Raw genomic sequence first — 55,693 nt, 5'->3', positions numbered from 1 at the left:
GCCCAGGGCCAGCACCGGGCGTACGAAGAGGGTGGCGTACAGCTCGTCCACGTAGAACGCCCGCTCACATGGTGCTCTCAGCGGGCCCAGGAGGCGGGCCGGGTCGGCGACGGGGTCGAGGCGCCAGAACGCGTAGACCGCGCCGGCGCCCAGCAGCGCGAGCACCACGCTGATCGCCGCCACACCGAGGTCGAGGTGCGGTTCGCCGACGAAGCCCAGGAGAAGGGCGGGGGCGGCGAGCAGGACGACGGGGACGAGCATCGTGCGGGGGGCCTCGCGGACGTCCACGACGTGGGCGGTGCCGGGTTCCGGTTCGGGGAGCGCCACGACTCTCGCCTCGCCGAAGAACGTGCGGAGCCAGGCTCTGGTGGCGTAGGCGCCGGTGACGGCCACGGTCGCGAGGGCGCAGCCGTACAGGAGGAACGCGGCCGCGTCCGTCAGGCCGCCGGTGGACAGCGCCTCGTCCATCGCCAGCAGGAGACCGTCTTTGCTGAAGAAGCCGCTGGCCGGGGGGATGCCCATCAGGGCGGCGAACCCGATCGTCATCGTGACGAACGTGACCGGCAGCTCGCGGCGCAGACCGCCCATCTGGGTCATCAGGTTGGAGCCGACGTGGTGGATCACCACGCCCGCACAGAGGAACAGCAGTGCCTTGAACGCGCCGTGCGTCACCAGGTGGAAGATCGCCGCCGTGTCGGAGCCCGCGGCCAGGCCGCCGGCCATGTAGGCGAGCTGACTGACCGTGGAGTAGGCGAGCACGCGTTTCAGGTCGTCCTGCGCGAGTGCGGCCAGGGCGGCGCCCAGCATGCCGAGCGCGGCCATGACGGCCAGGACGTCGAGCGTGGGCTGTGCGCCGAGGAACGCCGGGAAGAGCCTGGCCACGATGAAGATGCCGGCGGCGACCATGGTGGCGGCGTGGATCAGGGCGCTGATGGGCGTCGGGCCGGCCATGGCGTCGGGAAGCCAGGTGTGCAGGGGCACCTGCGCGCTCTTGCCCGCCACGCCGGCCAGCAGGAGCATCGTGGCCGTCACCAGGGTGGCGGGCGACATCTCCGACACCTTGGCCAGCACGTCGGCGATGCGGAAACTGTCGGCGGCCATGCCCAGGACGAAGATGCCGAAGAGGAAGCCGACGTCGCCGAGGCGGGTGACGAGGAACGCCTTGATCGCCGCGCGGGAGTTGTCCCGGTCTTCCCACCAGTGGCCGATGAGGAGGTAGGAGCAGAGGCCCATGATCTCCCAGCCCACGTAGAGGACCAGGAGGTCGCCCGCGTAGACGACCAGGAGCATGGCGCTGGTGAACAGGCTGATGAACGCGCTGTAGGAGGGGTAGCGCGGGTCGCCTCTGAGGTAGCCGACCGAATAGACCTGTACGGCCAAGGCCACCAGGGTCACCAGGACGCCGAGGATCGCGGACAGGTCGTCGGCCTGGAGGGTGAGCGAGATCGGGATGCCGCCGGTGACGATCGAGCCGTAGGTCTGGCCTGTGGGGGGTGGTGATGTCGTGGTGGCGGTGAAGTAGGCGAGACCGCGGTCCCAGGCGAGCCAGGTGGCCAGGATCGCCGAGGCCGCGGTGGGGAGGATCGCCATCCAGGCTGCCCGGGTGTTCGGCTGGGTGCCTGGGGTGGAGGTCCCTGTTGGGTGCTTTTCTGGTCGTTTGTGTGGCCAGCGGGAGAGGAGCAGGCCCGCGAAGGCGGCGGCGAAGGGGAGGAGGACGGTCAGCAGCGGGAAGGTCGTCATCGGGTGCCACCTCGCCTGACGGGCTGCTCGTCCTCTTGGCCGTCTTGGGTCTCTGCTGAAGGTGCCGGCTGGCCTGGGCGTTCTGGGTGGCTGTGGTGCTGGTCGTTCGGCTGGGCGGAGGTGGGGAGGTCTTCGGGCCGGTCGGCACGGCTTCGGCGGAGCGGGCTTCGGGTGGGTGCGGCCATGCTGTCCGGGCGGAGCTCTTCTCCCTGGTCGGGTGGGGTCGTCTCCTGGCCGGGGTAGGTGGCGGGCTCGGCCAGGTCGCGGAGGTGATCGATGTCGACGGTGCGGCGGTTGCGGTAGAGCGCCAGCACGATCGCGAGGCCCAGGCCCACTTCCGCGGCTGCGATGACGATGACGAAGAGGGTGAGGACCTGGCCGCTGTGCAGGCGGTCTCGCAGCCACACGTCGAACGCGACCAGGTTGAGGTTGACCGCGTTGAGCATCAGCTCCACGGACATCAGCACGAGGATCGTGTTGCGGCGGGCGAGCACGCCGTAGACGCCGATGGAGAAGAGGAGCGCGGAGACTACCGCCGGGTAGACGATGTGCACTAATGACCCCCGGTCTGATCGGGCGGTGTGCTGCCCAGGGTCCGGTCGGGTGGTGAGGACCTCCCCGGCTGATCGGGGGCGGTGGCGATGTCGGGCCGGCCTGGGGCGGTGTCGCTGCTGTCGAGATGAGCGGGGGTGGCGCTGTTGGGCGGGTGGAGCTGCGAGGTGCTTGCGGCTGGGCCGGGGGTTGAGGCGTTTCCCGCCGTGCTGGGGGCTGGGGTGGGGCCGGGGTGGTCTGGGGAGGCGCCCGGGATGTCGGTGCGGGACAGGACGATGGCGCCGATCAGTGCGGCCAGCAGGAGCACCGACAGCGCCTCGAACGGCAGCACCCAGGTGGCGAACACGCTGGCGCCCAGTTCTTTCGCGGCTCCGGCGCCGGGAGTCAGGGGGGTGTAGGCCGTACGGAAGCCGTCGATGACCACCGTGACCAGGATGGCCGCCGTCACCACCGCCACCAGGGCCGAGACCAGCCGGTTGCCGCTGTCGAGATCGGCGGAGCGGCCGATGGGAGCACGGGTGAGCATGATGCCGAACAGCAGCAGCACCACCACCGCGCCCACGTAGATCAGCACCTGGACCCAGGCGACGAACTCGGCGGTCAGCACGAGGTAGCCGCCGGCCAGGGCGCCGAAGCAGACGACCAGCCACAGGGCGGCGTGGACGAGCTGTTTGGTCGTGACGACGAGCAGGGCTGATCCAACCGCTACCGCGCCCAGCAGCAAGAAGACGATTTCTTGCCCGGTGGGTGACAGGTAGGAGGGCACCACCTCGGTCACGACTCCTCCTCGGACTCCCTCGTGTCGTCAGGGCCGAGCCGCCCTGGCGGTCGGATGGACCGTGGATCGGCCATCTTGCGTTGGCGGGGGCTCGCGGCAGAAGTCTGCTCCTCCGGCTCGGACTCCGGTCGCGGTTCGTCCGAGGCTGTGGACAACTTTCCTGGAGGCGGTTGTCCTGTGGATGAAGCTTGGCCCTGAGGGGGCTGGTCTGCGGCGGATCCGGGCGACGGCTCGTTCGCGGCCGATGAGGCGACGTCCGGGTCTCCCCCGGCCGGCTCGTTCGCGGCGGGTGGGGTGGCGCCTGGGTCCTGCCCTGTCGGCTCGTTCGCGGCCGATGAGGGCGTGTCTGGGTCTTCCCCGGCCGGCTCGTTCGTGGCCGGTGGGGTGGAGGGGTCGTCCTGGGGCGGGAGGGCGCCTGGGGGGCGGATGCCTCGTACGTTCGTCATGGGCCGGCGAGGGCGGTCGCCTGGGGTGCTCGACGGCGGCGGGGAGGCTGGCTGTGGCGCCTTCGTGGTCGAAGGCGTGTCTGAGGGCTCGGCCGTGTCCGAGGCGCCGGGGGTGGGGTCTGCCGCTGGGGGTGGGGACTCGGGTGACGGGGCTTCCGGGGTCGGCTTGGCGCCTTCCTTTGGGGCGGGGGAAGCGGTTGTACGGGCGGGGCGCGCGGCGGTCGTACGGGCTGGGCGGTCCGGGGTCGGGCGGCGGGGGGCGGCCGTCAGTTCCTTGGGAGGTTCGGCGCCGAGGTCGTGAGGTGGGGGTGGGGGGACCGTTTGGGTCCAGGTGGCGAGCTTGTCCTTTTCGTGGAGGAGGTTGCGGATGTCGCCTTCCGCGTACTCGAACTCCGGGGACCAGAAGAGGGCGTCGAAGGGGCAGACCTCGATGCAGATGCCGCAGTACATGCACAGCGCGAAGTCGATCGCGAAGCGGTCGAGCACGTTGCGCTGGCGAGCGCGGCCGCCCTCGGGGGCGGGGATGGTCTCCTTGTGGGAGTCGATGTAGATGCACCAGTCGGGGCACTCTCGGGCACAGAGCATGCAAGAGGTGCAGTTTTCCTCAACTAGGGCGATAACTCCTCGACTGCGGGGCGGAAGCGCTGGCTTGACCTCGGGATACTGCTGCGTAACCGATTTGCGCAGCATGTGGCGAAGGGTGATGGACAGCCCCTTTGCCAGTCCGACTCCCGGTATCCGCGCCATGGTTCAACATCATGACGTACTTGGCCGCGCAGGTGAATGAGCCAGAGCGTTGTCCCCAGTTTTTCCACAGCCGTCCACAGGAAGAGGGGAGGTTATCCACAAGCTGTGTGCATGCACCGGTATGAAACACGGCGGGGCGATAGTCTCTCGGCCATGCAGCAGAGCCATCGGATCCGTCCCAGTGGCGGGGCCTGGGCGGCCGCCGTCGCGTGGGCCTGCCTGCCCCTGTTCACGTGCGGTCTGGCGACCCCGTTCTCCATCGGGTTCGCGGCTTTCTGGCTGCGCAGCGTCTGGCATGCCGTGGCCGCGTCCATCTACCTGGTGAGCACCGGCGTGTTCGTGATCGCGGCCGTAGCCTACTCCGAGGTCGAGACGCCTGAGCCGCTGGGCACGGTGTCCACGGTGGGGCTGGCGGTCAGCTGGCTGGGCGGGATCATCCACTCCGGGATCCTGGTGCCTTTCATGGTGCGCGCCCGGCAGGGGACGGTTCCCGCGTACCAGCACATGGACCTGCGGCAGCGGACCACCGCGCCCACCTTTCAGCCTCGGCACGGCGAGCCCTATCAGCGGCGATCCGGGGAGGCTCATCAGGGGCGCGCCCCAGACCCTCATCACGGCCGGGCGGGTGAGCCTCATCATGGCCGGTCCGGGGAACCGCATCATGGCCGGTCCGGGGAGCCGCATCGGCCTCGGCACGAGGAGACCCATCGGCCGCGGCGTGAAGAGTCCCATCGGCGGCGGCCCGGGGAGCCCGAGTGGATCGGGCACTATCGGGTGCTCCAGTCGCTCGGACGCGGTGGGCAGGGGACGGTTTATCTGGCCGCGGCGCCCAACGGGACACGGGTCGCCGTGAAGGTGCTGCACGATCTGGTCGACGAGATGGCTCGGGCGCGGTTCGCGCGGGAGGTGGAGGCGGCCCAGCGGGTGGCGACGTTTTCCACAGCCCGTGTGCTGGATGTGAACATCACGGGGAACCACGCGTACATTGTCAGCGAATATGTGGAGGGGCCGTCGCTGGAGCAGCTCGTCAAGAAGCGTGGGCCGCGTGACCAGGACAGTTTGACGCGGCTGGCGTTGTCCACGGCGGGGGCGCTGGCGGCCATCCACAAGGCGGGGATCGTCCATCGTGATTTCAAGCCGAGCAATGTGCTGATCGGGAACGACGGGCCTCGGGTGATCGACTTCGGGATCGCGCGGGCGCTTGACCAGGTGACGATGACGTCCGGGAAAATGGTGGGGACGCCGCCTTATATGTCGCCTGAGCAGTTGACCGGGGAGACTGTGGGGCCGGCTTCCGATGTGTTCAGCTGGGCTGTGACGATCATGTTCGCGGCTACGGGGCGGCCGGCGTTCGGGGAGGACACGGTGCCGGCGGTGTTCAATCGGGTGCTCACCTTTCATCCGGATTTGTCGCCGTTGCCGCCGGGCTTACGGGCAATCGTGGGGGCTTGTTTGAACAAGCGGCCGGATGAGCGTCCTTCGGCTTCGGATGTGATGTTGGCGATCGTTCGCTGACGCTCGTTGGTTTGTGATTTTGGTTGGTGGCTGGGTTCTTGCTGGTTGGTGGTGGTGGTGGGTTTGCCGCGAGGGGCGTCGGGGGTTTGAGGTGCGTGCGCTTAGGTGGGGTTCGAAGGCGCTGGTGTGAGGTGGCCTGAGGCCGGGGTGGGTGTTACGGGATTCGGGATGCGGATTGAGCGGTCCAAGCGTGTGGGCGTGAGGTGTATCCCTGGGCAAACGGTAAACGGGTCCGGGTTGGAGTGGCACGGGTTCGAGTGTGGTGAATGGCGCGCAGGCCGGGTGAGGGCGCGGGTGGGGGTCTGGTGAACGACGTCTGGCGGAGCGTTCCTCGTGCCACAAGGTCGCTGAGGAATTCGGTGAACTGCTCGCCGACATGGCGGCCCTGGACGCCGCTCCGCCGGAAAAGGCGCCTGCCAGGCTGCGCGGCATCACTGAGCGCGCCGGTGCGCTGCACCCCGTCGAAGGGCTACTCGGTGAGCGGCGCGGTGTGCTGGAAGCGGCGTCGGCGCGGCTGGCCGAACTCGACCGCGAGGGGCGGCTGACGGTCCCGCTCGAGTCGCTCCTGGGCAGTTACGTACATCTTCACCTCAACCGGTTGCTCACCGCCGCGGACCCGGCCGAGTCACATCTTCGAACGCACCCGCCGCAGCCTCGCCATAGCGCCCCTGAACCTCAACGAAGCCACAGCGCCCCCGAACCGCCCGAAGTGAGCGAGCCGACGGACGCCGGCGACGGTACCGGGGGTACCCGGGGGGCTCACCTCGTCATCAATGGGTTCAAGGGGTGGCGTTCTTGCTGTCCTTGGTCAGCGTCAGATACTCCTCGCGCGACACCCGATGCACGGCCAGCATGAGCGCGTGGCGTCTGGCGAAGCGGTCCGTCTCCTCCGGGGACCAGCGGCCCGGGAGGTGGTGGAGGGAGCGGCCGAAGCGGTCGAGGACGAGCAGGCCCGTCAGGCCGTCGTAGTGGTAGAGGAGCAGGCTGAACGCCTGCCCGGGATTCTCCCCCAGGCGCAGGTTCGCCGTGACCTCGTTGCCGTGGACGATCTGGAGCCGGCTCCCGGATTTGGTGCTGAGGCAAGGGCCCCCGGGCGGCCCCAGAACGGTGCCGCGTTTCGTGCGCCAGCGATGCGCCCGCACCGATGCCGGGCGGAGCAGCAGTAATACGGGGCTGAAGGCCACGACCAGCCATTTGGCGTCGAGAAGGTCGAGGATCAGGCGGCCGATCGAGGACAGGCCGCGCCAGGCGGTCCACATTCCGAGCGACGCCAGGTACGCCATCAAGGCCACTCCGGCGACGGCCACGCAGATGCCCACCGGTTTTCGCCACTTGGCCATGGAGGGCAGCGGAAGGCCGCGGACGCGCTGCCAGCCGGGGGCGCGGGCGGCCAGGACGGCTCGCGTCTCCTCGGCGGCGTGGCCGCGGGCGTCCTCCAGCGGGATCGCCGCCTTGAGGGCGAAGTCCCGCAGGTGGGGCGGGTGCCAGTCGCCGGGTAAGTCGAGCAGCACCAGGCCGTCGGGGTCAAGGGCGGCCAGGCCCTGAACGCCGTCATGGTCGTAGTGGTAAAGGCGGGCCGGCGCCACGCGTACGGAATGGCCGGTGGCCTTGTCCGTGACGATCAGCGTCCGGTCTTGAGAGGTGAGAACGGTTTTCGGGCATCGGCCGCTCTTGGTCGCGCCCGCGCATGGAAGGAGTTGATTCACTCGTCATTCCCCCTGAGGCCCCCTGCCCAGGAATGACGAATAAGTCGGAAATAAAGTTTCCGTCAGACGAGAACTCTGACGATTCCCGTGAGCGCCAATTGCACCAGGGCCAGCGGGACGAGAACGGCCCAGGCGAGTTTCTGCAGTTGGTCCTCGCGGAGCCGGGGATAGGTCACCCGCAGCCAGATGACCACGAACGCCAGCAGGAAGACCTTGACCAGGGTCCACAACCAGCCGGGCAGGAACGGGCCCTGCCAGCCGCCCAGGAACAACACCGTGGTCAGGAACGACAGGACGACGATCCCGGCGTACTCGGCGAGCATGAAGAGCGCGAAGCGCATGCCCGTGTACTCGGTCATCGGGCCCATGATGATCTCGGACTCGGCGATCGGCATGTCGAACGGGGGCCGGCGCAGCTCGGCCAGGCCCGCCATGAAGAACACCACGCCGCCGATGGCCTGCCACGGCAGCCACCACCACTGCCACGCCTCGACGATCCCGGGGATCGACAGCGTGCCCGCCGCCATGGCCACCGACGAGGCCGCCAGGACCAGCGGCAGCTCGTACGACATGAGCTGGGCCGCCGACCGCATCCCGCCGAGCACCGAGTATTTGTTGGCCGAGGCCCAGCCCGCCATGATCGAGCCGAGCACTCCGATGCCCATGACGGCGAGCACGAAGAAGAGGCCGAGGTCGAGGTCGACGGCCACGAGGTCGCGGTCGAGCGGGATGGCGATCAGCACGACCAGGTAGGGGACCAGCGCCACCCCGGGGGCGATCATGAAGATGCGGCGGTCGGCCGCGGCCGGGATGATGTCCTCCTTCTGGGCGAACTTCACCCCGTCGGCGATGAGCTGCGCCCAGCCGTGGAAGCCGCCCGCGTACATGGGGCCGAGGCGCGACTGCATGTGGGCCATGACCTTGTGCTCGGTCTGGCCGATGATCAGCGGAAGCACCAGGAAGACGACGATAATGACGGCGAAGCTGATGACGACCTCAAGCATCGGGCGGCCCCCAGTCGGCTGGAACTCCTGGCGGAAGCGTCTTGCGGCGGCTCGGCGCGCCGTGGCCCGACTCGCCGGGCTCCTTGGCGCCGGGCCACGGCTTGGCCACGCGGGCGGCCAGGATGAAGTCCTTGCGCAGCGGGTGGCCCTCGAAGCCGTCGGGCAGCAGCAGCGGGACCAGGTAGGGGTGGCCGTCGAAGATCACGCCGAACATCTCGTACGTCTCGCGCTCGTGCCAGTTCGCCCCGCGGTAGACGCCCACGGCGGTGGGCAGGTGCGGGTTCTCGCGCGGCACCCGGGTGCGCAGCAGCAGGCGCCGCCCGGCCGCCTGGTTGTAGACGTGGGCCACGATCTGGAAGGACTCGGGCGGGTCGTCGACGCCGGTGAGCCAGTCGAAGAAGGTGTGGCCGAGCTCGTCGCGGACGTAGATCAGCAGCTCGATCCAGTCGGCGGGGGCGACGTCTGCGGTGGTGTCGCCGTAGGACTCGGTGATCTGGACGCGGTCGCCGAACCGCTCGGCGAGGCCGCTCACGCCTCCTCCGAGGAGCTCGTGTGGGAGCGGGACCAGATGTAGCGGTCGCTGAGCTTCTCCCCCGCGATCTTCTCCTGGAGCTTCATGATGCCGTAGAGGAGGGCCTCCGGCCTGGGCGGGCAGCCGGGTACGTAGACGTCGACCGGGATGATCTGGTCGACGCCGTTGGTGACGCAGTAGGAGTCCCAGTAGGGGCCGCCGGAGTTGGAGCAGGCACCGAACGAGATCACGTATTTCGGGTCGGGCATCTGCTCGTAGAGGCGCTTGACCGCCGGGGCCATCTTGTCGGTGACCGTGCCCGAGACGATCATGAGGTCGGCCTGCCTGGGGCCGTTCGCGAACGGGATCACGCCGAAGCGGATGAAGTCGTGCCGGCTCGTCGAGGCCGCGATGAACTCGATGGCGCAGCAGGCCAGCCCGAAGTTGAACACCCACAGGGAGTAGCGGCGGCCCCAGTTGAGCACGAAGCGCATGGGCTTGGGCGCCAACCTGGAGAGGGCGCCCACAGTGGGCATCGGGAGATCCGTTCCTGCCATGTGGTCCATTCTGGCCCGGATCACATGGCAGGCCAAGGAATCAGTGGTACAAGGCCGACTGGGCATCCTCTCTGACGGCGCGGGCCACCCGCTCGGCGGGCCGTTCGAGCTCACGCTCGATGACCTCCATCTCCGTCGCGCGCACCCGCGCCTCCGGGTACGCCAGCCCCGCCACCCACTCCATCCGCAGGTACGTCGCCGGATGCGTCTGGTCCACCCGCAACTCCTCCAGGCGGCCGGCGCGGCGGCGGCGTTCGAGCTCGGAGTCCGGCACCCCGTCCACGGCCGCCCGCAACGACGCCCACAGGTCTTCGGGTTTCACGAAATGGGCGCTCGTCTCCAGGAACCTGACGGCGGAGTGCGCCCTGGTGGCCAGCCCGTCCAGCAGCGACCCCATGGCCGCCGCGCCCGCCGCCCTGGCCCCCGGCTGCCAGTCGAACCTGGTCACGTCGTGCAGCACGCCGAGCGAGTGCATCGCGCTGCTCACGACGAGCCCGTGGCGGCCGTCGCCGTTGCTCGAATGGGCCATCTCGTGGGCGAGGAGCGCCACGCGTTCCTGCGGGGTGAGGATCAGCCACAGCGGGTAGCCGATCTCGACCACGCGCCGCCGCCGGCCGTAGATCCGGAACGAGGCGTTCACCGCGCCGCTGAGGGCCACCACGTCGGTCCGGGGCGCCCCGACCTCGGTGCCGATCCGGTCGAGCAGGGCGAACAGGCCGGGCGCGTCGTCACGGGTGAGACGCTCGGCGCCCTCCGGGAAGGGATCGAGCGGGGGCGCAGCAGCCAGGCCAGGTCCAGGGCCACGAGGGCGAGCAGGACGAGGAACAGCGTCCAGCGTGTCAGGAGGTAGACGCCGAGCAGCAGGAAGGCGGGCGCGAGAAAGTGGGTCACCCCGGCGAGGGCAAGACTCGCGATCCTGGCCAGGCCCACGGGCGGCCCCGCGCCCGGCCGGTCCGCCGGCGACGGGGACCGGTGCGCGCCCATGATGTCGTCGTGCAGGCCGCGGACGAGTCAAGGTGCCAGAACCCGGGGCCTAGGTCCAGGTCAGGACGCGCTTGCGCCAGGCGTACAGGATGCCGAGGGCGATGAAGCCGAGGAAGACGAACATCTCCACCAGCGTGGTCATTCCGTAGCCGGGCGCGTCGAAGACGGTGGCCCAGGGGAACAGGAAGACCGCGTCCACGGCGAAGACGACGTAGAGGTAGGTGAAGACGTAGTAGCGGACCTGCGACTGGGCCCAGCCCTCGCCGACCGGATCGACCCCGCACTCGTACGTGGTCAGCTTCTCGGGCGTGGGCCGGGTCGGGCGGAGGAGGCGGTTGGCGAACAGGGCGCCCGCCACGATGGCGACACCGATGGCGAGCAGCGCGGCGACGAGCACGTAGGACCCGAAGTAGCCGTCCATGACGTGATCGTAACCCAGGAGACCGGTACCCACCCAGGTCAAAGCCTCTGGAGCTATCCCCCCAAATCGGGGTAAATAGAAAGATCAGCACCATACCCTGACATGCATGCACATATCGCGATTCTCTTCCGGAATCGCTCTGCTGGCCCTCTCGGCCTCAGGCTGCGGGCTCGCCGCCGCCGCCCCCGGGAGGGACGTCGTGGTCCCGGCAGAGCCGACGCTGATCGACTTTGTCGACCCGGCGGCCATCGTCGGCCTGTCCACCAGGACGCTCACCGAAGGTGACACCACCGACGGCGGATACGTGCACATCAACTACCCCGAGCTGGCCGACGCCCCGGCACTCAACAAGGCCCTGCGCGCCCAGGCGGAGCGGCAACTGCGCGACTTCCGCGCCCGCACCGCGGGCGAGCCCCGCTTCCCCCGCCCCGAGCTGAACGTGGACTGGCAACTGGCCGCCGCCTCCCCCGAGGCCGTCGCGGTACGGCTGCGCACCGGTGAGTCCGTGGGCGCCGACTGGGGCAACGCCACGCGTACGTACTGGTTCGACCCGCGCAAGGGCAAGGCGGTCGGCTCGACCGGGCTGCTGTCCGGCGGCGACGCGCTCGAACGGCTGGCGGCCCTGGTCAAGGCCCGGCTCGAGAAACGCGGGTCGCAGGTCGAGCGGGACGGCCTGACGGCCGGCAGCGACGTGTTCGACTCCATGGCCTTCAACCGGCGCGGTGACCTCGTCGTCGAATTCGACGACTGCCAGATCGGGCCCTGCTCGCTCGGCCGCCTGGCGGTGGCGGTGCCCGCGGGGATGGTCATGCCCCTGCTGTCGGATCTGGGCCGGCGAGCGCAGGAGAGCGTGCGGGAGGCCGCCAAGACCACCGTGGCCGACACGCCGCACCTCGCCCCCACGGCCGGGCCCGACGCCGTCAGCAACCGGGCCGGGGGCGTGGACTGCGCCAGGGCCAAGTGCGTGGCGCTGACGTTCGACGACGGGCCGGGGCCGGACACCGGCCGGCTGCTGGACCTGCTGCAGGAGACGGGGACGCGGGCCACGTTCTTCACCGTGGGCAGCAACGCCGCCGCCCAGCCGGGGCTGCTGCGCCGGATGAGCGCGGAGGGTCACCTGGTCGGGAACCACAGTTGGGGGCACAGGGACCTGTCGAAGCAGGCGCGCAGCAAGGTCGCCGACTCGCTCCTGCGGACCCAGGAGGCCGTGTCCGCGGCGATCGGGCAGACGCCGACGCTGGTGCGGCCGCCGTACGGGGCCGTGAGCCAGGAGTTGCGCGACGTCGCCCGCGAGATGGGGTTGTCCCTGGTCAACTGGGACGTCGACGCGGATGACCAGGGCGGGGGCGACGCTGCCCACATAGCGGACCGGACCGTGCGCTCGGCCCACCCAGGTGCGATCATTCTTATGCACGACATCCATCGGGAAACCGTTGATGCGGTTCCGGACATCCTCAAACGGTTGCGCGGGAAGGGTTACAGCTTCGTCACCGTTCCTGAGTTGTACGGCTCTGTGGGGATGCAGGCCGGACGCCTGTACAGGTCGGGGAATGAGCTGCCGGGTAAGCAGCCCCTGACGTAGCGCACGTAGTGGGGGGACGTATAGTTGGCGCTCGTGACCCGAACCGTCCTGTTCGCCCGCCTGCATGTAGACCTCTGCAGGCTCGCGTCCGGGCTGTGTCGTCGTTCTCCCACCTCGCCCTGACTGACTCCGACCGCGTTTACCCGCTTTACGCGGCATGCAAACGCGTGACCTTCCGAGGATCTAGCATGGAAACAGAGAACGCGCCTAAGGCAACCGCGCACTGGCGCGTCGAGGAGGACTGAGCTGTGACAAAGCAGGTCCAGCAACTCGACCGCGTGATCATCAGGTTCGCTGGAGACTCCGGCGACGGCATGCAGCTCACCGGCGACCGTTTTACGGCGGGCACGGCGGAGTTCGGCAACGACCTGTCGACGCTCCCCAACTTCCCCGCTGAGATTCGCGCACCCGCGGGCACCCTGCCCGGTGTGTCGAGCTTTCAGCTCCACTTTGCGGACCACGACATCCTCACGCCCGGCGACGCGCCCAACGTGCTCGTCGCGATGAACCCGGCCGCGCTCAAGGCCAACCTGGGCGACCTGCCCAGAGGCGCGGACATCATCGCGAACATCGACGAGTTCACCAAGCGCAACCTGCAGAAGGTCGGCTTCGACGCCAATCCGCTGGAGGACGATTCGCTCAGTGAGTGGCGGGTGCACGCGGTCCCGCTGACCTCGCTCACCGTGAAGGCCCTGGAGGGTTTCGACCTGTCCAAGAAGGACGCGGAACGGTCGAAGAACATGTTCGCCCTCGGCCTGCTGTCCTGGCTCTATCACCGGCCGACCGAGCACACCATCAAGTTCCTCGAGCAGAAGTTCGCCAAGAAGCCCGACATCGCCAAGGCCAACATCGCGGCCTTCCAGGCGGGCTGGAACTACGGCGAGACGACCGAGTCGTTCTCGGTCTCCTACGAGGTCAAGCCCGCGCGCCTGGCGCCGGGCGTCTACCGCAACATCTCCGGCAACCAGGCCCTGGCCTACGGCCTGATCGCGGCCTCGGTGCAGTCGAAGCTGCCGCTGTTCCTGGGCTCCTACCCGATCACCCCGGCCAGCGACATCCTGCACGAGCTGTCGAAGCACAAGCGCTTCGGCATCCGCACCTTCCAGGCTGAAGACGAGATCGCGGGCGTCGGCGCGGCGCTCGGGGCCGCGTTCGGCGGCGCGCTGGGCGTGACCACCACCAGTGGTCCCGGTGTGGCGCTGAAGGCCGAGACCGTCGGTCTCGCGGTCACCACCGAGCTGCCGCTGATCGTCGTGGACGTGCAGCGCGCGGGGCCGAGCACCGGCATGCCGACCAAGACCGAGCAGACCGACCTGCTGATGGCCATGTTCGGCCGCAACGGCGAGTCCCCGCTGCCGATCGTGGCGCCGATGTCGCCGAGCGACTGCTTCGACGCGGCCGTCGAGGCGGCCCGGATCGCGATCAAATACCGCACGCCGGTCATGCTGCTTTCCGACGGCTACCTCGCCAACGGCTCCGAGCCGTGGCGCCTGCCCGAGGTCTCGGAGCTGCCCGACATCTCGCAGGAGTTCACGACCGAGCCCAACGGCGCCGACGGCGAGTTCCTGCCGTTCAAGCGCGACACCGAGACCCTCGCCCGGCCATGGGCCATCCCCGGCACCGCCGGGCTCGAGCACCGCATCGGCGGCATCGAGAAGGCCGACGGCACCGGCAACATCTCCTACGACCCGAACAACCACGACCTGATGGTCCGCACGCGAGCCGCCAAGATCGACGGCATCGACGTGCCCGAGCTGGAGGTCGACGATCCCGACGGCGACGCCAGTGTGCTCGTCATCGGCTGGGGCTCGACGTACGGGCCGATCGCCGCGGCCGTCCGGCGCATCAGGAAGAGCGGCGGCAAGGTCGCCCAGGCCCATCTGCGCCACCTCAACCCGCTGCCCGCCAACACCGGCGAGGTCCTCAAGCGCTACGACAAGGTGCTGCTGCCCGAGATCAACCTGGGCCAGCTCGCACTGCTGCTGCGGGCGCGCTTCCTCGTCGACGTGATCAGCTACAACCGTGTTCGCGGGCTTCCGTTCAAGGCCGAGGAGCTGGCCGGAGTCATTCAGGACGTGATCGACAGTGACTGAGCTGATCAACGGGAAGGGCCTGTCGCTCGTTCCCAAGGCCGAGGGCAAGCAGACCCTGAAGGACTTCAAGTCCGACCAGGAGGTGCGCTGGTGCCCGGGGTGCGGTGACTACGCGATCCTGGCCGCGGTGCAGAGCTTCCTGCCCGAGCTGGGGCTCAAGCGCGAGAACATCGTGTTCGTGTCGGGCATCGGGTGCTCGTCGCGGTTCCCCTACTACCTCAACACCTACGGCTTCCACTCGATCCACGGCCGCGCGCCGGCGATCGCGACGGGGCTCGCGGCGAGCAGGCCCGACCTGAGCGTGTGGGTGATCACCGGTGACGGCGACGCGTTGTCCATCGGCGGCAACCACCTGATCCACGCGCTGCGCCGCAACGTCAACCTGAACATCCTGCTGTTCAACAACAGGATCTACGGTCTGACGAAGGGCCAGTACTCACCCACGTCCGAGGTCGGCAAGATCACCAAGTCGACGCCGATGGGTTCGCTCGACAAGCCGTTCAACCCGATCTCGCTGGCCATCGGCGCCGAGGCGTCGTTCGTGGCCAGGACCATCGACTCCGACCGCAAGCACCTGCAGTCGGTGCTGCGCGAGGCGACCGCGCACCGCGGCACGTCGCTGGTCGAGATCTACCAGAACTGCAACATCTTCAACGACAACGCCTTCGAGCAGCTCAAGGACCCCGAGGTCCGCGACGACATCACGCTGCGCCTCGAGCACGGGCAGCCGATCATGAGCACCTCCAAGGCCGTCGTCCGGGCCGCGAACGGCGGCATCGAGGTGGTGGCCCGCGAGGGCGTGAGCGAGGACCAGATCCTCGTCCACGACGCCCACAACCCCGACCCGTCGCTGGCCTTCGCGCTCAGCAGGCTCGACGAGCCGGCCTTCGAGCACGTGCCGATCGGCATCTTCCGCCAGGTCGGCCGCCCGGCCTACGACGAGCTCATGGCCGAGCAGCTCGAGGAGGCCGTGGCCCAGAAGGGTCCCGGCGACCTGAGCGACCTGCTGCTCGGCGGGGACACCTGGCGCATCGGCTAGTCCTTCTGACGGCGCCGCCGCGGCGGCGCCGTCAGATGCGTGACAGCACCTTGTCGCTGACGAAGCAGTGCATGCCGAACTCGCGGGCCCGGCGCCGCGCGAAGTCGCACAGTTCGTCGTTGTCGGCGTAGTCGAGGGCGTACAGGTCGAGGTCGAGGCCGAGCAGGCGTTCGGCGACCGCCGCGTGCACCTCCAGCACGTCGTCCGGCCAGGGCGCGTAGCTCCCGGTGCCGACCCAGCGGGCCGAGAACGACTCGAACAGGATGCCGTCCACCAGCTCCGCGATCTGCGGCAGCAGGCCGAAACCCCGGTTGGCCAGCAGGTACGCCGGCCTGGCCTCCTCCCTGATGGCCGCGATGAGGATGAGCAGGTGCGGCAGGTCCTCCGGGAAGGTCTGCTCGATGTTGAGCGTGTCGAGGAACAGGCCGCTGAACCCGCCGGCGATCGCGCCGGTGGCCTGGTCCACCACGTGCGCCACCCACCGGGGGTCGCCCGTGTGCACGAACGCCCCGCCCCAGTCGGGGTTGCGCTCGGGGCGGTGCCAGGGCGCGGGCGGGCCCACGTCCTCGGTGAGCGACAGGTAGCCGAGGGTCTGGACGCCGCGCTCGCGCAGCAGGTCGAGCTCGGCCCTGGTGTAGAAGTCGGCCTGCAGCACGACCTTGTCGAACCTGGACAGCCGCTCCAGCTCCCCCGCCCCGTAGTAGAACGCGATGGGCTGCGTCATGGCGTCCACGACCTCCGGTACCACTCGTACGTCCTGCGTACCCCCTCCTCCAGGGCGACGCGGGGCTCGTACCCGGTCAGCTCGCGCAGCAGTGTGAGGTCGGGGCAGCGGCGCGCGACCGAGCCGGGCGGGGCGGGCACGTGGCGGATGGCGGGTGCGGCGCCCGCCACGCGCAGGACGAGCTTGGCCAGGTCGCCGATGTTGGTCTCGGCGTCGTTGCCGATGTGCACGATACGTCCGGTGGCCTCGGGCGAGGCCATCAGGCGGAGCACGGCCTCGACGGCGTCGTCCACATAGCAGAAGGCGCGGCTCTGGTCGGCGCCGTACAGGGTGAAGGGGTCCTCGCCGCGGGCCGCCCGCAGCGACAGCTCGGGGATGACGTGGTCGGCGCCCATGCGCGGCCCGTAGACGTTGTGGAAGCGGCCGATGACGGCCTCGAACCCCGTCGCCCGCGCCGCGTGCAGCACCGCGGCCTCGCCGAGGAGCTTGCTGATCGCGTACGTGTACCGCGGCGAGCCCACGTCCTCGATCACCAGGGGCACGCTCTCCGGCGTGGGCACGGGGACCAGGCCCGCGCTGACGCCGCCCGCGTACGCCTCGCTGGTGGAGGCGAAGAACAGCCGGTCGTCCGGGCCGAGCCAGTCGAGCAGGTGCAGCAGCGCCAGCGTGTTGACCCTGATGACGCGGGCGGGCTCGGACTCGACGTTCCGCACGCCGACCACCGCGGCCAGCATGTGGACCTGGTCCCAGCCGTGCTCGATGGCGGCGTACGCGGCCGGGTCGGTGAGGTCGGCCGAGCGCACCTCGACGGCCAGTTCGGCCAGCGCGCGGTCCCTGCGCCCGCGGGAGAAGTCGTCGACGACGGTGACGGCGTGCCCGTCCGCGCACAGCCGCCTGGCCAGGTGCAGTCCGATGAACCCGGCCCCGCCCAGCAGCAGGACTCTCATGGCGTGCTCCCCTTCGCCACGTAGCCGATGCCGGCGTAGCGCACGCCGTGCCTGGTGACGGCGGCCTCGTCGAGGATGCGCCAGGAGTCGAACAGCACCCGCAGCCCGCAGGAGGAGAGCCGGTCCGCGACCTCGATGGCCCGGTAGTCGGGGTGGTCGTTGACCACGATCATGGCGTCGGCGTCCGCGAACGCCTTGTCCAGGCTGACCGGCTCGCCACCGTGGCGCCGGATGACCTCGTCGGAGACCAGCGGATCGTGTCCGCTGACGACGAGCCCGGCGGCGCGGAAGACCGGCATCATGTCGGCGATGGGCGTGCCGCGCATGTCATCGGTCGCCGGCCAGCCCTTGTAGGCCCAGCCCAGCACCGACAGCCTGATCCCCTCGGTGTGCCCGGCCGTCTGCCTGATCAGCTCGACCAGCCGCTCGGCGACGTGCACGGGCAGCCGCTCGTTGAGCGTCCTGGCCCGGTCCACCAGGTAGGGCGGCCGCGGCGAGCTCGCGATCATCAGGTACGGGTCCTTCGACAGGCAACCACCCCCCACGTAACCGGGCCTGGCCAGGTCGGGACGCGGATAGTCGAGGTTGGTGGCCCTGATGACCTCCAGCGGGTCGAGCCCGTGCTGCTCGGCGATCAGCGCCAGCTCGTTGCCGAAGGCGTAGATCACGTCGGTGTGGCAGTTGTTGGACAGCTTCACCATCTCGGCGGTCTCCAGGCCGGAGACGGGCACGATCTGGTCGGCCAGGTCGCGGAAGACCTCGATGCCCGCGCGCAGGCTGTCCTCGTCGAGGCCGCCGATCACCTGGGGCAGCTCGACGATCTCGCGTAGCGCCTGGCCCTGGATCGTCCGCTCGGGGGCCATGACGAGCCTGGGCCGGTCCCAGCGGGCGGCCAGCGCGGGCAGGACGACGGCGCGGCTGGCGCCGATCGGGACCGTGCTGCGCACGACGACCAGGGTGGCGGGGCGCTCGGCGACGTGCTCGGCGGCGGCCCTGAGGTTGCGCAGGTCCGGCTCGCCCATGGCCAGGTCGACGGGGGTGGAGACCGACAGGATGGCGGCGTCCAGCGGCTCGTCGGGGAGCCGGTCGGAGATGTGGACGGTGGTGCCGAGATGGCGCTCGAACGCCTCCTCGACCCCCGGCTCGAAGACGTGGATCCGCCCGTTGGACAGCGCCTCGACGACCCGGGGGCTGGCGTCCACACCGTGGACGACATATCCCTTGCCCGCCATGGCGGCCGTCAGCGTCAGGCCCACGTAACCCATGCCGACAACGCCGACTGTCTTCGGCATCTGGTGCTCCTTTCCATCCGCACGTTCTCTATCCGCAGGGCGGACTGACGCGGTCGAGGTCGACCACGGTGACGTTGCCCGCCAGGCCGTGGCGGCGGTAGCGGGCGCAGGCGGCGGCGACGTTCGCCGGTCGCGTGGCGTAGTCGGTGGCCAGCACGGCCTTGCCCAGCGCGCGCAGCGCCAGGGCGTCGGCCAGGTTCTCCCGGCACCAGCGCTCGGCGCAGGGCTCGTCGGTGGCCTTGAAGAACAACTCCTCCATGCCGATGCCGTCGATGGCCTGGACGTATCCGGGCTGGTGGCGCAGCTCCGGGGAGTTCTGGGGGACGATCAGGAAGCCGGGGCGGGCGCGTTTGGCGTGGTCGCTGATCCGGGCGATCAGGGCGGCCATCTTGCGGGCCAGGCTCTGGCGGGTCTCGCCGGGCACCCTGGCCAGCTCGATCTCCTCGTACGCCAGCGGCGTGTCCAGGTAGGCCCCGTCGAACCCGGCCCTGAGCGCCTGGTCGATCCGCGGCCTGACCACCCGGTCCCACCAGGCGGGCTCCCAGAACCGGACGAAGCGCTCGTCGGGCCAGTCCGGCCAGACGTTGAGGATCAGGTCACCGCCCCGCAGGGCGCGGTACTCGGTCCTGAACGTCTCGATGGAGCCGATCTCGAAGTAGGCCAGCACCCGCTTGCCCCGCGCCCGCACCCGGGCGATCTCGCCGGCGGTGAAGTGGCCGGCGGTGGTGCCGTCTCTCGACAGGTCGACGATGGCGAGCCGGTGCGGGGCGTGCTCGACGGCGTCGAGGCGACCTCCCGGGTAGCCCTGGAGCACGTAGGTGAACGTGGTGGTCTCGGCGAGCGGCGGCGGCGCGCAGGCGGACAGTGTGGCCAGCGCGACGGCTGAACGCATCAGGCTCCTCCTCACATCATCGCCTTGAGCGAGTCGGCCAGCGGGATGGCGGCCCGCCAGCCGAGGGCGCGCTCGACGCGGCGGGTGCCGGCCCGGCTCCACTCGACCGCCCTGGATCTGGAGTGTTCGGGGGCGCTTTCACGTACCTCGCCGGTGAATCCGATCTGGGCCGCCAGCAGGGCGACGGCCTCGCGGACCGGGACGGCGCGCCCGCTGCCCACGTTGAGGACCCGCTCGGACAACTCCGGGACGAACGCGGCGCGTACGACCGCGGCGGCCACGTCGCGCACGTCCACGAAGTCGCGGTACGCGCCCAGCGGCCCCAGGTCGATGTGCCCGGCGGCGGTCCTCAGCAGGTCCCTGGCCCGGCCGAGGACACTGTCGGCGGGCACGCCGGGACCGGCCAGGTTGAAGATCCGCAGCGAGACGCCGTCCACGGGTGACCGCTCGACCAGGAGCGTGCCGGCCAGGTGGCTGACGCCGTACGGGCCGGTGGGGCGGGCCCGGTCGCTCTCGTGCTGGGATCGGCCGGGTTCGCCGGGGCCGTACTCGGCGGCCGAGCCCAGGCGGACGTACCTGGCCCCCGGCGCCGCCGCGGCGATCGCCTCCAGCAGGACGGCGGTGGCCAGCGCGTTGCCGCGCAGCAGCTCGTCCTGGCCGCCCGACATCCGGCCCGCGCAGTTGAGCACGACCGCCGGCCGGACCGTCCGCAGCAGGCCGGCCACGTCGCCGGGCGCCGCCACGAGCAGGTCGAGCTCGGCCCTGCCGGGGCAGAGCAGCCGCGACACCCGCGGGTCGCCGGACAGCAGCAGCCTGACCTGACGGCCGAGGGTGCCCGTCGAGCCGAACAGCAGGACGGTGCTCATCGCACCCGTTCCGGCGTGGAGGGCAGCAGCAGCGCCCGGTACTCCTCGAAGCGGGCGTTGGCCTCGTCGTAGTCGTCGGGCCGCCCGATGTCCAGCCAGTAGCCGTCGAACTCGTAGATGCCCGGCGGGGTGTCCCTGGCCAGCAGGTCGAGCACCAGCTCGTCGAACCCGAACGGCATGCCCTCCGGATAGTGCGCGATCGTCTCCCGGGACAGGGCGTAGACGCCCATGCTGACGTGGTAGCTGAGCAGGGGCTTCTCCTTGAAGCCGACGATCCGGCCGCCCTTGGCCTCCAGCACGCCGAAGTCGATCTTGACCACGCGCGGCGAGGTGGCCACCGTCAGCGGGAGACCGGAGCCGACGTGCGCGGTCAGCAGGTCCGCGTAGTTGATCGTGGTGAGGACGTCGCCGTTCATCACCAGGAAGTGCTCGGGCAGCCGGTCCCTGATCGGGAACAGCGGCCCGATCGTGGACAGCGGCACCACCTCCTCGGTGTAGTCCACCTCCAGGCCCCACCGGGAGCCGTCGCCCACGAAGGCGCGGATGAGCGGGCTCAGGTGCCCGACCGCGAGCGTGGCGCGCTTGAAGCCCTGGCTGGTGAGCTGCTGCAGGATGATGTCGAGGATCGCGTACTCCTCCCCGATGGGCACCAGGGGCTTGGGCAGCGCGGAGGTGTACGGGCGCAGGCGGACCCCCTTGCCACCCGCGAGAATGACGACATGCATGGATACCCTCCCGATCGATGATCAGCGGTACTGCTTGACGTCCCTGAGGCTGCGGCTCATCAGGGCGAGCAGGACGAAGAAGAACAGCAGCGCGGCGCCCAGGAAGAGCAGGACGTCGGCCAGGGCCGAGTCGTCGGGCAGCAGGAGCCGCCCGAGCGGGTGCACGGCCAGCGCGGCCCCCTGGGCCAGGCACAGAAGCACCACCTTGGCCTGGTTGGCGAGCAGGAAGGCCAGGAAGTACGCCCCGCCGACGGTCACGTGGGCCGCGGCCATGGCCAGGCTGGCCTCCGACAGGGTGCGGGTGACGTACAGGAAGGCCATGGGCAGGGCGGCCAGCGCGGACAGCGTCGCGAGGCAGATCAGCACGCCCTTGGCGAGCAGCCACCGGCTGCGCCGGGTGAAGTCGGCCGGGTAGCAGACCTCCCTGATGGCCGCCCTGGTCTCGTCCTCGAACGTGTGCGCCCGGTACTCCAGGACGCCCATGCCCAGCACGAGCCCGGCGCCCGCCACGGCGATGTCGGTCCTGTCCAGCACATACCTGGCCTCGGCCTGGAGCAGGAAGACCGCGGTCAGCGTGGCGTAGAGGAGCGAGGGGAACACGGCGCGCAGGTCCGGGCGGACGAGCGTGCGCAGCGGCGGCTCGGCGTCCGTGCCCTGATCGAGGGTGAGCAGCAGGGCCGCGCCCACGGTGCCGGCGATGCAGACGACGCCGATGCAGACCGCCAGCAGGCCCACCCAGCTCTCGCCGATGGCGATGTAGGCGATCCCGGCCACCACGGCGGGCATCATCATGGCGCCGAGCCAGGTCTCGCGCCGGTAGAACAGCAGAATCCCGGAGGCGATCTGGAAGGCCATCTGCATGACGCAGAGGGCGACGAGCGCGACGGGGCCGCTCCGGACTATGGCGATCACGCTCGCCATCACCATGGCGGCCAGCACGCCGAGCACGAGCCCGGTGCGCAGCGCGCGGCCCGCCGTGCGCGGGAAGCCGCGCCCGGCCAGCGAGTACGCCGTCTGCGCCGCCACGCTTCCGAGCACCCAGCCGATCCCGGTGGTCAGGACCAGGCCGGGCATCAGCCACTGCGTGCCCACGAGGCCGGAGGCGGCCGGCAGGAGGGCGGCGGGCAGGCCGTACAGGAGGCCGTGCAGCATCTGCGCGAGCGGCCTGGCCCGCCGCAGGACCGTTCCGGACGGCGGGCGCGGGGTCGTCATCGTGGAGATGTGCGAGTAGGCGGCCTCGGCGAGCGAGAAGACGTCGTCGTGGCCGTACTTCTCGCGGGCGATCTTGTCGTTGAGCCCTTGGGACTCCAGGATGGCGGCGACCTGGAGGGGTTCGACGGCGCGGAAGATCCCCGACCCCAGGGGCCGGATGAGGTCGTCGATGGAGCGGGGTGTGAGCGGCTCGCCGTCGGAGGCCAGGGCGGTCATGAAGGAGCCTCCACCAGCTCCGCGTAGACCGCGCGGTAGTCGTCGAGGGACTGCCGGAGCGTGAAGCGTTCCAGGACGCGTTCGCGCGAGAGCGCGCTGAGCCGGCGGCGCAGGCCGGCGTCGCGCAGCAGGCGCACCGCGGCGTCGGCGGCGGCCACGTGGTCGCGCGGCGGCACCACCAGCCCGGCCTCCCCCACCGCCTCGGCCACGCCGCCGACGTTCGTGCACACCACCGGCCTGCCGCAGGCCATGGCCTCCACCACCGTGTAGGGGAAGCCCTCGGAGATGCTGGTCAGGGCGACGGCGTGGCCCGCGTGGTAGGCGTGGACGGGCGTCGAGACGCGGCCCTCGAACGTGGCCGAGTCCCGCAGGCCCAGGTCGCCGATGAGGTCGAGGCAGCTCTGGTGGTAGGTCTCGTTGCCGGACGGGACACCGCCGAACATGCGCAGCCGCGCGTCGGGGATCTTGTCGCGGACGATCGCGAACGCCCTGATCAGCGTGTGCAGGTCCTTCAGCGGGTCCACCCGGCCCATGAAGACGAGCGTCGGCTGGGCGGGCTCGGACTCGGCGCGGGGGAAGTCGTCGGGGTCCACGCCGTTGTACATGATCCGGATGCGGTCCGGGTCGGCGCCGTTGCGGACCTGCCAGCGCCGGTTGTACGACGAGTGCGGCGCGATCCGGTCGGCCGCGACGTAGGCGGCCGCGGCCAGCCGCCTGAAGAAGCTGAGCAGCAGCACCCGTACGGCGTGCGAGACCGGCTCGTCCACGTACTGCAGGTAGCGCTCCCTGAGGTAGACGCCGTGTTCCGACAGCACCATCGGGGTGCCGTACTGCCATTTGGCGGTCATCGCCAGCAGGCTGCTCAGGCCGTTCATCGTGACGTGCACCAGGTCGGCGCGCGGCGGGGGCTCGGCCAGGGGGCGCAGCATGTGGCCCATCAGCTCGCCGGCGTTGATCGCGTCGGCCAGGGTGAGGCCGTCGGTCCTGTTCCAGTACCAGGCGTCCATGAGCTGGGTGAGGGAGTCGTTGGCGGTGAGCGCGCCGACGAGGTCGCCGCCGTCGTGCGCGAACCGGTACAGCGACTCCAGCACCGACAGGAACTCCTCGCTGCCCTCCCCCATGACGGCCGGCGTGAGCACCATCTCCAGGAAGCGGCCGTAGATCTCGCCGAAGGCGGGCCCCGGCGCCCGCGAGGAGCGCCGGTGACCCTTCTTCCACAGCGGGACGGAGACGACGCGCGCCAGGTTGTCCGGCAGCTCCCATACGGGACGCTCCGCGCCGTCCACGGTCAGCGCGACGACCTCCCACCGGTTGTCCGGCATGCCCCTGATGAGCTGGTCGATCCACACGCTCACGCCGCCCATCGCGAAGGGGTAGGTGCCCTCCGACACGAAGGTCACCTTCACGGCCGCACGCTCGCGGCCACCGTGACCGGCGTGCCGGCCGTGAGCGTCAGCCGGGCGATGAAGTCGGTGCCGTACGCGGTCGCGCCCGCGGCGGCGGCGTTGGTCGCGAAGACGGAGGCGCCGGCCGTGGCCTCGAAGGTGATCGTGCCCGCGGCCCGGTCGTAGACGGCGCTCACGTCGCCGAGCCCGGCGAAGTGGCCGGTCCGGCTCTCGACGTACTGCGCGAGCGCGCCCCAGTCGGGGGTGAGCAGCGGCACGTCGTAGTAGCCGTTGTACTTGGCCATGACGGCGTTCAGCCAGTCGAAGACCAGGTTCTTGTTGCCTCCGTAGTTGCGCAGGTTGCCCTGGTGGAACGTGTGCGTGTAGACCGACCCCGACATGACGTGCTGCATCGCCACGTTGCTCTCGTGCTCCAGGACCTGGGGATAGGTCTGGTCGACCGGCCAGTACGGGAACTTCCCGGCCGGCCCGTAGTACGAGTTGTAGAACAGCGTCTCCTCGGCCGGCGTCGTCGTGTGATAGGCGATGTTGGTCGGCCAGTCGGGCACGATCATGAGGGCCGGCTCCAGCGGGTGGTGGATGCCGCAGTTGAAGCAGGACGGCTGGTGGCTGCCGAACGACATGTTGCCGTGCAGGTATTTGACGCCCAGGTCCTTGGCGGCCTGCAGCAGGCCGGGGTTGGAGGCGGCCAGCCCGTAGTCGGTGGGAGGGTCGATGTCGTTGGCGGGGTCGGGGTGGTAGACGCCCAGGCCCGAGTACTCGCCGGTCTTGAGCACGGTCGGGTCCACGCTCAGGCCGAGCGCCGTGGCCCTGGTGAGGTTGTCCTGGATCTCGGCGTAGCTGGTGGCGTAGTCGGTGAAGTTCATCTTCGGGTGCGTGAACGTGTGGTTGATCCAGGTGAAGGAGGTGGCGCGGCAGCGCGAGTAGGCGGTGAGCGGGTCGGGGCCGAAGCGCGTGCAGGACGACGCGGCGGCCGGGTTCGCGCCCTCGCCGTTGTAGGCCACGTTCAGCTTGAACCCGGCGGCCAGCGGGTTGAACAGGCGGAAGCTGTTCTGCTGGTTGTAGGTGCTCAGGGCGTCGCCGCGCGTCATCCGGTAGCCGGGGTCCGTTTCGAGGTGGCCGTCCGCGTACAGGTGGTCGGTGTGGTTGAACCAGTCGTCCACGTCGGCGTTGAGGTAGTGGCGGCTCTCGCCCAGGAACAGGCCCCTGGTCGCCCACCTGAACAGGCCGTAGGTCAGCAGGTCGGCCTGCGGCAGGTACTGGTTGGAGGTGAAGGTCAGGGCCATCCGCTCGCGGCCGTCCGTGGACGTGCTGCGCACGCCGAGCACGTCGGTCCCGCTGGTCATGAGCGCGTCGGCGGAGCAGCCGGCGGCGACGGTGGAGCGGTAGACGTACGAGAGCGAGATGGGGACGTTGACGCCGGTCCTGAGGTAGTCGAAGACGTCCGCGCCCGTCGTGGTCAGCTCGGTGGCGATGGGGGTGTCGCCGACGCCGCCCTCGGTGCCCGCCCGCAGGCAGTAGTCCTCGGGCCAGGTGCCGTACGCCGTGTAGAGCGAGACCTGCCGCACCGCGTAGTCACGCTCGTACGTCCATAGAACGTTCCACTCGGTTCCGTCGAGCCCGCTCACGTAGCCGGAGCCGTCGAAGTAGAGCAGCGAGTTGTTGGTCAGCAGGATCGCGTTGTACCTGCCGGTGCCGTCGGCCTGGATCAGGTCGGCCGCGGTGAGTGCCTGGGTCCTGCTGTAGAGGATGTCGTAGGGGGCGCCCACCCGGTTCAGGACGGATCTCCACGTCGCCACGCCCCAGTCGTCGGGGGCCACGGCGACGATGAGCGCGCGCAGAGCGACCCGGTCGTTCACCGCTGCGGCGGAGGCGGCGAAAGAGGACGCGCGCTTGATCGGAACGGTGCCTTTCCTCTTGGGCAGGGGTCCCAACTTGTCCACTTTTGGACGTTCCACTGGAGCACGCGGAGGAGTGGCGTGACCGTGCGAATCTCTGGGCCCGGATACGGCGGCATCGGACGTGGCAGTGAGGAGACCGAAAATCAGCATGACCGTGCTGAACAGCGCGATCGTCCACGTGGAGCGGTTGATAGATGTCTGACGTAAATGCCGAAAAGAACCCACCATATCCCCCCATTCGGCGCTTATCCCCCGAATGCCCGTAAGGCCGACATGGGCATCATCGACCAGCCTTGAGTGTGCGGATGACCCGTTTCACTTGCGTTTCAGGATGATTTCCGGTGGGCCGTTTGGGTTGGCGATCTGTTGTCTTATCCTCGATCGACGGACCAAAGTCGGACACTGCGCAGTGGGGGGAGACCCATGCAGTTCGGCATTCTGGGCGCGCTGGAAGTAACGGATGGGGAGCACCACTTACCCCTGCGCTCGATCAAGCAACGCAGCCTTCTGGCCATGCTGCTGTGCCATCACGGGACGGTGGCGCACAGTGACATCCTCATCGACGCCCTCTGGGGCGCCGAGGCCGGCGAGACCGGCAGCCAACGCCTTCGCCTGCAGCTCCACCGCCTCAGACGCATGCTCGGCACGAGTGCGGTGATCGAGCACCAGTCGACCGGCTACCAGCTCCGCGTGCCGCCCGACTCGGTGGACGCGTGGCGGTTCGAGCGGCTCGTCCGGGAGGGCCGTCAGGCGCTGGAGTCGAGGAGCCTCGCCAGGGGGAGCGACCTGCTACGTGCCGCGCTGGACATGTGGCGAGGGCCGGCTCTGTCCGGGCTGGACGACATCTCCTTCCTGCACCACCAGGCCACCCGGCTGGACGAGCAGCGGCTGGCGGCGCTCGCCGACCGGATCGACGCGGACCTGCGATTACACCGGCACGCCGAGCTCGTCGGGGAGTTGTCCTCGCTGGTACGCGAGCATCCGTTACGGGAGAGGTTCCGGGGGCAGCTCATGCTGGCCCTGTATCGCGGGGGGCGGCAGGCGGAGGCGCTGGAGGTCTACCGCGACGGGCGGCACATCCTGGCCCAGGACCTGGGGCTCGAACCGTCGCTGGAGCTGCGGCGATTACAGGTGGCGATCCTGACCAGCGACTCCTCGCTGTCCGACGGCCGGTCCCCCGGACGGGCCGTCCACCGCCGCGGCGAACTCCGCCACGGCCGCGGCTGCCCCCACTGCTCCAGACGCCTACGCTGACCCACCTGGATTGGAGCGCGGCGGGTGGACGGGGGCGGGACAGGCGGGCATCACCGGCCCCAAAGGGACCCGCACCGAAGTACGGCGGGGTGGTGGGTTTGGGGGTGTTCGGGGTTGGATGGCCCCCGTGGACTGGGATGGCAGGCGGGTCTTGGTGACCGGGGCCTCGGGGTTCATCGGCGGGGCGCTGGTCAGGCGGCTGGCCGAGCTGGACGCGCAGGTGCACGGGGCGAGCCGGGGCGTGGTGGCCGCCTCCTCGGCGGGCGGTGTCGTCGGGCGCCGGGTCGATCTGCGTGACGCGGTCGCCGTCGACGAGGTGTTCGCGGCCGTCCGCCCCGAGGTGGTGTTCCACCTGGCCGGTGAGGTGAACGGGGCCAGGGACGTCGCCGTCGTGCGCCCGACCATGGAGGGGAACCTGTCGGCCACGGTGAACGTGCTGACGGCCGCGGTCGCGTACGGGAGCCGGGTGGTGCTGGCCGGGTCGAGCGAGGAGCCGCGCCCGGGGAACGGGCACACGCCGGCGCCGTCGCCGTACGCGATGGCGAAGACGGCGGCGGCCGGGTACGCCGGGCTGTACCGGCGGCTGTGGGGGCTGAGTCACACGATCGTCCGCCCGACCATGGTGTACGGCCCGGGCCAGCGGGACACCGCGAAGATCGTCCCGTACGTGACGCTGGCCCTGCTGCGCGGCGAGCGGCCCCGGCTGACCAGCGGCGCCAAGCTGGTGGACTGGGTCTACGTCGACGACGTGGTGGAGGCGTTCGTCCTGGCCGGGCTGAGCGAGCGTGCGGCGGGGCAGGAGTTCGACGTCGGCACGGGCACGCGGGTCTCCGTGCGCGAGGCGGTCGAGCTGCTCTACCGGATCGCGGGCGACGACTCCGCCCCGCCCTTCGGCGCGGTCGCGGACCGGCCGCTGGACGTGCCGCAGACGGCCGACCTCGGGCCCGCGCTGGAACTCGTCGGCTGGCGACCCCGCGTGGGGCTGGAGGAGGGATTACGCCGCACCTTCTTGTGGTACAAAGCCCTGCTTTGACGGCACTTGTAACGGTCCGAGGGAAACGCCGGATACACAAGAGCTGAGCCGGACTGGGGAGAACGGTTATGACGCTGACGGGGAAGATCATCAACCTCACCGTTCACGGCATCGGCGACACGGATCGGCCCCTGGACCCCGGCGAGGACACCACGTGGGTGAGCGTTCCCCAGTTCGAGCGCGTACTCGACGCGGTCGTGGGCCGGAAGGATGTGCGCATCACGTTCGACGACGGCAACGCCTCCGATGTGGAGATCGCCCTGCCCCGGCTGCTTGAGCGTGGGCTGCGCGCCGAGTTCTTCCTGCTGGCGGGGCTGATCGGCGAGCGCGGCAGGGTGAGCGCCGACGGGGTCACCGAGCTGACCAGGTCCGGGATGCGGATCGGGTCGCACGGCTGGGGGCACCGGGACTGGCGGCGGCTCTCCTCGGGGCAGGTGCGCGAGGAGATCTCCGACGCGCACCGGTTGATCGGGGAGTTGTGCGGCCATCCCGTGACGAGGGTGGCCATCCCGTTCGGCTCCTATGACCGGCACGTGCTCGGGCGGCTGCGCATGGCGGGCGTGACGTGCGCGTACACCAGTGACGGCGGGCGGGCGAGCCCGGGATCATGGCTGCAGGCGCGCAACAGCCTGCGGCACGACCTGGACGATCGGTGGATCGGCCAGGTGCTCGACGACCGGGCGCCACTGGCGCACCGGGCCAGGAAGGCCGCGGCGCGGCTGTACAAGCGGGCCCGGGGCTGACCCGGGATGCGCGTCGCGGTGGTGATCGTCACCTACAACAGTGCCGACGTGCTGGAGGGCTGCCTGGCCAGCCTCGCCGAGGGCGCGCGCGGGGTCGAGCTGGCCGCGGTCGTCGTGGCCGACAACGCCTCGGCCGACGACTGCCTGACCGTCGCCAAGCGGGCCGCGGACCTGCCGGTGATCACGGTCCAGCTCGGCCGGAACGCCGGGTACGCGGCCGCGATCAACGCCGGCGTCGACGCCCTCGACCTCGACGACCTGGACGCCGTCTACGTCATCAACCCGGACTGCCGACTACGCCCAGGCTCGATCGCGCCGCTGGCCGAGTCGCTGCGGGAGCCGGGGCGGGGCATCGCGGTGCCGTACATGGTCAACCCCGACGGGTCGCTGCAGCCGTCGCTGCGCAGGATGCCCACGGTCGGCCGGGCGGTGGTGGAGGCCGTCATCGGCGGCGCGCTGGCCGGGCGGCTGGGCAGGCTCGGCGAGCTGGTGACCGACCCCCGCGAGTACGAGCGGCCCGGGGCGTTCGCGTGGGCGACGGGGGCGGCGATGCTGATGTCCGTGCCGGCCCTGCGTGAGCTCGGGCCGTGGGACGAGTCCTTCTTCCTCTACAGCGAGGAGACCGAGTTCTGCCTGCGGGCCGCCGACCGGGGCTGGCTGACCTGGTACGAGCCCGCGTCGGTGATCGAGCACATCGGCGGCGACTCGGGCGTCGACCCGCGCCTGGCCGCGCTGCTGATCGTCAACAAGGTGCGCCTGTTCCGCAGGCGAAGGGGTCGGGTGGCCGGCACCGCGTATTTCCTGGCCGTGCTGACCGGAGAGGGCGCGCGGGCGCTGGCCGGACGGAAGATCTCCAAGGCCTCGTTCGCCGCGCTGCTGCGGCCCTCGCGGGTGCTCCCGTGAAGGCGTTCGACGAGCTCACGACAGAGGACCTGGACGCCTGGCACACGCTGCGCGCGGCCAACCCGGCGCTGGACAGCCCGTACTTCCATCCCGGGTTCGCGGCGGCGGTGCACGAGTTCCAGCCCGTGCGCGTGGCCGTCTCCAGGGACCCGGACGGGAAGGTCGTCTCCCTGCTGGCCTGCCACCGGGACGGCGCGCTGCTGCGGCCCGTGGGCTGGCCGGGGGCGGACTTCCAGGGGCCGGTGCGCGCGCCTGGGACCGCGTTCCGGCCGCTCGACCTGCTCGGGCGCGGGATCCGGGGGCTGGCATTCGACCATCTCCTGGAGGCGGAGGGGTTCGAGCCGTGGATCGTCTCGCGCCGGCCCTCCCCGTACGTGGACGTCACCGGCGGCCTCGACGGCTACCTGGGGCGCGCCACGCGTACGGGCAAGGACAACCTGGGCCAGGCCCGGCGCCGTACGGCCAAGGCCGAGCGCACCCTCGGCCCCATCCGCTTCGCCGCGGACACCGTCGACGGCCTCGAACACGTCATCCGGCTCAAACGCGCCCAGTACGCCGCCACCGGCGCCAAGGACTACTTCGCCGAGCCCGGCCGCGCCGAGTTGCTCACCAAGCTCCTGCACACCCGCGGCCCCGACTTCGCCGGCGTGCTGTCCACGCTCCACGCGGGCCCGCACCTGCTGGCCGCCCACTTCGGCATGCGCGCGGGCGGCGTGCTGCACTGGTGGTTCCCCGTCTACGACCCGGCCCACGCCGCGCTCGCGCCGGGCTGGATCCTGCTGCGCGAGCTGATGGCCGCCGCCCCGGCGCTCGGCGTCCACCGCATCGACCTGGGGCGCGGCGACGACGAGTACAAGCGCCGGGCCAAGACCGGCGAGAGCGTCGTCTGCCAGGGGCTCGTCACCCGTAACCCGGCGCGGCTGGCCGCGCGCCGGGCTCGCGACTCGCTCGCCGCCACGGCGAGACGCTCGACGTTCCTGCGCGACCTGGCACGGAAGATCAGAAACCTGTAACGCTCCAACCTGCTGATACACACCAAATAGGGCGAGCCGGGCATTGCACGCCGAATGCCCTGCTCCTTACGTGACGGGGGAGGGCCCGGATCGTGAGAATCAGCGTCTTCGGACTTGGTTACGTCGGTTGCGTCTCTGCCGCCTGCCTGGCCTCGACAGGCCATGAAGTCGTGGGCGTGGACGTCAGCCAGACCAAGGTGGATCTCATCGCCTCGGGCCGCGCGCCCGTCGTCGAGGAGCGCATCGGCGAGCTGACCGAGCAGGTGGTGGCGGCGGGCACGCTGCGGGCCACCGTCGACGCCGCCGAGGCGGTGCGGGCCACGGACATGTCGCTGGTCTGCGTCGGCACCCCGTCGGCGGCGAACGGCAGCCTGTCCACGCTCTACCTGGAACGGGTGGCCGAGGAGATCGGCCGGACGCTGCGCCCGGGGCACGTCGTGGTGTTCAGGAGCACGATGCTGCCGGGCACCTGCGAAGGGCTGCTGATCCCGATCCTGGAGGCCGCGTCGGGGCTGCGGGCCGGGCGGGACTTCGGGGTGGCGGTGAACCCGGAGTTCCTGCGCGAGGGCACCAGCGTCCGGGACTTCTTCGGGCCGCCGAAGACCGTGATAGGCGAGAGCGATCGCGCCACCGGCGAGCGGGTGGCGCAGTTGTACGAGGGCCTGCCGGGCGAGGTGTTCCACGTCCCGATCGCCGTCGCCGAGATGACGAAATATGCGGACAACGCCTTCCATGGGCTGAAGATCAGCTTCGCGAACGAGCTGGGCGCCGTCTGCCAGGCGCTCGGGCTCGACTCCCACCAGGTCATGGACGTGTTCATGGCCGACCGCAAGCTCAACATCAGCCCCGCCTACCTGCGGCCGGGGTTCGCCTTCGGCGGCTCGTGCCTGCCCAAGGACCTGCGCGGCCTGGTCTACGCCGCCAGGCGGGCCGATGTGTCCGTACCGCTGCTGTCCCACGTCCTGCCCTCCAACGAGGCGCACCTGCAGCGGGCGTTCGAGCTGGTCGTGGCCGCCGACAGCCGCAAGGTCGGGCTGTTCGGGCTGTCGTTCAAGCCCGGCACCGACGACCTGCGCGAGAGCCCGCTGGTCGAGCTGGCCGAGCGGCTCCTGGGCAAGGGCTACGACCTGCGCATCTACGACGAGAACGTGACCCTGTCACGGCTCATGGGCGCCAACCGGCACTACATCGAGCAGCGGCTGCCGCACCTGGGCGACCTGCTGACCACCTCGATCGACGACGTGCTCGCGCACGCGGACGTGTGCGTGATCGGCTCCCGTGAGCCGGCCGTGCTGGCCGCCGTCGAACGCGCGGGCTCGCGCACGATCATCGACCTCGTCCGCCTCCCCGACGCCGCGGCGCGCCGGGCCACCCCTGGATACGTGGGCCTTGCCTGGTAAACGAGCACTGATCCTGGTCGAGAACCTCTCCGTGCCGATGGACCGGCGGGTCTGGCAGGAGAGCGTCACGCTGCGCGACGCGGGCTGGGAGGTGCACGTCATCTGCCCGCAGGGGGCCAGGCAGGACACCGAACGCGAGGCGGTGATCGACGGCATCGCGATCCACCGTTACCCGCTCAGGGCCGCCACCGGCGGGCCGCTCGGCTTCCTCAAGGAGTACGGCTCCGCGCTCTGGCACACGTTCCGGCTGGCCACGAAGGTCGGGCCGGTCCACGTGGTGCACGGGTGCAACCCGCCCGACCTGTTCTTCCTGGTGGCCCGGTGGCTGGCCTTCCGGTGGCGGACGCGGTTCGTGTTCGACCAGCACGACCTGGTGCCCGAGCTGTACCTGTCGCGGTTCGGGCGGGGCGAAGACCTGCTGTACCGGGCGGTGTGCCGGATGGAGCGGCTGACGTACCGGGCCGCGCACGTGGTGATCGCGACCAACGAGAGCTACCGGCAGGTCGCGCTGACCAGGGGCGGCAAACGGCCCGAGGACGTCTTCGTGGTACGCAGCGCGCCCGCGGTCGAGCGCTTCCACCGGGTGCCGCCGGACGAGCCGGTCAAGCGCGGCAAGCCGTACCTGCTGTGCTACCTGGGCGTCATGGGCCCACAGGACGGGGTGGACTACGCGCTGCGCTCGCTGGCCCGGCTGCCGAGGGACGACTGGCACGCGGTGTTCGTCGGCGGCGGGGACACCTTCGACGCGATGGTGGCGCTGTCGCGGGAGCTCGGGCTGGCGGACCGGGTCGAGTTCACCGGGCGCATCCCGGACGAGGACCTCATGCGCTACCTGTCCACGGCCGACGTCTGCCTGTCGCCCGACCCGCTCAACCCCCTCAACGACGTCTCCACGATGAACAAGGTCATGGAGTACATGGCCATGGCCAAGCCGATCGTCTCCTTCGAGCTGCGCGAGGCGCGGGTGTCGGCGGGCGAGGCGGCCGTGTACGCCCCGGCCAACGACGTGGACGAGTTCGCCAAGCTCATCTCGTACCTGCTGGACCATCCGGAGGAGCGGCGCAGGATGGGCGAGATCGGCCAGGCGCGCGTCGGCGGGCCACTGTCCTGGGACGAGTCACGCAAGGCCCTCATGGCCGCCTACTCGAAAGTGATCGCATGAGTGCATACAAGTGGCTGCGGCGCAACGTCGGCCAGCTCCTGTACGAGCGGCGGTACGGCGTACGCACGGCCGAACGCGTGGACCTGGCCGACATCGGCCTCGACGGCGAGGACCGCGTCTACTACGCCGCGGTGAACTGGCAGGCGCTGCGCAAGGCGCTGCCCAAGAGCGAGGTCGGCGAGCGGGACGTGTTCGTGGACTTCGGTTCCGGCATGGGCCGGGCGATCGTGCAGGCGTCCCAGTACCCGTTCGGGCGGGTGATCGGCGTCGAGCTGTCGGAGGAGCTCACCGGCATCGCCAGGGAGAACGTCAGGAACATGCGGGTGCGGCGGCGCTGCGGCGAGATCGAGCTGATCGCCTCCGACGTGCTCGACTACGCCATCCCCGACGACGTGACCGTGGCGTTCTTCAACAACCCGTTCCGGGGCAAGATCTTCAGCGAGGTCATCGACCGGCTGATCGCGTCCGTGGACCGCGTGCCGCGCCCGGTACGCGTGATCTACGGGAACCCGCTGGAGGAGCCCTACCTGCTGAGCACCGGCCGCTTCCGCCACCTGCGCACGATCGACCTCAAGCCGGACCCGCTCGGCCCGCCGTTCGGGACGATCAGGACCTACGACCTGCTGCCGAAGTGATCACTGACGGGTCGTGCCCCACCGCGCCCGGCCGGGGCGGCGGAACGCGGTCAGCGCCCGGTCGAGCACCAGCACGGCCAGATAGCAGAGCGCGTCCAGCGGGCTCACCCGGCGGGCGCGTACCAGGGCGACCAGGTCGGCGAGCCGCAGGCCGGTGGCGGTCACCGGGCGGCCGAGGCCGGCGAGCTGGCGGTTGCCGAGGCGGACCCGGATCCTGCGCCGCAGGTAGGCGGCCACGGTCGGCGCCGGTCGTACGAGCGAGGTGGCCTCGGGGACCGGCACCCGCTCCGCGCCGGAGAAGCTCGCGTGCACCCAGCCGTCGTCCGACAGGACGTCGGGCACCGGAAAGGCCCTGGCGTGCCCCTCCTCGCCGAGCACGTAGACACCCGCCCCGGCCAGCACCCGTGTGGGCCCGACCATCAGGTGGTGCACCCGGTGCACCCTTCGCGCCGCCCAGCCGGCTCCGCCCAGGTCCAGGACGGGCACGGGCGCGCACGCCAGCACTCCCGGCCGTGCCAGCGCGGCCACCAGCGCCCGTGCCGAGCCTGCGCTCAGCTCGACGTCGGCATCCAGGTAGATCCGGGGGAACGTGCGGCAGGCCGCGTCGCCCAGCCGCAGCGCGTGCGCCTTGCCGCCGACCGGCGTCTCGATCACCCGCACGCCCGCCGCGCGGGCCACCGCCGCGGTCCCGTCCGCGCAGGCGTTGGCGACCACCACGACGTCGAGCTCGCCCGGCGCCGCCGCTCCGAGCAGCGCCGCCAGCCCGGCCCCGATGACCGTTTCCTCGTTGTGCGCGGGGATGACGACGCTCGCGATGGGCTCCACCGGCCGGTCCCTTCGACAAGGAGACTTCCATGAGAGTTGAGCGGACCCCGCTCTCCGGGGTGCTGCTGTTCGTGCCGACGCCGCACCGCGACGAGCGCGGCCTGTTCACCCGGACGTTCGACGCGGGGGTGGCCGCCGAGCACGGGCTCGACCCGGCCGCGTTCGCGCAGGACAGCCAGTCGCGCTCGCGCAGGGGCACGGTGCGGGGCATGCACGGCAGGTCCGGGCGCGGCGAGGCCAAGCTCGTACGGTGTGCGCGCGGCGCCGTGCACGACGTGCTCGTGGACATCCGCCCCGGCTCGCCCACCTTCGGGCGGCAGCACGCGATCCGCCTCGACGACCAGGACTTCGTCACCCTGTACGTCCCCGCCGGATTCCTGCACGGCTTCCAGGCCCTGACGGACGAGGCCGACACCTGTTACCGCATCGACAGGGAGCACGATCCGGCCGAGGATCTGTCGGTGCGCTACGACGACCCCGGGCTCACGATCGACTGGCCGCTCCCGGTGACCTCGATCAGCGCGCGGGACCTCGAGGCGGGCACGTGGGCCCGGCTCGTGGACCGTCTCACGTAGGAGAGAGCCAGCCATGCGCAGTCTCATCGCCGGCGCCGCGGTCCTGCTGGCGCTGTCGGGTTGCACCTCGGGCGGCACCGTGGCCGCGCCCCGGGTGACCACGACCGTCACCGCCACGGTCACGGTCACCGCCGCCCCCTCCGCAGCGGAGACGCCGTCCGCGCTGCCGCAGCCGTCGCGCGCGGCCGTGCCTGCGGCGACGTTCGCGGCCAAGCCCGTGGTCGCCCCCGACGGCCGCCGGTGTCCTGACCACCCGACGCCGGCCTGCACCGGGCTGCCGCCGGGCACGAAGCTGACCACGCTGGCGCCCAACGACGGCCCCGCCCACAAGGTCGAGACCCAGGGCGCGGTGCTCGACGGCGTACACGTGACCGGTGACCTGCTGATCGCCGCGGACGACGTGAAGATCGTCAACAGCCGGATCGACGGCGCCATCATGGCCCAGTTCGACGACCGGCACTACATCTACAGCATCTCCGACAGCACGGTGGGCCCGGAGAAGGGCTGCCTGACCGTGCCGGCGATCGGCGCGGCCAACTACACGGCCGAGCGGGTGCAGGTCCGGGGGCACGCCGACGCCTTCCGCGACTCGGGCGACAGCATCGTCATCAAGGACTCCTACGCCCGGCTCTGCTCCGACGGCGACAAGAACTACTCCGACGGCATCCAGTCCTTCCACGGCGGGCGGGGCCTGCTGTTCGACCACAACACGCTCGACATGCGCGACGTGCAGGCGTACAACGCGCCGATCTTCTTCAACGACCGTGAGGACGACGGCACCAGGGACGTCACCATCACCAACAACCTGGTGATGGGCGGCAACTTCACGATCCAGCTCCACAACATCCAGGGCTACCTGATCGTCAAGAACAACCTCGTGGTCGACGGCACCTGGGAGTTCGCCCCCATCTCCGGCGACTGCCGCAAGTCCATCCAGTTCGAGGACAACTTCATCGTCAGGATCGATGACGATTACCGGGTCACCTCCATCGCGCGCCCGCTCACCTGCAACGGCAAGTGAGCGGCGCGCCGCTCCTCCTTGGCCATCCGCAGCAGCGCCCCGGTGCTCCCGACCAGCAGGAACATCAGGCCGCTGGTGATCGCGAACGACAGCAGGTCGAACGTGGCCGCGCCGAGCGCCGGGGCCACCAGGCAGGCCGCCAGCGTCAGGCCCAGGCTCCTGGCGCCGGGGTCCGCGCTGAGATGGCGAGCCCGCAGGCCGCAGACGAACCCGCACACGAACAGGCCCAGCAGCACCGCGACGCCGATGATCCCCATGTCGATGGCCGTCTGGATGTACTGGTTGTCCAGGGTCTGGTATTTCGGGGTGTACCAGGTGCCCATGGCCCGGCCCAGCCACAGGTGCTTGGCGATCTCGTCGGCGGCGATCCCGTAGTCGTGGGTGCGGTAGCCGATGCTGTCGTCGTTGAAGAAGTTCAGGAACAGGCCGAAGATCGTGCCGAGCAGCCCGGGGGTGATCACCTTGATCGCGGCCAGGAAGCCGGCCAGCACCCCGATCGCCTGGAAGCGCCGCCGGACCGGCCAGCCCAGCAGCAGTACGATCCCGACCCCGGCCAGGCCGAGGATGGCCGACCGCGACACCGAGAACATCAGCCCCATGCCGATCGCGCCCGTGCACACCCACCAGCGCAGGGCGGGCCTGGCCAGCTCCTTGGCGCGGAAGCTGTAGTGCACGGCCAGCGGCAGGATCATCGCGGAGATCACGCCGAACTCGATGGGATGCGCGGCGGTGGCCGCCACCCTGCGCAGGGCGGCCCGGTCGAAGATGAACTTGTCCTCGATGACGTACCGCAGCCCGGGCACCTGCATGTACCTGGTCAGGTCGAAGTTGAACAGGAACTGCCCCGCGCCCACCACCGCCATGAGAGCGCCCGCCACCACGATGGTCTTGAGCACGAAGTCCAGGCGGTCCATCGACCTGACGCCGTCGCACACGGCCAGCCCGACGCCCACGTTGGCCAGCACCAGCACGAGCGCGTGGTCGGCCATGTTCAGCTCGTCGGCGGGCAGGTAGCCGTAGGTGCTGTAGCCGTAGGCGGCCGCCGCCGAGACGAAGTAGAGCGCCATCGCCGTCCTGGCCGGGTTGCGGCCCTTGGCCGCGCCCAGCGTCCTGGTGAGCTGCGCGCACAGCCACATCAGCCCGGCGATGAGCGCGATGGCGTTGGCCAGCGACAACGCCAGCGGCAGGCCGCGGATGATCATGCGGGCGGGGATCAGCATCAGCGTGACCACGAACACGCTGAGCACCGTGGCCGCGTCGGCCCTGCGCGGTGTCCCGAGCAGCGCCGGTGCCGCCGTCATGCCTGCTTCTCCCCCGTCAGGTGACCGTTGACGTGCGTGCCGGCGGCGGCCAGCAGCCGCTCGTCCACCCGCACGGCCGCCTCCTGGGCGGACACCGGCCCCTCGCGGCGGCGGCGCCGCGCCTGCGCGACGCTGTCGAAGGCGTAGGTGAAGAACAGGCTCGCCATGCCGCCGAGCGCCAGCGCCACCACGGCGGAGCGCAGCTTGCGGCCGGTCTGCGGCTCGGGCGGCGTCGGCGCGACCAGCTCGGTCATCGTGATGTACGTGACCGGCGGCGCGTTCACGTACTGCTGGCTCCTGAACAGCTCGGTCCTGGCCCTGGCCATCACCGTGCGCACGATGTCCTGGGCGACCTGCGGCGTGAGCGACTGCCCCTCGACGAACAGGAACGGTCCCGAGGCCAGCGCCTCGGCGTTCGGGTTGCCGTTGTGCACCTTGAAGGCCGTGTCGCCGTTCGGGACGATGCCCAGCTCCCTGGCCGTGTCGCCGGTGCTGAGCGTGGTGGTCAGGATGGAGGCGGCCACCGTCAGCCCGCGGTCGAAGTTGAGCAGGGGGTTCACGGGGGCGTTCGTCGTGCCGGGGTAGACGGGCAGGCTGGCGCCGGTTCTGGGGGTGGTGAGCACGAAAGCGCCGTAGGAGGTGTAGAGCGTGGGCACCGTCGAGTACACCGCCGCGGCCACCCCCAGGGCCAGGACGAACACCGGTATGGAGACGTACCAGCGGCGGACGACGACCAGCACCGTGAGCCAGAAGTCCATGCGACCTTCCCCCTACATCCGGGTATCGTCCCGACGGCCGAGCGATGTTACGTATGCCTGTGATGCGGCGATATGCCTGGGTGGGCCGACCGCGCCCGCAGAGTGGGGGCAGCCTTCGTGACCGCGCTTGCCGTTGTGACGCCGAGCTTCCGGCCCGATGCTGATCTCTTCGCCCACCTGCACGCGTCGGTGCTCGAACACACGACGGACGAGACCGTGCACCACGTGATCGTCCCGCCGGCCGACAAGGAGCTGTTCTCCCGGCACGCCGGTCCGCGCTGCCGGATCTGGACCGCTCCCGAGCTGCTGCCGCGCCGCTACGTTCCCGTGCCGAGGGCCAACATGTGGGTGAACGCGCTGCGCCCCTGGCCGCCGGTCCGCGGCTGGGTGCTCCAGCAGGCGCTCAAGCTGGCGGCCACCGCCAGGATCGAAGCGGACGCGGTGCTGATCGCCGACTCCGACGTCGTGCTGGTCAGGCCGGTGAAGGTGGCGGAGTTCCGTACGGACGGGCGGCTCCGCCTCTACCGGAACGAGGGGGCCGTGCACGCGGGCATGGCCCGGCACGTGCGCTGGCACCAGGTGGCCAGGGAGCTGCTCGGCCTGCCCGCCGCACCGGCGCCGCCGCTGCACGACTACGTGAACTCGCTGGCCTTCTGGGACCCCGCCGTCGTGCGCGCCCTGGAGCGCAGGATCACCGAGACGACCGGGCGGCACTGGCTGGACGCGTTCAACGCCCGCCTGCACATCTCCGAGTTCATCCTGTACGGCGTCTTCGTCGACGAGCCGCACGGCGACCCACCGGCGGGCGACACCTCGATCTGCCACACCTACTGGGAGACGACCCCGCTGGACGAGGAGTCCGCCCTGGCGTTCGCCGACCGCCTCGACCCCCGGGCCATCGGCATGATGATCTCCGCCAAGTCCGGCACCCCGCTGCCGGTGCGGCAGGCGGCCATCCGGCGGTGCGCCGAGAACGCCGGCTGACCTCATGACTTGCCCGGTGAGGGGACTTCGACCTTGGGAAACGTCTGGGTGTCGGTCACATCCTCATCGACGGCCTGCCTGAACGACTGGGTGCCGGTGGCGTCCTCGTCGCGTTCCTCCTCCTGAGGAGCCTCCGCGTCGTCGGCCTGAGCCACCGGCTCGGGTTCGGGCTCAGGGGCGGGTTCGGGTTCGGGTTCGGGCTCTGGTTCGGGTTCGAGCTCTGGTTCGGGGTCGGGGTCTTCGTCGGTGACGGCCTCGGCGGGGGGCGCGGGCCGTGGCAGGAGGAGCTCCGGCCGCCTGCGCGTCCAGACGTAGGCGACGCCCAGCCCCGCCCCCACGGTGAGCGCCAGCGCCAGCCCCGACGTCTGGATCTTGGCGCTGTTGTCCGCCTCCGGCGTCGAGGGCGGCGTGACGTTGACCATGGTGATGTACAGGGTCTCCGGCGCCATGAGCTGGCGCTGCTTGCCGAGCAGCTCCTCCTGCAGCCGTCGCTGCGCCCGCAGGACCAGGTCGCGGGCGCCCTGGGCGGTCGGGCTCTCCGCGGTGATCGCCAGGAACGGTCCACCGGTGCCCAGCAGCGCGGGTTTGCCGCTCCCGTCGTCGATCGTCAGCTTGCCGGGGCCGTCCTTGGGCGCGCCCAGTTCGGCCAGCACCTCAGGCGTTCCCGTGGCCATGATCAGTGCCGCCGCCGTCGTACGTAAACCGCCGTTGTCCATCAGCAGGGGATTCGTTCTGCCCCCGGTGGCCGGCTGGCCGGCGACGGGTTGCGGATTGCCCGGCCCGGTGAGCAGCAAAACCACGTCGGCCGTGTAATTCGCCGGCACCACGATGAAGCCGGCGACCCCCGCCACCACCGCCAGCACAAAGATCGGCGGACCGATGAACTTGTGCCGCGCCAGGCTCACGATGGCTTTCCAGAACTCCAAGCTTCTCCGCCCCCCGGGCATTTTCCGAGCCGGTCGCCAATGAAAAACTACATTCCGCCCGACCTGGTGTACAGGGTGTAGGCCGTGCCTGCCCACAACTGTTCATCCGAAAAAGTCACTTACCCGTTACGCCCGATGGAGCCCCAGGTCACGATCCCGATCGGGACCTGCCGGAGAACACGCTCCGTACATGCTCCGGGCACCTCCTCACACGTCGTTACACGGCCATTCCATGTAACAAATCAGGCCCATTTCTACGATTACCAGATATGGGTCGCACAACAGATGGAGTCGAAAATGCAGGAAGTGCAGGAGTTCACCTTCCGCCGTGACGAACTGTTCCCGCTGGCCGACCGCCTGCGTCCGAAATTCAGCGCCGCCTCGCCGTTCCGGCACGTGGTAATCGACGACTTCCTGCCGGAGAACGTCCTCGATCCCGTGCTCTCGGAGTTTCCCGAGCCCAAGAACGCCGACTGGCAGCAGTTCGACAGTTCCAAGGAAGTGAAGCTGGCCCTGCAGGACACCGAGCAAATGGGCCCGGCGACGCGGCACCTGCTGGCCGAGTTCAACGGTCAGGTGTTCATCGAATTCCTGGAGCGGCTCACGGGTATCGACCGGCTCGTGCCCGACCCGCATCTCGAGGGCGGCGGGCTGCACCAGATCAGGTCGGGCGGATTCCTGAAGGTGCACGCCGACTTCAACCGGCACCGCCGGCTCGACCTCGACCGCCGGCTCAACGGGCTGCTCTATCTCAACAAGGACTGGGACGAGAGCTACGGCGGCCACCTGCAACTGTGGAACCAGGACATGAGCGCGTGCGAGCACGCGGTGCTGCCGGTGTTCAACCGGTTCGTGCTGTTCGCCACGACCGACGACGCCAACCACGGCCACCCCGACCCCCTGACCTGCCCGCCGGAGCGGGCCCGCCGCTCGATGGCGCTGTACTACTACTCCAACGGCCGCCCCGACGAAGAGATCAACGCCGAGCACACGACCCTGTTCAAGGAGCGTCCCGGCGAGCGGTACAAGAGCAACCTCCGCCAGGTGCTCAAGCGCTGGACTCCTCCGGCGCTGGTCGACCTGGCCGGGCGCCGGGAACGCGCCAAGTGATCAGTGCGACAGGCGGGCGAGGCGGGCGAGCTTGCGCCCGCCTCTGGCCGCCAGGCGGCGCTGGCGGGAGACGTACAGCTTGAAGACCGCGGCCCTGGCCCGGCGGCGCTGGTCGGGGGTGAGCTCGGTCTCGTCGAGGATGCCGAGCAGCACGCGGACCTGGATGAGCGTGGCGAAGTAGCCACGCCAGGCGGGCAGCGCCAGCTTTCCGCTCATCCTCACCGGGTTGGCGCCCGCCCAGTTGCGGTGCGAGAGCACCTCGGGCACGTGCACCCACGGCCCGGCCAGCGCGTGCCTGGCCGCGGCGATCTCGTCCTCGCGCACCAGCACCGGGCGCGGGACGGCCCGCGCGACGGAGGTGCGGTGCAGGCCGTACAGCGGGTCCATCAGGACGTAGCTCTCGGTGAGCAGCCGCAGCATCTCGGCGAAGCGGTCGGCGGGGTCGTCGGAGTTGAGCGCGGTGCCCTCGTAGCGGCCGGTGTGGGTGACGCCGTCGGCCGTGTACGAGGTCTGCGCCGTCACCAGGACCAGCCGCTCGTCCCGGGCGAACTCGGCCACGGAGCGCGACAGGCAGTGTGGCGCGAGAGTGTCGTCGTCGCCCACCCACCGGAAGAGCGTCCCCTTGGCCAGTCTGAGCGCCGTGGTGAAGTTGCCGATCGGGCCGACGTTCTCCGGCTGCCGGTGGTAGACGACGCGGTCGTCGGTGGCCGCGAGATCCCGGCAGACCTCCTCGGTGTCGTCCGTGGAGGCGTTGTCGGAGATGATCAGCTCGAGCTCGCCATGGTCCTGGGCCAGCACCGACAGGACCGTCTTCTCCAGGTGCCGGCCGCCGTTGAAGGTGGGCAGACCGACCGAGACCAGCACATCGGGGTTCAACCGACTTCCTTTCTCCGTAGGTGACCGAGCCGCCTGAGCCGAGCCGGCGGCACGGCGAGCGCGACGTACACGATCAGGCCGGCCGACCCGGCCAGCAGCAGCTCGAGCAGCGGATGCTCGGCGACCAGCCGGTCGACGAACGCCGTGACCGCCGCCGCCACCCCGGCGGCCAGCAGCGGCCGGACGAGGCCGGGCAGGACCGGCGCCAGCCGTACGCCCGCCCTGTGCAGGAAATAGGCCGCGACCGGCAGCGCGACGAACAGGGCGGCGACGACCTGGCCGATGGCGGTGCCCCGGATCCCCTGCAGGTGCGTGCCGACGATCAGCGCGGGCACGAGCACGATCCCGTACGCGAGGTTCATCCAGGCGGTGGCCCTGGTGTCGCCCTGGCCGGTGAGGATGTCGAGCGCCAGCCCGAGCAGCATCCTGATCACCATCATCACCGCCAGCCAGCGCAGCACGCCCGCGGCCTGGTTCCACGGCTCGCCGTAGACGAACAGGACGAGGGGGTGGGCGAGGATCGACATCACGACGGCGATCGGCAGGATGGCCCCCAGCAGCAGCGGCGTCGCCCGGCGTACGCCCTCGGACAGCGCCTCGGGGGTGTGCTCGGCCAGCCGCGAGAAGCCGGGGATGGTGACGTTGCGCACGGCCTGGCCGATCAGGCCGGGCACCCAGCTCGACATGTTGAAGGCCAGCAGGTAGTAGCCGATCCAGGTCTCGTCCTTGAGGATGGCGCCGACCACGATGTAGCCGGCGTTGAGCAGGATCGTCTCCAGGCCGATCCCGGCCGCCGAGGGCACGCCGAACCTCAGCAGCCGGGCCGCGACGCCGCGGTCCAGGCCGAGCCGGACGGGCAGCCGGGCCGCGACGAAGACGATCACGCCGGTGACCACCGACTGCGCCAGTTGCCCGACCGCGAAACTGTACGGCCCCGCCCCGTTGACCGCGAGCACCACCGCGAGCACCGCGTTGACCAGGAAGCCGGCGCCGATGGCCAGCGTCAGCCTGTCCTGCTCGAACCGGCGGATCAGTGCCGCCGAGCGCACCGCGGTGAACCCCTCGACCAGGATGATCGCGGTCAGCAGCCGGATCACCGGCGTGGCCTGCGGGGTGCCCGACAGCTCGGCGAAGGCCGGCGCGGTCACCCAGAAGACGCCGTACAGGGCGGTGGCCGACACGAACGACAGCACGGTGGCCGTCGGCGCCATCTCCTCCAGCCGGCCGCGCCACTGCATGGTCGCGGCCATGATGCCGAGGTCCTTGACCGACATGACGAACGCCGTGGCGGCCAGGGCGACGGCGTAGACGCCGAAGTCGGCGGGCAGCAGTGTGCGCGCCAGGATCAGGGACAGCACGAAGGAGCCGGCCTTGGTGACCAGGTTCCCCAGCAGACCCCAGCCCAGGCCGCGCCCGGCCAGCTTCCCGAGAGAGCCGACCTGCTGCTCGGCGTCCCGCACTCGGTCCATCCCACGCCTTTCTCAGGAGACGGGCTCCTCGACGCGCTCGAGCCAGATCTCCCGCCAGAACGGGACGAACTCGCGCGGGCAGTTGACGCTGTAGACCCCTTCGCAGTAGACCGCCTCCAGGGCGATGCAGGGGTTCTTCATCTGCAGCAGTTCGCCGGTGCGCTCGTCGAGGCAGCGCTCCACGCGGGCCACGACCCTGGCCGTCCTGCCGCAGTGCCTGGCCATCTCCTCCTCGAAGCCGAGCCCCCTGTTGAGCCGCTCGTGGTTGAGCGTGGCGACGATCTCCTGCCTGGACTTGATCCGCACCAGCTCACCGGGCCGCAGGTCGAGCGTGCCCGTCGGGGTCGCGCCGGGCCGGCCCTTCGGCACCCAGCCCCACTGCAGCCCGTCCCTGAACCGCAGCCGGGCGGGCAGCACCCGGCGGCTGATCGACTGGTAGCGGTTGAAGACGGCGAAGAACAGGCCCCGCAGCGTCTTCAGCACCCCGGCGTTGCCGGTGCGCACGTCGGTGACGTACTGCCGGACGTCCTTCAGCGGCAGGCACGTGGGCGTGGCCCGGTGCAGCTCGGTGGCCTGGCAGGCGAAGCGTGCCGCGCCGAGCGCGCCGGGCGGCCGGTGCGTGCTGACCTGGAGCAGCGGCAGCAGCCTGCGCTCGGGCGCGGGCGCCACGGGCGCTTCGGTGATCTTCCTGAGCCAGGCGGTCTTCCAATAGAGCGAGCAGGCGGTCTGGCAGCCGCCGTGCGCGGCGCCGTCGCAGCGGGCCCCGGTCAGGTGGACGGCGTGGTCCATGCGCCGCATGCGGCCATGACTGATCGTGTCGCACACCTTGTGCGCCACTTTGTGCACCGTCAATCGCTGCCCGCAGAACCGCACCATCTCCGGCATGAACGGCAGCCCGTCGAGCTCGCCCCGCTCGTCGAGCGTGGCGTAGATCTCGGCTTCCTCGCGCACTTCCACGACGTCTCCGACCCTGAGGTCCATTTACGCCTTCTCCTTAACCAGTCCGGCTTCCAGCAGTGCCTGGGCCGCCCCCTCCACAGCGGCGAAGGGCAACTCGGATCGTCGGGCGATGTCGAGCAGGCTGTGCTCCCCGTCGGACAGGTTCAGCACCCACAACATCGCCATCTGGGCCTGTTTCGTGTCGCTTCTGCCGCCGAGCGCTCCGTAGAGGCCGCGCCGGCCGAGCTGCGGCTCGCCGTACGGGCTCAGGTTGAGATAGGTACGGTTGCCCTCCAGCACCTCGACGACCTGGACGAGGGCGTCGAGGGTGTCCTCCATGGCTTCGGGCGCGACGAACCCCGGGTTGTCCCCCGAGGTGTGATATTCCGGGTATCCGGCGTACGGCGTCCTGGTCAGGCCGCCGAACGGCAGGTCGAACCCGGGCGAGCAGAACTGGCGCTCGTCGTACCCGTACGGCGAGAAGTCCAGCACCCGGTGCGGCCGCCCGCGCAGCACGTGCGTGACGGCCCGGTCGATCTCGGCGTCGCCCCGCCTGCTCCGCTTGTACGTCAGCGCCCCCCGATCCCCCGCGCACGCCAGCGTCAGGCCGGCCGCGACCAGGTGCACGCGTTCCCTGTTGAGCGCCAGCCAGGTGATCGCCCCGATCGTCCCCGGCATGAACAGGAACCGGTAGGTGTGGCGCGGCTCTTCCAACCGGCCCGCCAGCGCCCCCGCCAGCGCGACCGCCACCGCGACGCCCGCCAGGTTGTCGTTGGCCAGCGACGGATGGCACACGTGGCAGGAGATGACCACCTCGTCGGGCAGCCGGCCGGGCACGACGTGCTCGGCGACGGTCAGCGACCCCTCCGCCAGCGTCGAGTCGATCAGCACCTCGTAGGGCCCGTCGCCGAGCCCGTCCAGCGTGTTCTGGCTGAGGCAGAACCCCCACGTCTCGGCGTAGTAGCCGGTCCGGTAGGGCACCAGGTCCGGCTGGTCGGGCAGCGTGTGCAGCCGGGGCCGCAACTCCTCCAGCGTGTACGTCCCCGACACCGGCACGCTGTAGCCCACCACGTGCAGGTTCGACTCCCTGAAGTCGATCACCCGCCGCCCCGAGGGATCCTTGACGTAGGCGTCGCGGATGTTCCACTCCTTGGGCACCGTCCAGTCCAGCACCTCGGTCCCCGTCGGCACCTCGGTGACCGTCAGCGGGAGGTGCTCGCCGATGATCTCCAGCGTCCGCCGCACGCCGTCGCCGGTGATGCTCCGGCAGATCGGATACAGCCGCTCGACCAGGGCGTGCATCTCCTCCCCGGTCACGGCCGCAGCTCCGCGTCGATCGTGCGCGCCGCCTGCCGGTCGGCCAGCCGCGTCAGCCGGGTGTAGCGCCGCTCGAAGCCGGCCCTGGTCAGCCCGTAGGTCCGGTACGCGGCCACGAGCTCGTCCGCCCCCGCCCTGACCGTCCAGGCCGCCTCGTAGCCGGGCAGCGCCGCGCGCACCCGGGCGAAGTCCACCCGGTAGGAGCGCGGGTCGCTGCCGGTCTCGCCGGTGATCAGCAGCTCGGCCCCGGGCACGGCGGCGACCACCTCCTTGGCGATCTCGGCCACCGTCACGTTGTTGCGCTCGGTCCCGACGTTGAACGCCCTGGCGTGCACGGCCTCCCGGGGTGCCTCGATCGCGCGCAGGAACGCCACGGCGATGTCCTCGGCGTGCACCAGGGGCCGCCACGGCGTGCCGTCGGACAGCACCCGCACCTCGCCGGTCAGCACGGCGTGGCCCACCAGGTTGTTCAGCACGATGTCGGCCCGCAGCCGCGGCGAGAACCCGAAGGCCGTCGCGTTGCGCATGAACACCGGTGTGAAGTCGCCGTCGGCCAGCTCGGCCAGGTCGTCCTCGACCCGGACCTTCGACTCCGCGTACGGCGTCACGGGCCGCAGCGGCGCGTCCTCGTTCACCAGGTCGTCGCCCCCGGAGGCGCCGTAGACCGAGCAGGTGGAGGCGTAGACGAACCGGCGCACCCCGGCCTCCCTGGCCAGCCTGGCCAGCCGGACGGAGGCGTGGTGGTTGATCTCGTAGGTCAGCCTGGGGGACAGCGAGCCCAGCGGGTCGTTCGACAGCGCGGCCAGGTGCGCCACGGCGTCGATGCCGGTCAGCAGATCGGGGGTCACGTCCCGCAGGTCCACCGCGTGGCCCGCCGGGTCGGCGGGCACGGGGCCGAGCACGCAGTCGGCGAACAGGCCGGAGTCGAGGCCGACCACCTCGTGCCCGGCACCGGACAGCACCGGGGCCATGACGCCGCCCAGGTAGCCCTGGTGCCCGGTCAGGAGAATCCGCACGTCAGCCTCCAGTGAGGTCGATGATGAGCTTGTTCACGTGGAAGGCCTCGGCGTACCTGGCGCCGCACTCGATGCCGCGGATGCGGGCGAGCCCGAGGAAGGCCTCCCGGTCGTACCAGGGGCGGTGCCGCTGCGAGGGGTAGTGCTCCTGCAGCAGGCGCACCTTGGTCTCGGCCGTCTCGTCCTCGAGCGGCTGGTAGACCGAGGGGCGGCCGAGGTCGCCGTCCCACTTGACGATCTCGTAGCCCAGCGCCAGGTGGTCGCGCCAGACCGTCGGCACGAGCCGGGCCAGGCCCCGGTGGTCCTGGTGCGCGTCGCCCGCCCACGGGGCGAAGATCACGTCGGGGCTCGTCTGGGCGCGCAGGTCCTCCAGAGCGGCCTTGGCCTCGTCCCAGTGCGCGGGCAGCCGCCCGTCGGGCAGCTTGAGCACGCTCAGCCGCAGGTCGGCGCCGGGGCAGAAGGCGGCGAGCGCCGCCCGTTCCTCCTGCTCGCGCTCGGTGCCGGCGCCCGACAGCACCAGCGCGTCCACCCGCAGCCCCGGCCGGGCCGAGCAGAGCGTGCGCAGGCTCGCGCCCGCGCCGATCGCGATGTCGTCGCAGTGCGCGCCGAGCGCGACGACCCCGTCCAGCCGGGCGGGCCGCAGGCCGATCATGCTTCCCACAGCGCCCACGGGCGCTCGCCGCGCGCCCACGACCGGTCCAGCTCGAGCCGCTGGTTGACGGTGTCGCTCGGCCGCCAGTAACCCCGATGCGGATACGCCAGCAGCCTGCCCCGCTTGGCCAGCTCCGCGCAGCCGTCGGCGACCAGGTCACCGTTCTCCGGGATGTGCTCGAAGACGTCCTGCCGCAGCACGAAGAAGCCGCCGTTGACCCAGAGCGGCATCTCGCTGACCGGCGTGATGCCGCCGACGAGCCCGGCCTCGCCGACGTCGATGACGTGGAAGGTGTTGGTCGGCGGGACCACCATCATCGAGGCGCCCGCGTCGGTGGCGGCGAACCGGTCGATGATCTCGGGCAGCGGCGCGTCCGTGAGCACGTCGGCGTAGTTGGCCAGGAACATCTCCGAGTCGCCGAGATGCTCACGGACCCTGCGTAGGCGCTCGCCGATCGGGGAGTCGAGCCCGGTGTCGATCAGCGACACCTCCCAGTCCGAGATGTCGGTGGACAGCAGCTCGATCCGCCCGCCCCGCAGGACGAAGTCGTTGGACCCGGTCTCCCGGTAGGTCAGGAAGAAGTCCTTGATGTGCTGGGCGCCGTACCCCAGGCACAGGATGAACTGCTTGTGGCCGAAGTGCGCGTAGTAGCGCATGACGTGCCAGACCAGCGGGCGCGGGCCGACGAGCTGCATCGGCTTGGGCATGTCGCCACCGGGGGCGTCGCTGCGCATCCTGGTGCCGCGACCGCCGCAGAAGAGGACGACTTTCATGCGACGACCTCCAGGGCAGGTATCGGGAAGACCAGCCGGCCGCCCCACTCGCGGACGTACGAGAGCTGGCCGACCAGTTCGTCACGCAGGTTCCAGGGCAGCACGAGCACGTAGTCGGGCCGATCCTCGGCGATGCGCTCGGGCGCGAGGATCGGGATCCGCGACCCCGGCGTGAACCGGCCGTGCTTGTACGGGTTGCGATCCACCGTGTACGCCAGCAGGTCCGGCCGGATCCCGCAGTGGTTGAGCAGCGTGTTCCCCTTGCCCGGAGCGCCGTACCCGACCACGCTGCGCCCCGCGTCCGCGGCGTCGATGAGGAAGCGCAGCAGGTCCCGCCGCACCTTGGCCACCCGCGCCGCGAAGTCCTCGTAGCCGGACGGCTCGTGCAGCCCCGCCGCCTTCTCGCGGGCCAGCACGTCGACGACCCGCTGCGACACGGGCGCCTCCGCCGGCTGTGCCCACAGCCTGATCGAGCCGCCGTGCGTCGGCAGCGGCTCCACGTCCACCAGGTGCAGCCCGCCGCTCGCCAGCGCCCGCTGCGCCGAGGCGACCGTGTAGTACTGGAAGTGCTCGTGGTAGATCGTGTCGAACTGGTTGAGCTCCATCAGCGACAGCAGGTGCTGCACCTCGATGGAGACCCGGCCGTCGTCGGCCACCAGCGCGCGCAGGCCCTTCGTGAAGCCCACGACGTCGGGGATGTGGGCGTACACGTTGTTCGCCACCACCAGGTCGGCGGGCCCGTGCTCGGCCCGCACCCGCCGGCCGACCTCCGGCGACAGGAACTCGGTGAGCGTCGGCACGCCCTTGGCCGTGGCGGCCCTGCCGACGTTGGCCGACGGCTCGATGCCCAGGCATCGCACACCCCGCTCGACCACGTGCTGGAGCAGGTAGCCGTCGTTGCTGGCCACCTCCACCACGAACGAGCCGGGCCGCAGCCCAGCGCCGTCCACGAACCGGCGCGCGTGCTCGACCCAGGAGGTCGAGTAGGAGGAGAAGTAGGCGTACTCGGTGAACGTCTCCTCCGGCGTGATCAGCGGCGGTAGCTGGGCCAGCCAGCACCGCGTGCAGACCCGCAGGTGCAGCGGGTAGGTGGGCTCGGGCTCGTCGAGCCGCTCCGCGGTCAGGAACAGCTCGCACGGCGGGGTCGCGCCGAGGTCCACGACCCCGCGCAGCCCGTCCGCGCCGCACAACCGGCAGGTGGTCATTCAGCTCACTCCAGCCAGGGCCCGGGCCTCGTAGTCCAGCGCCAGGTCCTCGGGCATCGCGGCGAGGTCGCGGCAGCGCACGAAGTCCCGCAGCGTCGTCCCCGTGCACTCGGCGTCCACGTTCGGCGCGCCGCGGTGGGCCCGCACGTCGCCGAGGTGCACGGTGCGGAAGTCGATGCTGAACCGGGTCCGGCCCGAGGTGTTCGGCACGGTGGAGTGCAGTTGCGCGCCGGAGAACATGAGCGTCCCGCCGGCCTCGGGCACCACCCGTACCTGCGGCTCCAGTTCGATCGGCTCCTCCGGCCTGGGCTGCACGCGGGTGTCGCTGCGCACGTGGGCGGCGGCGCTCTGCCTGCTCGTACGGTTCCACTCCGCGTAGTCGTAGACCTTGCTGCTGTTGCGCACCGGCTGGTCGAAGTAGCGCGGGTGGAAGGCCATGACGTTCTCCGGGACCACTCCGAAGACCGGGATCCACCAGTTGACCTGGTTGAACGGGGCCGAGTACCAGCAGTCGCGGTGCGGGTGGAAGGCGTAGGAGATGCCGGAGACCAGGTAGTCGTTCGAGGTCGAGGTACGCAGCCGCGGCACGTCGAAGTAGGTCTGCGCGAGGTCGCAGCCGCGCTCCTCGATCACCGCGGGCAGCAGCTCCTTGCATCTGGGGTGGTGAATGAAACGGGGTTTCAGGCCGGCCAGTAATTGCGCGAATTCTTCGACCGGCATCTCGTGCTGGGCGGTCTCCGGGTCGTGCCCGCCGAACGCCTCGGTGATCAGTTCTTGGGCGAATCCGACCAGCTCAGTCGTGGCGGGCGAGGCCGCATAGACGAACACCTCACCCTGGAAGAGCAGCGCGCGGCGGGCGTCGTCGGCGGCGGCACTATTGGAGAAGACTGCGGTCATCATGAAAAATCACCCTTCAAGTGGCGTGCATGGTGATGGCATGCTGCGATCATGGATCGCCTCTCGATCGACGGCTCGTGGCACCACCGGCCGCGCGTGCACGCCGACTCCCGCGGCAGCCTCCACGAGGCCTTCAGGGCGGCCGGCGTGCCGCACCGGCTGGACGTGGCCCAGGTCAACTGCACCGTCTCCAGGGCGGGCGTCATCCGGGGGGTGCACTTCGCGGCGGTCCCGCCTGGCCAGGCGAAATACATCATGTGCGTGTCCGGCGCGATCATGGACGCCGTCGTGGACGTCCGGGTGGGCTCCCCCACCTTCGGCCGCTGGGAGACCGTGACGCTCGACGACGAGACCGGGGGCGGCGTGCTGATCGCCGAGGGCCTCGGGCACGGGTTCGTGGTGCTGAGCGAGCGGGCCACGGTGGTGTACCTGTGCTCGCAGCCGTACAACCCCGGGCGCGAGTACGGCATCCACCCGCTCGACCCGACCCTGGCGATCGGCTGGCCGGACGGCCTGGAGCCGGTGCTGTCGGACAAGGACGCCGAAGCCCCGTCGCTCGAGAAGGCGCTGGCGGCCGGGCTGCTGCCGGACTACCGGACGTGCGAGGAGTTCTACGCCACACTGCACTGAGGACCCGCCTTCCTGGTCATCACCGGCCAGGCCGCGTGCAGCGCCGCCTGCCAGTGGCGGATCGGCTCCCAGCGCGTGTGGGCCAGCACGCTGTTGGCCGGGCGCCGGGCCGGGCGGGGGTAGGCGCTGCTCGGCACGGGACGTACGCGGCTCGGGTCCTCGCCGAGCAGGGTGAAGATCTCCCTGGCCAGCTCGTACCAGGTGGTCTCACCTGAGCTGGTGCCGTGGTAGACGCCGGGCGGCTGGTCGGACTGGGCCAGCCGGACCAGGAAGTCGGCCAGGTCGGCCGCCCACGTGGGCTGCCCGCGCTGGTCGTCGACCACGTCCAGGGTGGGCCGCTCGCCCGCCAGCCTGATCATGGTCCGGACGAAGTTCGGGCCGGCCGCGCCGTACAGCCAGGCGGTGCGCACCACGTAGTGGCCGTGCTCCAGCGCCGCGCGCTCCCCGGCGAGCTTGGTCCGCCCGTACGCGTTCACCGGCCCCGTCGGGGAGTCCTCCCGGTACGGCTCCCGCCCCGACCCGTCGAAGACGTAGTCGGTCGAGACGTGCACCAGCCGCGCCCCCACCCGCTCGCACGCCTCGGCCAGCCAGTGCACCGCGTGCCCGTTGACGGCCAGCGCCTCGGGCTCGCGCGTCTCGGCGTCGTCCACCGCCGTCCAGGCGGCGCAGTTGAGCACGACTCTGGGCCGGTAGGCGCCGACGAAGTCGCGTACGGCGCGCTTGTCACACAGATCCAGCTCCGAGCGACCGAGCGCGAGCACGGGCTCGCCGGTCAGTGCCGTCCGGTCCAGGACGTCCGCGGCCAGCATGCCGCCCGCCCCCGTGATGAGCCACCTCATGCCGCCTCCCGGCCTTGGTGAGATATCCGTGAAATCAACCGCCGCTACGATCGTGCGTCCATCCGATCCCTGGCGTCGCGGCGGACGATCGAGACGTCGGCCGGCACCCGCGCCATCCCGGCCTCCCGGCACGCCCGCGCCGTCCGGGTGCGCGCACTCCCCGTCACCAGGCTCCCTGTCATGAACTGATCTGCACCTTGCTGTGATCGCCCAGCACGAGACGGTGGGCTTTGGGCGTGTTCGGGGCCGGCGTGACCTCGACGTCGTGGCCGATCAGCGACGACTCGATGCGGCCGACCCCGGCGATGGAGGCCCTGGGCAGCACGATGGAGTACTCGATCTCGCTGCCGGTGATCGCGCACCCGGCGCCGAGGGAGGTGAAGGGGCCCACGTAGCTGTCGCGGATCCGCGCCCCCTCGCCGATGATCACCGGGCCGACGATCCGGGAGCGCTCGACCACCGCGCCCCGTTCGATGACGACACGGCCCACCAGCTCGCTGGCGTCGTCGACCCGGCCGTGCACGCGGGGCTCGACCGACTCCAGGACCAGCCGGTTGACCTCCAGCATGTCGGTGACGTTGCCGGTGTCCTTCCAGTAGCCGGAGATCACCGAGGACTCCACCCGCAGCCCCGCCTCGATCAGCCACTGGATCGCGTCGGTGATCTCCAACTCGCCCCGCCACGACGGCTTGAGCTCCGCCACGGCCGCGTGCACGGCCGGGGTGAGCATGTAGACGCCGACCAGCGCCAGGTCGCTCTTGGGACGCGCGGGCTTCTCCTCCAGGCCGATCACACGTCCCTGGGCGTCGAGCTCGGCGACCCCGAACTGACGCGGGTCGCCGACCTTCGTGAGCATGATCTGGGCCGCGGGCCGCTCACGCGCGAACCGGTCTACCAGGTCGTTGATGCCGCCCACGATGAAGTTGTCGCCGAGGTACATGACGAAGTCCTCGCCGCCCAGGAACTCGCGGGCGATCAGCACGCCGTGGGCCAGCCCGAGCGGCGCCTCCTGCCGCAGGTACGTCACCTGCAGCCCGAACGCCGAGCCGTCGCCCACGGCGGCCTCGATCTCCGCATGGGTGTCCCCCACCACCAGGCCCAGCTCCCTGATCCCCGCCGCCGCGATGGCCTCGAGCCCGTAGAACAGGACCGGCTTGTTCGCGACCGGGACGAGCTGCTTGGCCGAGGTGTGCGTGATGGGTCGTAGCCGTGTGCCCGACCCCCCGGCGAGCACGAGTGCTTTCACCGCTAGTAGGCCCCTTCTCCACGGGTGACGACCGACCAGGTCTTCCACAGGATCTGCAGGTCGAGGATGAGCGACCAGTTTTCGACATAGCGCAGGTCGAGTCGTACGGACTCCTCCCACGTCAGGTCGGATCGGCCGCTGACCTGCCACAACCCGGTCATGCCCGGCTTGACCACCAGGCGCCGGCGCACGTCGGTGCCGTACTTGCCCACCTCTTCCGGCAGCGGCGGGCGCGGGCCGACGAGGGACATCTCGCCTCGGAGCACGTTGAGCAGTTGGGGCAGCTCGTCGAGGGAGTATTTCCGCAGGAAAGCGCCTACCCGGGTGATCCTTGGATCGTTCCTAATCTTGAAGAGCACCCCGTCGAACTCGTTCGCTTCGAGAAGCGAACCCTTGAGCCGCTCCGCGTCAGCCACCATGGTGCGAAATTTCACGACCCGGAATTCTCTGCCGCTCTTACCCACCCTGATCTGGCGAAACAGCGCCGGCCCCGGGCTGGTGAGGCGGATCACCAGCGCGATCACCAGCAGTGGCGGCGCGAGGAGCAGCAGCGCTCCCGCCGCCATGAGCCGGTCGAACACGGCCTTCGCGATCTGCTTGGTGCCGTCGAACTCGGGGTGCTCCACGTGCAGCAGCGGCATCCCCGCGACCGGCCTGATGCTGATGCGCGGCCCCGCCACGTCGAGCAGGGCCGGAGCCACGAACAGGTCGGTACGCGCGGTCTCTAGGCTCCAGGCCAGCCGGCGCAGCGCCGCCCCGTCCAGCTCCGGACAGGCCAGCACGGCCACGGCGTCGGCCTGCTGCCGCTCCACCACGCCGGCCACGTCGCCGAACGAGCCCAGCACCGGCACGCCGTCCACGTCCAGGTCCATCGCGTTCTCCGGAAGGCAGGCTCCCACCACCCGCATTCCGTGATACGGCTGCCGCCTGAACTGCATCACCAGGTCGAGAATCGACTCCCGGTGCCCGACCGCGATCACCGAGCGCATGTAGTCCCCCACCGCTCTCCTACGGTGCAGGCGTTTACGCATCTTGTAGCGGAAGTAGAGCGTGGCCACCAAAGCCAGCGGCAGCATCGCCATCACGAAACTTCGCGCGATGGCGGTCTGCGTGGCATAGGCCATGATGGCGACCGCGGCCATGAGGCCGACGCCGCCGTTGAAGACCGCCTTGAACTCCTCCGTGCCCTCTCCGTTGGCCCGCTGGCGATACGCGCCGCCCATCATGAGCGCCGCCGGCCAGACGATGACCAGGCCGAATCCGAGAACGAATTCGGCTGACGGAATGTACGCGCCGGCGAGCAGCCTGATGCCCAGCACGCAAACGCATGCGAGCAGCGCGAACATCGTGTCTCCGGATAACAGGAGCCGTAAGTACGCCCGGGTCCAGATACTGGACGCATGGCGCGGCACGGCCTCGAGGAGCACGACAGTGGACCCCTCAGTCCCCACTCTCATAGCACCACCCTGACAACTCTGTGCACCGCGATAGTCGGACGTTCCTTGAACCACATGGGTTGACAAGTCCCACGCACAATCAAGGGCGGCGGCCCCCACTAAAGAGTAAAGATCGATTCCGGTGTGGGGAATAACGTCAAATGTCCACAATCGGACGATTGCCGGGTGGGCTCAGGACTTGACGGAACGATCCATGGGTGGCAGTGCTCAGAGGGCGATAAATCCGGATTTACGGCGACATTTCAGCAGGTTGCGGAAATGTGAAGGCGCTAGTCGTACTCCAGATCCGGCAATGCGGTCGGTGGATCCGGGCTGCGCCAGACGACCACAACTCCGTCATGGGCCGAATCCGCGGCCAGCGTCAGCCGGTCGAGGTCGAAGTCGGGCAGGTAGCGCAGGCGGGCGAGGAAGGTGGCCTCCGTGGCCGAACGCGGCACGACACAGCCTTCGCCGTCGCGATCGAGCAGGATGTAGTGGACGTCTTCCCCGGATTCGGTGACGACACGGACCTCCACCACGTCCTCCCAGGCGAGCGCCTCGACGCTACCGTCCGCGTAGTGACGAGTGACGCCCTCTTCCGTGACATACACGTAGGAGTCCGGCATCGGATTGCCGTGCATGGCCGCGATTCTTGCGAGTTGCAGGGCAGTCCCGCAAGGGTTCGCGCGCAATGGTGCTCACGATCGTCCGTCGCCGCCCCAGGAATGGCCGAGGTGCGCGGCGACGGCCGCTCTCGCCTCGTCCTCCGGGCCGTTCGCGATCGCGTCGAGCAGCTCGCGATGCTCGAGGATGAGCACGTCCCTGTCCTTGTACACCTCTCGCAGCCGCACGAGCCCCAGCCTCGTCTCGGCGGCCAGCGCCCCGTAGAGCCGTTCGAG

Annotated in this window: 56 protein-coding genes and 1 pseudogene (2 of these 57 running past the window's edge); 18 read left to right on the top strand and 39 right to left on the bottom strand. The window is 70.4% G+C overall.

Translation table 11 applies throughout. The features are described 5' to 3' along the window. From AB0I15_RS18455 to AB0I15_RS18440, 4 genes and pseudogenes are all read right to left on the bottom strand, one after another. Window positions 1-1,740 carry the 5' portion of an NADH-quinone oxidoreductase subunit L gene (locus AB0I15_RS18455; RefSeq protein WP_358096356.1) on the bottom strand. Its footprint begins 180 nt before the window's first position, so 1,740 of the gene's 1,920 nt are visible here — the first part of the coding sequence; it begins with the start codon at window positions 1,738-1,740; its stop codon lies beyond the left edge, outside the window. 254 nt (window positions 1,741-1,994) lie between these two features. Beyond that, window positions 1,995-2,294: pseudogene (nuoK, locus tag AB0I15_RS18450) on the bottom strand (NADH-quinone oxidoreductase subunit NuoK); the annotation flags it as partial. Then, the gene (locus AB0I15_RS18445; protein WP_358096353.1) at window positions 2,294-3,070 is read right to left on the bottom strand and encodes an NADH-quinone oxidoreductase subunit J; all 777 of its coding nucleotides are present in this window, start codon (window positions 3,068-3,070) and stop codon (window positions 2,294-2,296) included. The pseudogene nuoK and the gene AB0I15_RS18445, both read right to left, overlap by 1 nt. Next, the gene (locus tag AB0I15_RS18440) at window positions 3,067-4,101 is read right to left on the bottom strand and encodes a 4Fe-4S binding protein (protein ID WP_358096350.1); all 1,035 of its coding nucleotides are present in this window, start codon (window positions 4,099-4,101) and stop codon (window positions 3,067-3,069) included. The genes AB0I15_RS18445 and AB0I15_RS18440 overlap by 4 nt, the downstream gene beginning before the upstream one ends. A 315-nt stretch (window positions 4,102-4,416) precedes the next feature. Here AB0I15_RS18440 and AB0I15_RS18435 point away from each other — a divergent pair, with 315 nt between their 5' ends. After that, window positions 4,417-5,778, top strand: a complete 1,362-nt coding sequence (locus AB0I15_RS18435; RefSeq protein WP_358096347.1) for a protein kinase — start codon at window positions 4,417-4,419, stop codon at window positions 5,776-5,778. Window positions 5,779-6,557: 779 nt separating this feature from the next. Here the strand turns inward: AB0I15_RS18435 and AB0I15_RS18430 are convergent. The 7 genes from AB0I15_RS18430 to ndhC form a co-directional block, all read right to left on the bottom strand. Beyond that, window positions 6,558-7,484: a hypothetical protein gene (locus AB0I15_RS18430; protein ID WP_358096345.1), complete on the bottom strand. Its 927-nt coding sequence runs from the start codon at window positions 7,482-7,484 to the stop codon at window positions 6,558-6,560. Between the two features lie 62 nt (window positions 7,485-7,546). Further along, complete coding sequence (gene nuoH / locus AB0I15_RS18425) at window positions 7,547-8,488, bottom strand: NADH-quinone oxidoreductase subunit NuoH (RefSeq protein ID WP_358096342.1); 942 nt, start codon at window positions 8,486-8,488, stop codon at window positions 7,547-7,549. Then, the gene (locus tag AB0I15_RS18420) at window positions 8,481-9,020 is read right to left on the bottom strand and encodes an NADH-quinone oxidoreductase subunit C (RefSeq protein WP_358096339.1); all 540 of its coding nucleotides are present in this window, start codon (window positions 9,018-9,020) and stop codon (window positions 8,481-8,483) included. Before AB0I15_RS18420 ends, nuoH begins: the two co-directional genes overlap by 8 nt. Continuing rightward, window positions 9,017-9,493, bottom strand: a complete 477-nt coding sequence (locus AB0I15_RS18415) for an NADH-quinone oxidoreductase subunit B family protein (protein ID WP_358096440.1) — start codon at window positions 9,491-9,493, stop codon at window positions 9,017-9,019. The genes AB0I15_RS18420 and AB0I15_RS18415 overlap by 4 nt, the downstream gene beginning before the upstream one ends. A gap of 103 nt (window positions 9,494-9,596) precedes the next feature. After that, entirely contained in the window at window positions 9,597-10,217 is a 621-nt protein-coding gene (locus AB0I15_RS18410) for a hypothetical protein (protein ID WP_358096336.1), read from the bottom strand. Continuing rightward, the gene (locus AB0I15_RS18405) at window positions 10,193-10,540 is read right to left on the bottom strand and encodes a hypothetical protein (RefSeq protein ID WP_358096334.1); all 348 of its coding nucleotides are present in this window, start codon (window positions 10,538-10,540) and stop codon (window positions 10,193-10,195) included. The genes AB0I15_RS18410 and AB0I15_RS18405 overlap by 25 nt, the downstream gene beginning before the upstream one ends. A gap of 49 nt (window positions 10,541-10,589) precedes the next feature. Then, on the bottom strand, window positions 10,590-10,961 hold the full coding sequence (ndhC, locus tag AB0I15_RS18400; protein ID WP_358096331.1) for an NADH-quinone oxidoreductase subunit A: 372 nt from the start codon (window positions 10,959-10,961) through the stop codon (window positions 10,590-10,592). A 106-nt stretch (window positions 10,962-11,067) separates the two neighbouring features. On the opposite strand from ndhC, the gene AB0I15_RS18395 reads away from it, so the two are divergent. The 4 genes from AB0I15_RS18395 to AB0I15_RS18380 all read left to right on the top strand — a co-directional run bounded on the left by AB0I15_RS18395 (window position 11,068) and on the right by AB0I15_RS18380 (window position 15,675). Continuing rightward, a complete protein-coding gene (locus AB0I15_RS18395; protein WP_358096328.1) occupies window positions 11,068-12,543 on the top strand; it encodes a polysaccharide deacetylase family protein in 1,476 nt (491 codons plus the stop codon). Between the two features lie 33 nt (window positions 12,544-12,576). Then, window positions 12,577-12,666 carry a putative leader peptide gene (locus tag AB0I15_RS18390; protein WP_311132193.1) on the top strand — a complete coding sequence of 30 codons (90 nt, stop codon included), beginning with the start codon at window positions 12,577-12,579 and terminating at the stop codon, window positions 12,664-12,666. Between the two features lie 125 nt (window positions 12,667-12,791). Beyond that, entirely contained in the window at window positions 12,792-14,636 is a 1,845-nt protein-coding gene (locus AB0I15_RS18385; protein WP_358096325.1) for a 2-oxoacid:acceptor oxidoreductase subunit alpha, read from the top strand. 1 nt (window position 14,637) lies between these two features. Continuing rightward, window positions 14,638-15,675, top strand: coding sequence for a 2-oxoacid:ferredoxin oxidoreductase subunit beta (locus AB0I15_RS18380; protein ID WP_358096438.1), 1,038 nt, complete (start codon window positions 14,638-14,640; stop codon window positions 15,673-15,675). Between the two features lie 31 nt (window positions 15,676-15,706). Here AB0I15_RS18380 and AB0I15_RS18375 read toward each other — a convergent pair whose 3' ends face one another. The 9 genes from AB0I15_RS18375 to AB0I15_RS18335 are packed head-to-tail and all read right to left on the bottom strand — an operon-like array spanning window position 15,707 to window position 25,898. After that, complete coding sequence (locus AB0I15_RS18375) at window positions 15,707-16,399, bottom strand: hypothetical protein (protein WP_358096323.1); 693 nt, start codon at window positions 16,397-16,399, stop codon at window positions 15,707-15,709. Beyond that, the gene (locus tag AB0I15_RS18370; RefSeq protein ID WP_358096320.1) at window positions 16,396-17,346 is read right to left on the bottom strand and encodes an NAD-dependent epimerase/dehydratase family protein; all 951 of its coding nucleotides are present in this window, start codon (window positions 17,344-17,346) and stop codon (window positions 16,396-16,398) included. Before AB0I15_RS18370 ends, AB0I15_RS18375 begins: the two co-directional genes overlap by 4 nt. Next, the gene (locus AB0I15_RS18365; RefSeq protein WP_358096317.1) at window positions 17,343-18,638 is read right to left on the bottom strand and encodes a nucleotide sugar dehydrogenase; all 1,296 of its coding nucleotides are present in this window, start codon (window positions 18,636-18,638) and stop codon (window positions 17,343-17,345) included. The genes AB0I15_RS18370 and AB0I15_RS18365 overlap by 4 nt, the downstream gene beginning before the upstream one ends. A gap of 28 nt (window positions 18,639-18,666) precedes the next feature. After that, window positions 18,667-19,530 carry an endo alpha-1,4 polygalactosaminidase gene (locus tag AB0I15_RS18360; protein ID WP_358096314.1) on the bottom strand — a complete coding sequence of 288 codons (864 nt, stop codon included), beginning with the start codon at window positions 19,528-19,530 and terminating at the stop codon, window positions 18,667-18,669. 11 nt (window positions 19,531-19,541) lie between these two features. Next, window positions 19,542-20,396, bottom strand: a complete 855-nt coding sequence (locus tag AB0I15_RS18355) for an NAD-dependent epimerase/dehydratase family protein (RefSeq protein WP_358096311.1) — start codon at window positions 20,394-20,396, stop codon at window positions 19,542-19,544. After that, the gene (locus tag AB0I15_RS18350; RefSeq protein WP_358096308.1) at window positions 20,393-21,121 is read right to left on the bottom strand and encodes a sugar phosphate nucleotidyltransferase; all 729 of its coding nucleotides are present in this window, start codon (window positions 21,119-21,121) and stop codon (window positions 20,393-20,395) included. Before AB0I15_RS18350 ends, AB0I15_RS18355 begins: the two co-directional genes overlap by 4 nt. A gap of 21 nt (window positions 21,122-21,142) precedes the next feature. Continuing rightward, window positions 21,143-22,549 carry a hypothetical protein gene (locus AB0I15_RS18345; RefSeq protein ID WP_358096306.1) on the bottom strand — a complete coding sequence of 469 codons (1,407 nt, stop codon included), beginning with the start codon at window positions 22,547-22,549 and terminating at the stop codon, window positions 21,143-21,145. Next, entirely contained in the window at window positions 22,546-23,955 is a 1,410-nt protein-coding gene (gene pelF / locus AB0I15_RS18340; RefSeq protein WP_358096303.1) for a GT4 family glycosyltransferase PelF, read from the bottom strand. Before pelF ends, AB0I15_RS18345 begins: the two co-directional genes overlap by 4 nt. Next, the gene (locus AB0I15_RS18335; RefSeq protein ID WP_358096301.1) at window positions 23,952-25,898 is read right to left on the bottom strand and encodes a hypothetical protein; all 1,947 of its coding nucleotides are present in this window, start codon (window positions 25,896-25,898) and stop codon (window positions 23,952-23,954) included. Before AB0I15_RS18335 ends, pelF begins: the two co-directional genes overlap by 4 nt. A 381-nt stretch (window positions 25,899-26,279) precedes the next feature. Here AB0I15_RS18335 and AB0I15_RS18330 point away from each other — a divergent pair, with 381 nt between their 5' ends. The 8 genes from AB0I15_RS18330 (at window position 26,280) to AB0I15_RS18295 (ending at window position 33,999) form a co-directional block, all read left to right on the top strand. Beyond that, the gene (locus AB0I15_RS18330; RefSeq protein WP_358096298.1) at window positions 26,280-27,110 is read left to right on the top strand and encodes an AfsR/SARP family transcriptional regulator; all 831 of its coding nucleotides are present in this window, start codon (window positions 26,280-26,282) and stop codon (window positions 27,108-27,110) included. A 154-nt stretch (window positions 27,111-27,264) separates the two neighbouring features. Beyond that, window positions 27,265-28,143 carry an NAD-dependent epimerase/dehydratase family protein gene (locus AB0I15_RS18325; protein ID WP_358096295.1) on the top strand — a complete coding sequence of 293 codons (879 nt, stop codon included), beginning with the start codon at window positions 27,265-27,267 and terminating at the stop codon, window positions 28,141-28,143. Between the two features lie 68 nt (window positions 28,144-28,211). Further along, window positions 28,212-28,886 (top strand): polysaccharide deacetylase family protein, encoded by a 675-nt coding sequence (locus tag AB0I15_RS18320; RefSeq protein WP_358096292.1) that lies wholly within the window; start codon window positions 28,212-28,214, stop codon window positions 28,884-28,886. A 6-nt stretch (window positions 28,887-28,892) separates the two neighbouring features. Beyond that, on the top strand, window positions 28,893-29,789 hold the full coding sequence (locus AB0I15_RS18315) for a glycosyltransferase family 2 protein (protein ID WP_358096289.1): 897 nt from the start codon (window positions 28,893-28,895) through the stop codon (window positions 29,787-29,789). Next, on the top strand, window positions 29,786-30,802 hold the full coding sequence (locus AB0I15_RS18310) for a GNAT family N-acetyltransferase (protein ID WP_358096287.1): 1,017 nt from the start codon (window positions 29,786-29,788) through the stop codon (window positions 30,800-30,802). The genes AB0I15_RS18315 and AB0I15_RS18310 overlap by 4 nt, the downstream gene beginning before the upstream one ends. A gap of 92 nt (window positions 30,803-30,894) precedes the next feature. Further along, window positions 30,895-32,202: a nucleotide sugar dehydrogenase gene (locus tag AB0I15_RS18305; protein ID WP_358096284.1), complete on the top strand. Its 1,308-nt coding sequence runs from the start codon at window positions 30,895-30,897 to the stop codon at window positions 32,200-32,202. Further along, window positions 32,192-33,364, top strand: coding sequence for a glycosyltransferase family 4 protein (locus AB0I15_RS18300; protein ID WP_358096281.1), 1,173 nt, complete (start codon window positions 32,192-32,194; stop codon window positions 33,362-33,364). Before AB0I15_RS18305 ends, AB0I15_RS18300 begins: the two co-directional genes overlap by 11 nt. Then, window positions 33,361-33,999: a class I SAM-dependent methyltransferase gene (locus AB0I15_RS18295; protein ID WP_358096278.1), complete on the top strand. Its 639-nt coding sequence runs from the start codon at window positions 33,361-33,363 to the stop codon at window positions 33,997-33,999. The genes AB0I15_RS18300 and AB0I15_RS18295 overlap by 4 nt, the downstream gene beginning before the upstream one ends. On the opposite strand, the gene AB0I15_RS18290 is transcribed toward AB0I15_RS18295, so the two are convergent. Continuing rightward, the gene (locus AB0I15_RS18290; RefSeq protein WP_358096276.1) at window positions 34,000-34,824 is read right to left on the bottom strand and encodes a glycosyltransferase; all 825 of its coding nucleotides are present in this window, start codon (window positions 34,822-34,824) and stop codon (window positions 34,000-34,002) included. Between the two features lie 29 nt (window positions 34,825-34,853). Between AB0I15_RS18290 and rfbC (AB0I15_RS18285) the strand changes: the two genes are divergently transcribed. Both rfbC (AB0I15_RS18285) and AB0I15_RS18280 read left to right on the top strand, forming a co-directional pair. Further along, window positions 34,854-35,399: a dTDP-4-dehydrorhamnose 3,5-epimerase gene (gene rfbC / locus AB0I15_RS18285; RefSeq protein WP_358096273.1), complete on the top strand. Its 546-nt coding sequence runs from the start codon at window positions 34,854-34,856 to the stop codon at window positions 35,397-35,399. Between the two features lie 13 nt (window positions 35,400-35,412). After that, the gene (locus tag AB0I15_RS18280) at window positions 35,413-36,420 is read left to right on the top strand and encodes a hypothetical protein (RefSeq protein WP_358096271.1); all 1,008 of its coding nucleotides are present in this window, start codon (window positions 35,413-35,415) and stop codon (window positions 36,418-36,420) included. Here AB0I15_RS18280 and AB0I15_RS18275 read toward each other — a convergent pair. Then, window positions 36,372-37,721 carry an O-antigen ligase family protein gene (locus AB0I15_RS18275; RefSeq protein ID WP_358096268.1) on the bottom strand — a complete coding sequence of 450 codons (1,350 nt, stop codon included), beginning with the start codon at window positions 37,719-37,721 and terminating at the stop codon, window positions 36,372-36,374. The genes AB0I15_RS18280 and AB0I15_RS18275 overlap by 49 nt on opposite strands. Further along, a complete protein-coding gene (locus tag AB0I15_RS18270; protein ID WP_358096265.1) occupies window positions 37,718-38,479 on the bottom strand; it encodes a hypothetical protein in 762 nt (253 codons plus the stop codon). The genes AB0I15_RS18275 and AB0I15_RS18270 overlap by 4 nt, the downstream gene beginning before the upstream one ends. Before the next feature lie 117 nt (window positions 38,480-38,596). Here AB0I15_RS18270 and AB0I15_RS18265 point away from each other — a divergent pair, with 117 nt between their 5' ends. Continuing rightward, a complete protein-coding gene (locus tag AB0I15_RS18265) occupies window positions 38,597-39,463 on the top strand; it encodes a DUF6492 family protein (protein WP_358096262.1) in 867 nt (288 codons plus the stop codon). Between the two features lie 2 nt (window positions 39,464-39,465). On the opposite strand, the gene AB0I15_RS18260 is transcribed toward AB0I15_RS18265, so the two are convergent. Then, the gene (locus AB0I15_RS18260; RefSeq protein ID WP_358096259.1) at window positions 39,466-40,389 is read right to left on the bottom strand and encodes a hypothetical protein; all 924 of its coding nucleotides are present in this window, start codon (window positions 40,387-40,389) and stop codon (window positions 39,466-39,468) included. Between the two features lie 297 nt (window positions 40,390-40,686). Between AB0I15_RS18260 and AB0I15_RS18255 the strand changes: the two genes are divergently transcribed. After that, window positions 40,687-41,499, top strand: coding sequence for a 2OG-Fe(II) oxygenase (locus AB0I15_RS18255; RefSeq protein WP_358096256.1), 813 nt, complete (start codon window positions 40,687-40,689; stop codon window positions 41,497-41,499). Here the strand turns inward: AB0I15_RS18255 and AB0I15_RS18250 are convergent, their stop codons facing one another. Genes AB0I15_RS18250 through AB0I15_RS18210 form a run of 9 tightly spaced genes read right to left on the bottom strand, consistent with a single transcriptional unit; the run spans window position 41,500 to window position 50,574 of the window. Then, a complete protein-coding gene (locus AB0I15_RS18250; protein ID WP_358096252.1) occupies window positions 41,500-42,375 on the bottom strand; it encodes a glycosyltransferase family A protein in 876 nt (291 codons plus the stop codon). Further along, a complete protein-coding gene (locus AB0I15_RS18245) occupies window positions 42,372-43,844 on the bottom strand; it encodes an oligosaccharide flippase family protein (protein ID WP_358096249.1) in 1,473 nt (490 codons plus the stop codon). The genes AB0I15_RS18250 and AB0I15_RS18245 overlap by 4 nt, the downstream gene beginning before the upstream one ends. A 12-nt stretch (window positions 43,845-43,856) precedes the next feature. Next, entirely contained in the window at window positions 43,857-44,825 is a 969-nt protein-coding gene (locus tag AB0I15_RS18240; RefSeq protein WP_358096246.1) for a hypothetical protein, read from the bottom strand. Then, window positions 44,826-46,100, bottom strand: a complete 1,275-nt coding sequence (locus AB0I15_RS18235; RefSeq protein WP_358096243.1) for a DUF4910 domain-containing protein — start codon at window positions 46,098-46,100, stop codon at window positions 44,826-44,828. Continuing rightward, entirely contained in the window at window positions 46,097-47,116 is a 1,020-nt protein-coding gene (locus AB0I15_RS18230) for an SDR family oxidoreductase (protein ID WP_358096240.1), read from the bottom strand. Before AB0I15_RS18230 ends, AB0I15_RS18235 begins: the two co-directional genes overlap by 4 nt. 1 nt (window position 47,117) lies before the next feature. Further along, on the bottom strand, window positions 47,118-47,768 hold the full coding sequence (locus AB0I15_RS18225) for a PIG-L deacetylase family protein (RefSeq protein WP_358096237.1): 651 nt from the start codon (window positions 47,766-47,768) through the stop codon (window positions 47,118-47,120). Next, window positions 47,765-48,541: a glucose-1-phosphate cytidylyltransferase gene (locus AB0I15_RS18220; protein ID WP_358096234.1), complete on the bottom strand. Its 777-nt coding sequence runs from the start codon at window positions 48,539-48,541 to the stop codon at window positions 47,765-47,767. Before AB0I15_RS18220 ends, AB0I15_RS18225 begins: the two co-directional genes overlap by 4 nt. Beyond that, on the bottom strand, window positions 48,538-49,746 hold the full coding sequence (locus AB0I15_RS18215; protein ID WP_358096232.1) for a class I SAM-dependent methyltransferase: 1,209 nt from the start codon (window positions 49,744-49,746) through the stop codon (window positions 48,538-48,540). Before AB0I15_RS18215 ends, AB0I15_RS18220 begins: the two co-directional genes overlap by 4 nt. Continuing rightward, window positions 49,747-50,574 (bottom strand): hypothetical protein, encoded by an 828-nt coding sequence (locus tag AB0I15_RS18210; protein WP_358096229.1) that lies wholly within the window; start codon window positions 50,572-50,574, stop codon window positions 49,747-49,749. 120 nt (window positions 50,575-50,694) lie between these two features. Between AB0I15_RS18210 and rfbC (AB0I15_RS18205) the strand changes: the two genes are divergently transcribed. Next, window positions 50,695-51,273, top strand: coding sequence for a dTDP-4-dehydrorhamnose 3,5-epimerase (gene rfbC, locus AB0I15_RS18205; RefSeq protein WP_358096226.1), 579 nt, complete (start codon window positions 50,695-50,697; stop codon window positions 51,271-51,273). Here the strand turns inward: rfbC (AB0I15_RS18205) and rfbD are convergent. The 6 genes from rfbD to AB0I15_RS18175 form a co-directional block, all read right to left on the bottom strand. Then, window positions 51,255-52,112 carry a dTDP-4-dehydrorhamnose reductase gene (rfbD, locus tag AB0I15_RS18200; RefSeq protein WP_358096223.1) on the bottom strand — a complete coding sequence of 286 codons (858 nt, stop codon included), beginning with the start codon at window positions 52,110-52,112 and terminating at the stop codon, window positions 51,255-51,257. The genes rfbC (AB0I15_RS18205) and rfbD overlap by 19 nt on opposite strands. A gap of 44 nt (window positions 52,113-52,156) precedes the next feature. Then, entirely contained in the window at window positions 52,157-52,294 is a 138-nt protein-coding gene (locus AB0I15_RS18195; protein WP_358096220.1) for a hypothetical protein, read from the bottom strand. Then, window positions 52,291-53,358: a glucose-1-phosphate thymidylyltransferase gene (locus AB0I15_RS18190; RefSeq protein WP_358096217.1), complete on the bottom strand. Its 1,068-nt coding sequence runs from the start codon at window positions 53,356-53,358 to the stop codon at window positions 52,291-52,293. Before AB0I15_RS18190 ends, AB0I15_RS18195 begins: the two co-directional genes overlap by 4 nt. A gap of 2 nt (window positions 53,359-53,360) precedes the next feature. After that, on the bottom strand, window positions 53,361-54,815 hold the full coding sequence (locus AB0I15_RS18185) for a sugar transferase (RefSeq protein WP_358096214.1): 1,455 nt from the start codon (window positions 54,813-54,815) through the stop codon (window positions 53,361-53,363). A gap of 269 nt (window positions 54,816-55,084) precedes the next feature. Beyond that, entirely contained in the window at window positions 55,085-55,435 is a 351-nt protein-coding gene (locus AB0I15_RS18180) for a hypothetical protein (protein WP_358096211.1), read from the bottom strand. A gap of 57 nt (window positions 55,436-55,492) precedes the next feature. After that, window positions 55,493-55,693 carry the 3' end of a GntR family transcriptional regulator gene (locus AB0I15_RS18175; protein WP_358096208.1) on the bottom strand. 432 nt of this gene lie beyond the right edge of the window, so 201 of the gene's 633 nt are visible here — the last part of the coding sequence; its start codon lies beyond the right edge, outside the window; it ends in the stop codon at window positions 55,493-55,495.

Origin of the sequence: Nonomuraea sp. NPDC050643 (assembly GCF_040654715.1) — a bacterium.
GTDB lineage: Bacteria > Actinomycetota > Actinomycetes > Streptosporangiales > Streptosporangiaceae > Nonomuraea.
Note: the sequence above shows the minus strand (reverse complement) of the source record. Positions and strands in the feature narration are given on the sequence as shown.

What these genes read in the sequence shown, in the direction of transcription:
- AB0I15_RS18440 (WP_358096350.1), bottom strand. Translation starts at nt 4,101, where the DNA reads ATGCTCTGTGCCCGAGAGTGCCCCGACTGGTGCATCTACATCGACTCC.
- AB0I15_RS18435 (WP_358096347.1), top strand. Translation starts at nt 4,417, where the DNA reads ATGCAGCAGAGCCATCGGATCCGTCCCAGTGGCGGGGCCTGGGCGGCC.
- nuoH (WP_358096342.1), bottom strand. Translation starts at nt 8,488, where the DNA reads ATGCTTGAGGTCGTCATCAGCTTCGCCGTCATTATCGTCGTCTTCCTG.
- AB0I15_RS18415 (WP_358096440.1), bottom strand. Translation starts at nt 9,493, where the DNA reads ATGCGCTTCGTGCTCAACTGGGGCCGCCGCTACTCCCTGTGGGTGTTC.
- AB0I15_RS18405 (WP_358096334.1), bottom strand. Translation starts at nt 10,540, where the DNA reads ATGGGCGCGCACCGGTCCCCGTCGCCGGCGGACCGGCCGGGCGCGGGG.
- ndhC (WP_358096331.1), bottom strand. Translation starts at nt 10,961, where the DNA reads ATGGACGGCTACTTCGGGTCCTACGTGCTCGTCGCCGCGCTGCTCGCC.
- AB0I15_RS18395 (WP_358096328.1), top strand. Translation starts at nt 11,068, where the DNA reads ATGCACATATCGCGATTCTCTTCCGGAATCGCTCTGCTGGCCCTCTCG.
- AB0I15_RS18375 (WP_358096323.1), bottom strand. Translation starts at nt 16,399, where the DNA reads ATGACGCAGCCCATCGCGTTCTACTACGGGGCGGGGGAGCTGGAGCGG.
- AB0I15_RS18370 (WP_358096320.1), bottom strand. Translation starts at nt 17,346, where the DNA reads ATGAGAGTCCTGCTGCTGGGCGGGGCCGGGTTCATCGGACTGCACCTG.
- AB0I15_RS18365 (WP_358096317.1), bottom strand. Translation starts at nt 18,638, where the DNA reads ATGCCGAAGACAGTCGGCGTTGTCGGCATGGGTTACGTGGGCCTGACG.
- AB0I15_RS18360 (WP_358096314.1), bottom strand. Translation starts at nt 19,530, where the DNA reads ATGCGTTCAGCCGTCGCGCTGGCCACACTGTCCGCCTGCGCGCCGCCG.
- AB0I15_RS18355 (WP_358096311.1), bottom strand. Translation starts at nt 20,396, where the DNA reads ATGAGCACCGTCCTGCTGTTCGGCTCGACGGGCACCCTCGGCCGTCAG.
- AB0I15_RS18350 (WP_358096308.1), bottom strand. Translation starts at nt 21,121, where the DNA reads ATGCATGTCGTCATTCTCGCGGGTGGCAAGGGGGTCCGCCTGCGCCCG.
- AB0I15_RS18345 (WP_358096306.1), bottom strand. Translation starts at nt 22,549, where the DNA reads ATGACCGCCCTGGCCTCCGACGGCGAGCCGCTCACACCCCGCTCCATC.
- AB0I15_RS18330 (WP_358096298.1), top strand. Translation starts at nt 26,280, where the DNA reads ATGCAGTTCGGCATTCTGGGCGCGCTGGAAGTAACGGATGGGGAGCAC.
- AB0I15_RS18320 (WP_358096292.1), top strand. Translation starts at nt 28,212, where the DNA reads ATGACGCTGACGGGGAAGATCATCAACCTCACCGTTCACGGCATCGGC.
- AB0I15_RS18315 (WP_358096289.1), top strand. Translation starts at nt 28,893, where the DNA reads ATGCGCGTCGCGGTGGTGATCGTCACCTACAACAGTGCCGACGTGCTG.
- AB0I15_RS18295 (WP_358096278.1), top strand. Translation starts at nt 33,361, where the DNA reads ATGAGTGCATACAAGTGGCTGCGGCGCAACGTCGGCCAGCTCCTGTAC.
- rfbC (WP_358096273.1), top strand. Translation starts at nt 34,854, where the DNA reads ATGAGAGTTGAGCGGACCCCGCTCTCCGGGGTGCTGCTGTTCGTGCCG.
- AB0I15_RS18280 (WP_358096271.1), top strand. Translation starts at nt 35,413, where the DNA reads ATGCGCAGTCTCATCGCCGGCGCCGCGGTCCTGCTGGCGCTGTCGGGT.
- AB0I15_RS18275 (WP_358096268.1), bottom strand. Translation starts at nt 37,721, where the DNA reads ATGACGGCGGCACCGGCGCTGCTCGGGACACCGCGCAGGGCCGACGCG.
- AB0I15_RS18270 (WP_358096265.1), bottom strand. Translation starts at nt 38,479, where the DNA reads ATGGACTTCTGGCTCACGGTGCTGGTCGTCGTCCGCCGCTGGTACGTC.
- AB0I15_RS18255 (WP_358096256.1), top strand. Translation starts at nt 40,687, where the DNA reads ATGCAGGAAGTGCAGGAGTTCACCTTCCGCCGTGACGAACTGTTCCCG.
- AB0I15_RS18245 (WP_358096249.1), bottom strand. Translation starts at nt 43,844, where the DNA reads ATGGACCGAGTGCGGGACGCCGAGCAGCAGGTCGGCTCTCTCGGGAAG.
- AB0I15_RS18240 (WP_358096246.1), bottom strand. Translation starts at nt 44,825, where the DNA reads ATGGACCTCAGGGTCGGAGACGTCGTGGAAGTGCGCGAGGAAGCCGAG.
- AB0I15_RS18225 (WP_358096237.1), bottom strand. Translation starts at nt 47,768, where the DNA reads ATGATCGGCCTGCGGCCCGCCCGGCTGGACGGGGTCGTCGCGCTCGGC.
- AB0I15_RS18220 (WP_358096234.1), bottom strand. Translation starts at nt 48,541, where the DNA reads ATGAAAGTCGTCCTCTTCTGCGGCGGTCGCGGCACCAGGATGCGCAGC.
- AB0I15_RS18215 (WP_358096232.1), bottom strand. Translation starts at nt 49,746, where the DNA reads ATGACCACCTGCCGGTTGTGCGGCGCGGACGGGCTGCGCGGGGTCGTG.
- rfbC (WP_358096226.1), top strand. Translation starts at nt 50,695, where the DNA reads ATGGATCGCCTCTCGATCGACGGCTCGTGGCACCACCGGCCGCGCGTG.
- rfbD (WP_358096223.1), bottom strand. Translation starts at nt 52,112, where the DNA reads ATGAGGTGGCTCATCACGGGGGCGGGCGGCATGCTGGCCGCGGACGTC.
- AB0I15_RS18195 (WP_358096220.1), bottom strand. Translation starts at nt 52,294, where the DNA reads ATGACAGGGAGCCTGGTGACGGGGAGTGCGCGCACCCGGACGGCGCGG.
- AB0I15_RS18185 (WP_358096214.1), bottom strand. Translation starts at nt 54,815, where the DNA reads ATGAGAGTGGGGACTGAGGGGTCCACTGTCGTGCTCCTCGAGGCCGTG.
- AB0I15_RS18180 (WP_358096211.1), bottom strand. Translation starts at nt 55,435, where the DNA reads ATGCACGGCAATCCGATGCCGGACTCCTACGTGTATGTCACGGAAGAG.